Origin of the sequence: Amycolatopsis sp. CA-126428, from assembly GCF_002904335.1 — a bacterium.
In the GTDB taxonomy this organism is placed as follows: Bacteria; Actinomycetota; Actinomycetes; order Mycobacteriales; family Pseudonocardiaceae; genus Amycolatopsis.
Genome location: NZ_PPHF01000010.1, coordinates 1 through 57268 on the forward strand (window position 1 = coordinate 1; position 57268 = coordinate 57268).

At 70.1% G+C, this 57268-nt stretch carries 47 protein-coding genes and 2 pseudogenes (1 of these 49 cut by a window edge); 28 read left to right on the forward strand and 21 right to left on the reverse strand.

Annotated elements, in window-relative coordinates:
- Positions 1-1189, forward strand: a pseudogene (locus tag C2L58_RS01675) (hypothetical protein); the annotation flags it as partial.
- Between the two features lie 492 nt (positions 1190-1681).
- On the opposite strand, the gene C2L58_RS50205 reads toward C2L58_RS01675, so the two are convergent.
- Complete coding sequence (locus C2L58_RS50205; RefSeq protein ID WP_233225507.1) at positions 1682-2617, reverse strand: hypothetical protein; 936 nt, start codon at positions 2615-2617, stop codon at positions 1682-1684.
- Positions 2618-2719: 102 nt separating this feature from the next.
- Positions 2720-4336, reverse strand: a complete 1617-nt coding sequence (locus C2L58_RS01685) for a recombinase family protein (protein ID WP_103335216.1) — start codon at positions 4334-4336, stop codon at positions 2720-2722.
- 60 nt (positions 4337-4396) lie between these two features.
- On the opposite strand from C2L58_RS01685, the pseudogene C2L58_RS01690 reads away from it, so the two are divergent.
- Together C2L58_RS01690 and C2L58_RS01695 are read left to right on the forward strand one after the other, a co-directional pair.
- Positions 4397-5224, forward strand: a pseudogene (locus C2L58_RS01690) (alkaline phosphatase D family protein); the annotation flags it as partial.
- Positions 5225-5554: 330 nt separating this feature from the next.
- Positions 5555-7036: a glycoside hydrolase family 28 protein gene (locus tag C2L58_RS01695; protein ID WP_103335217.1), complete on the forward strand. Its 1482-nt coding sequence runs from the start codon at positions 5555-5557 to the stop codon at positions 7034-7036.
- A 266-nt stretch (positions 7037-7302) separates the two neighbouring features.
- Here the strand turns inward: C2L58_RS01695 and C2L58_RS01700 are convergent, their stop codons facing one another.
- On the reverse strand, positions 7303-8487 hold the full coding sequence (locus tag C2L58_RS01700) for a glycoside hydrolase family 88/105 protein (protein WP_103335219.1): 1185 nt from the start codon (positions 8485-8487) through the stop codon (positions 7303-7305).
- 352 nt (positions 8488-8839) lie between these two features.
- On the opposite strand from C2L58_RS01700, the gene C2L58_RS01705 reads away from it, so the two are divergent.
- On the forward strand, positions 8840-10612 hold the full coding sequence (locus C2L58_RS01705; protein ID WP_103335220.1) for an alpha-L-fucosidase: 1773 nt from the start codon (positions 8840-8842) through the stop codon (positions 10610-10612).
- A gap of 59 nt (positions 10613-10671) precedes the next feature.
- Here C2L58_RS01705 and C2L58_RS01710 read toward each other — a convergent pair whose 3' ends face one another.
- The gene (locus C2L58_RS01710; RefSeq protein WP_103335222.1) at positions 10672-11907 is read right to left on the reverse strand and encodes an MGH1-like glycoside hydrolase domain-containing protein; all 1236 of its coding nucleotides are present in this window, start codon (positions 11905-11907) and stop codon (positions 10672-10674) included.
- A gap of 58 nt (positions 11908-11965) precedes the next feature.
- Here C2L58_RS01710 and C2L58_RS01715 point away from each other — a divergent pair, with 58 nt between their 5' ends.
- Together C2L58_RS01715 and C2L58_RS01720 are read left to right on the forward strand one after the other, a co-directional pair.
- Positions 11966-13102, forward strand: coding sequence for an ROK family transcriptional regulator (locus tag C2L58_RS01715; protein ID WP_103335223.1), 1137 nt, complete (start codon positions 11966-11968; stop codon positions 13100-13102).
- Positions 13103-13449: 347 nt separating this feature from the next.
- Positions 13450-15381: a S53 family peptidase gene (locus C2L58_RS01720; protein ID WP_103335225.1), complete on the forward strand. Its 1932-nt coding sequence runs from the start codon at positions 13450-13452 to the stop codon at positions 15379-15381.
- A gap of 90 nt (positions 15382-15471) precedes the next feature.
- On the opposite strand, the gene C2L58_RS01725 is transcribed toward C2L58_RS01720, so the two are convergent.
- Entirely contained in the window at positions 15472-16992 is a 1521-nt protein-coding gene (locus C2L58_RS01725) for a sensor histidine kinase (RefSeq protein WP_199191064.1), read from the reverse strand.
- A gap of 159 nt (positions 16993-17151) precedes the next feature.
- On the opposite strand from C2L58_RS01725, the gene C2L58_RS01730 reads away from it, so the two are divergent.
- From C2L58_RS01730 to C2L58_RS01740, 3 genes are read left to right on the forward strand one after another with little or no spacing between them, the layout of a single operon-like run.
- Positions 17152-18525: a purine-cytosine permease family protein gene (locus C2L58_RS01730; RefSeq protein ID WP_103335228.1), complete on the forward strand. Its 1374-nt coding sequence runs from the start codon at positions 17152-17154 to the stop codon at positions 18523-18525.
- A 44-nt stretch (positions 18526-18569) separates the two neighbouring features.
- Complete coding sequence (locus C2L58_RS01735; RefSeq protein WP_199191053.1) at positions 18570-19241, forward strand: SDR family NAD(P)-dependent oxidoreductase; 672 nt, start codon at positions 18570-18572, stop codon at positions 19239-19241.
- A complete protein-coding gene (locus C2L58_RS01740; protein ID WP_103335231.1) occupies positions 19238-20245 on the forward strand; it encodes an S-adenosylmethionine:tRNA ribosyltransferase-isomerase in 1008 nt (335 codons plus the stop codon). The genes C2L58_RS01735 and C2L58_RS01740 overlap by 4 nt, the downstream gene beginning before the upstream one ends.
- Positions 20246-20386: 141 nt before the next feature.
- Here the strand turns inward: C2L58_RS01740 and C2L58_RS01745 are convergent, their stop codons facing one another.
- Positions 20387-20767, reverse strand: a complete 381-nt coding sequence (locus tag C2L58_RS01745) for a hypothetical protein (protein ID WP_103335233.1) — start codon at positions 20765-20767, stop codon at positions 20387-20389.
- Positions 20768-20975: 208 nt separating this feature from the next.
- Between C2L58_RS01745 and C2L58_RS01750 the strand changes: the two genes are divergently transcribed.
- The 5 genes from C2L58_RS01750 to C2L58_RS01770 all read left to right on the forward strand — a co-directional run bounded on the left by C2L58_RS01750 (position 20976) and on the right by C2L58_RS01770 (position 24988).
- Positions 20976-22028: an ABC transporter substrate-binding protein gene (locus tag C2L58_RS01750; RefSeq protein ID WP_103335235.1), complete on the forward strand. Its 1053-nt coding sequence runs from the start codon at positions 20976-20978 to the stop codon at positions 22026-22028.
- A 19-nt stretch (positions 22029-22047) separates the two neighbouring features.
- The gene (locus tag C2L58_RS01755; RefSeq protein ID WP_103335237.1) at positions 22048-22839 is read left to right on the forward strand and encodes an ABC transporter ATP-binding protein; all 792 of its coding nucleotides are present in this window, start codon (positions 22048-22050) and stop codon (positions 22837-22839) included.
- Positions 22826-23710, forward strand: a complete 885-nt coding sequence (locus C2L58_RS01760; RefSeq protein ID WP_103335238.1) for an ABC transporter permease — start codon at positions 22826-22828, stop codon at positions 23708-23710. Before C2L58_RS01755 ends, C2L58_RS01760 begins: the two co-directional genes overlap by 14 nt.
- Before the next feature lie 85 nt (positions 23711-23795).
- Positions 23796-24173 (forward strand): DUF1761 domain-containing protein, encoded by a 378-nt coding sequence (locus tag C2L58_RS01765; RefSeq protein WP_103335240.1) that lies wholly within the window; start codon positions 23796-23798, stop codon positions 24171-24173.
- Positions 24170-24988, forward strand: coding sequence for an SMP-30/gluconolactonase/LRE family protein (locus tag C2L58_RS01770; RefSeq protein ID WP_233225509.1), 819 nt, complete (start codon positions 24170-24172; stop codon positions 24986-24988). Before C2L58_RS01765 ends, C2L58_RS01770 begins: the two co-directional genes overlap by 4 nt.
- 35 nt (positions 24989-25023) lie before the next feature.
- On the opposite strand, the gene C2L58_RS01775 is transcribed toward C2L58_RS01770, so the two are convergent.
- Positions 25024-26523, reverse strand: a complete 1500-nt coding sequence (locus C2L58_RS01775) for a DEAD/DEAH box helicase (protein WP_103335243.1) — start codon at positions 26521-26523, stop codon at positions 25024-25026.
- A gap of 235 nt (positions 26524-26758) precedes the next feature.
- On the opposite strand from C2L58_RS01775, the gene C2L58_RS01780 reads away from it, so the two are divergent.
- Genes C2L58_RS01780 through C2L58_RS01795 form a run of 4 tightly spaced genes read left to right on the forward strand, consistent with a single transcriptional unit; the run spans position 26759 to position 30096 of the window.
- A complete protein-coding gene (locus tag C2L58_RS01780; protein WP_103335244.1) occupies positions 26759-28465 on the forward strand; it encodes an acyl-CoA dehydrogenase in 1707 nt (568 codons plus the stop codon).
- Positions 28465-28911, forward strand: coding sequence for a nitroreductase family deazaflavin-dependent oxidoreductase (locus C2L58_RS01785; protein WP_199191054.1), 447 nt, complete (start codon positions 28465-28467; stop codon positions 28909-28911). The genes C2L58_RS01780 and C2L58_RS01785 overlap by 1 nt, the downstream gene beginning before the upstream one ends.
- Entirely contained in the window at positions 28908-29678 is a 771-nt protein-coding gene (locus C2L58_RS01790) for a 2-keto-4-pentenoate hydratase (RefSeq protein ID WP_103335247.1), read from the forward strand. The genes C2L58_RS01785 and C2L58_RS01790 overlap by 4 nt, the downstream gene beginning before the upstream one ends.
- A gap of 4 nt (positions 29679-29682) precedes the next feature.
- Positions 29683-30096 carry a hypothetical protein gene (locus tag C2L58_RS01795; RefSeq protein WP_103335250.1) on the forward strand — a complete coding sequence of 138 codons (414 nt, stop codon included), beginning with the start codon at positions 29683-29685 and terminating at the stop codon, positions 30094-30096.
- Positions 30097-30108: 12 nt separating this feature from the next.
- Here the strand turns inward: C2L58_RS01795 and C2L58_RS01800 are convergent, their stop codons facing one another.
- The 3 genes from C2L58_RS01800 to C2L58_RS01810 all read right to left on the reverse strand — a co-directional run bounded on the left by C2L58_RS01800 (position 30109) and on the right by C2L58_RS01810 (position 32276).
- Positions 30109-30987, reverse strand: a complete 879-nt coding sequence (locus tag C2L58_RS01800) for an SAM-dependent methyltransferase (protein ID WP_103335252.1) — start codon at positions 30985-30987, stop codon at positions 30109-30111.
- Positions 30988-31055: 68 nt separating this feature from the next.
- On the reverse strand, positions 31056-31985 hold the full coding sequence (locus tag C2L58_RS01805) for a helix-turn-helix domain-containing protein (protein ID WP_103335254.1): 930 nt from the start codon (positions 31983-31985) through the stop codon (positions 31056-31058).
- A 51-nt stretch (positions 31986-32036) separates the two neighbouring features.
- A complete protein-coding gene (locus C2L58_RS01810) occupies positions 32037-32276 on the reverse strand; it encodes a DUF397 domain-containing protein (RefSeq protein WP_233225511.1) in 240 nt (79 codons plus the stop codon).
- Positions 32277-33009: 733 nt separating this feature from the next.
- On the opposite strand from C2L58_RS01810, the gene C2L58_RS01815 reads away from it, so the two are divergent.
- A complete protein-coding gene (locus C2L58_RS01815) occupies positions 33010-34005 on the forward strand; it encodes a hypothetical protein (RefSeq protein ID WP_103335256.1) in 996 nt (331 codons plus the stop codon).
- 1534 nt (positions 34006-35539) lie between these two features.
- On the opposite strand, the gene C2L58_RS01820 is transcribed toward C2L58_RS01815, so the two are convergent.
- Positions 35540-37942 carry a Tex family protein gene (locus tag C2L58_RS01820; protein ID WP_103335257.1) on the reverse strand — a complete coding sequence of 801 codons (2403 nt, stop codon included), beginning with the start codon at positions 37940-37942 and terminating at the stop codon, positions 35540-35542.
- Positions 37943-38098: 156 nt separating this feature from the next.
- Between C2L58_RS01820 and C2L58_RS01825 the strand changes: the two genes are divergently transcribed.
- Complete coding sequence (locus C2L58_RS01825; RefSeq protein ID WP_103335512.1) at positions 38099-39583, forward strand: chitinase; 1485 nt, start codon at positions 38099-38101, stop codon at positions 39581-39583.
- A 46-nt stretch (positions 39584-39629) separates the two neighbouring features.
- Here the strand turns inward: C2L58_RS01825 and C2L58_RS01830 are convergent, their stop codons facing one another.
- The 3 genes from C2L58_RS01830 to C2L58_RS01840 all read right to left on the reverse strand — a co-directional run bounded on the left by C2L58_RS01830 (position 39630) and on the right by C2L58_RS01840 (position 43920).
- The gene (locus C2L58_RS01830; protein ID WP_103335259.1) at positions 39630-41288 is read right to left on the reverse strand and encodes a GMC oxidoreductase; all 1659 of its coding nucleotides are present in this window, start codon (positions 41286-41288) and stop codon (positions 39630-39632) included.
- Entirely contained in the window at positions 41288-42751 is a 1464-nt protein-coding gene (locus tag C2L58_RS01835; RefSeq protein ID WP_103335261.1) for a flavin-containing monooxygenase, read from the reverse strand. Before C2L58_RS01835 ends, C2L58_RS01830 begins: the two co-directional genes overlap by 1 nt.
- Positions 42752-42825: 74 nt before the next feature.
- A complete protein-coding gene (locus C2L58_RS01840) occupies positions 42826-43920 on the reverse strand; it encodes a winged helix DNA-binding domain-containing protein (protein ID WP_103335262.1) in 1095 nt (364 codons plus the stop codon).
- A gap of 80 nt (positions 43921-44000) precedes the next feature.
- Between C2L58_RS01840 and C2L58_RS01845 the strand changes: the two genes are divergently transcribed.
- Positions 44001-45056, forward strand: a complete 1056-nt coding sequence (locus C2L58_RS01845) for an AraC family transcriptional regulator (protein ID WP_103335264.1) — start codon at positions 44001-44003, stop codon at positions 45054-45056.
- Here the strand turns inward: C2L58_RS01845 and C2L58_RS01850 are convergent.
- On the reverse strand, positions 44977-45648 hold the full coding sequence (locus C2L58_RS01850; protein WP_103335265.1) for a TetR/AcrR family transcriptional regulator: 672 nt from the start codon (positions 45646-45648) through the stop codon (positions 44977-44979). The two genes, C2L58_RS01845 and C2L58_RS01850, sit on opposite strands and share 80 nt — an antisense overlap.
- A gap of 193 nt (positions 45649-45841) precedes the next feature.
- Here C2L58_RS01850 and C2L58_RS01855 point away from each other — a divergent pair, with 193 nt between their 5' ends.
- Positions 45842-46153 (forward strand): hypothetical protein, encoded by a 312-nt coding sequence (locus tag C2L58_RS01855; RefSeq protein ID WP_103335267.1) that lies wholly within the window; start codon positions 45842-45844, stop codon positions 46151-46153.
- A 42-nt stretch (positions 46154-46195) separates the two neighbouring features.
- On the opposite strand, the gene C2L58_RS01860 is transcribed toward C2L58_RS01855, so the two are convergent.
- The 3 genes from C2L58_RS01860 to paaI are packed head-to-tail and all read right to left on the reverse strand — an operon-like array spanning position 46196 to position 48476.
- Positions 46196-46789, reverse strand: a complete 594-nt coding sequence (locus C2L58_RS01860; protein WP_013223459.1) for a TetR/AcrR family transcriptional regulator — start codon at positions 46787-46789, stop codon at positions 46196-46198.
- Positions 46786-48063 (reverse strand): phenylacetate--CoA ligase PaaK, encoded by a 1278-nt coding sequence (gene paaK, locus C2L58_RS01865; protein WP_103335269.1) that lies wholly within the window; start codon positions 48061-48063, stop codon positions 46786-46788. Before paaK ends, C2L58_RS01860 begins: the two co-directional genes overlap by 4 nt.
- Positions 48060-48476: a hydroxyphenylacetyl-CoA thioesterase PaaI gene (gene paaI / locus C2L58_RS01870; RefSeq protein WP_103335271.1), complete on the reverse strand. Its 417-nt coding sequence runs from the start codon at positions 48474-48476 to the stop codon at positions 48060-48062. Before paaI ends, paaK begins: the two co-directional genes overlap by 4 nt.
- Before the next feature lie 221 nt (positions 48477-48697).
- On the opposite strand from paaI, the gene paaZ reads away from it, so the two are divergent.
- The 6 genes from paaZ to paaE all read left to right on the forward strand — a co-directional run bounded on the left by paaZ (position 48698) and on the right by paaE (position 54406).
- Complete coding sequence (gene paaZ / locus C2L58_RS01875; RefSeq protein WP_103335272.1) at positions 48698-50728, forward strand: phenylacetic acid degradation bifunctional protein PaaZ; 2031 nt, start codon at positions 48698-48700, stop codon at positions 50726-50728.
- The gene (gene paaA / locus C2L58_RS01880) at positions 50725-51663 is read left to right on the forward strand and encodes a 1,2-phenylacetyl-CoA epoxidase subunit PaaA (protein WP_103335274.1); all 939 of its coding nucleotides are present in this window, start codon (positions 50725-50727) and stop codon (positions 51661-51663) included. Before paaZ ends, paaA begins: the two co-directional genes overlap by 4 nt.
- 68 nt (positions 51664-51731) lie before the next feature.
- On the forward strand, positions 51732-52016 hold the full coding sequence (gene paaB, locus C2L58_RS01885) for a 1,2-phenylacetyl-CoA epoxidase subunit PaaB (protein WP_034284443.1): 285 nt from the start codon (positions 51732-51734) through the stop codon (positions 52014-52016).
- Positions 52013-52870 carry a 1,2-phenylacetyl-CoA epoxidase subunit PaaC gene (paaC, locus tag C2L58_RS01890; protein ID WP_103335276.1) on the forward strand — a complete coding sequence of 286 codons (858 nt, stop codon included), beginning with the start codon at positions 52013-52015 and terminating at the stop codon, positions 52868-52870. Before paaB ends, paaC begins: the two co-directional genes overlap by 4 nt.
- Complete coding sequence (gene paaD, locus C2L58_RS01895; protein WP_103335277.1) at positions 52864-53352, forward strand: 1,2-phenylacetyl-CoA epoxidase subunit PaaD; 489 nt, start codon at positions 52864-52866, stop codon at positions 53350-53352. The genes paaC and paaD overlap by 7 nt, the downstream gene beginning before the upstream one ends.
- 1 nt (position 53353) lies before the next feature.
- Positions 53354-54406, forward strand: a complete 1053-nt coding sequence (paaE, locus tag C2L58_RS01900) for a 1,2-phenylacetyl-CoA epoxidase subunit PaaE (RefSeq protein ID WP_103335279.1) — start codon at positions 53354-53356, stop codon at positions 54404-54406.
- A gap of 2 nt (positions 54407-54408) precedes the next feature.
- Here the strand turns inward: paaE and C2L58_RS01905 are convergent, their stop codons facing one another.
- The 3 genes from C2L58_RS01905 to C2L58_RS01915 form a co-directional block, all read right to left on the reverse strand.
- Entirely contained in the window at positions 54409-55533 is a 1125-nt protein-coding gene (locus tag C2L58_RS01905; protein WP_103335281.1) for an adenylate/guanylate cyclase domain-containing protein, read from the reverse strand.
- A 1-nt stretch (position 55534) separates the two neighbouring features.
- Positions 55535-55987 carry a universal stress protein gene (locus C2L58_RS01910; protein WP_103335282.1) on the reverse strand — a complete coding sequence of 151 codons (453 nt, stop codon included), beginning with the start codon at positions 55985-55987 and terminating at the stop codon, positions 55535-55537.
- Positions 55988-56080: 93 nt separating this feature from the next.
- Positions 56081-57268 carry the 3' portion of a chromosome segregation protein gene (locus tag C2L58_RS01915; protein WP_103335284.1) on the reverse strand. 21 nt of this gene lie beyond the right edge of the window, so the window shows 1188 of its 1209 coding nt (coding positions 22-1209); its start codon lies off the right edge, out of view — the gene reads right to left on this strand; it ends in the stop codon at positions 56081-56083.

Genomic DNA, 57268 nt, shown 5'->3' on the forward strand with positions numbered 1-57268 from the left:
ACTCGACCCCACCGCCGAACTGTGGGCGTTCGTCATGGGCGAGTCGCCCGACTTCGAACCGTTCCGCCCGCGCTTGTCCCGCTACGGGATGGGGATGGATGACAGCGTGGCCGAAGCGGCAACGCAGGCGTTGGCGGACTTGCTGACGGAAATGGAGCGACGCGGCAAGATCCTCGGGGAGCAGCCGGGCCACCCGCCAAAGGTCTCGCGCAAGCTCGCCGACAAGGCCGGGCTTGGCCTGCACCCGCTGGTGTGCGGGATCGATGAGTGTCACGAGTTGTTCCAGCACCCGAAGTACGGCAAGAAAGCCGCCGAACTGGCAATCAGGCTGATCAAGCGAGGGCGCAAGTACGGGATTGTGCTGCTGCTGGCCACCCAGTCACCGACCAAGGACAGCATCCCTCGGGAAGTCACCCGCAACGTCTCATGTGGAGTGGCGTTCAGCGTGGCCGATCAGGTGGCCAATGACGGTCTACTCGGGTCCGGGAAGTACGCGGCCGGTATCCGCGCGACCGAGCTGCGGATCAACACCGACCGGGGAACGTGTGTCGCGGTCGGGATCACCGATGAGACGTTCGAGTTGGTGCGCACGTTCTACGTCCCGTTCGAGGATGGGGCCGACGACGTCACGCCGGTCATCGCGCGGGCGGTGGCGCTGATTGAGGAGATGGGCCGGGCGGTCGAGTCCAGCGCGCGCCCGCAACTCGACGCGGCACCGGTCGTCGCGGATCACTTGGCCGACGTCGCGACGGTGTTGGGGGGAGAGAAGCGGGTCCGGACTCAGGTGGTCCTGACTCGGTTGGCCCGGCACGATCCCGGCGAGTACGGGGAGTGGACGTTCCGGGACCTGACAGCCGCCCTCGCTCCCTACGGGGTCGCCCCGGTCAAGTCAGACGGGAACAAGGTCATCCGCGCCGACGACGTGGCCGCCGCACTCGCCCGCCGGGACCGCGACGACGACGGCGGGGACGGAGACGGCAGGGATGCGGGCAGGGACCCGGCAGGGACTCAGGGACTTATCCCTAACGCGTCCCTGACCGAAAGTCCCTCGGCTGACCAGCACAAATCCGGCGCAGGGACGTCAGGGACCAACCGCCGGCGGGACCGGAAACTGGGTCGAAACCCGGGTGGCGGGGGTAGCGGCGAAGGTCCCTCCCTGCCGCCCCGCCGACCGGATGAGGGGAGGTGACACGCCCTTTGCCTGACCCCACCACCCACGCACCGCAGACCGCCACTCAGCAGCATCCGAAAGGCAGCGACCATGACGACCACCGCGACGCGAAGGACGGCCGTCCGACCCACGACGGCGGAGCGACCGGAACGAGGACGGCCGACGGCGACCGTGCCGACCGCGAGGACGGCGGAGACCAGTCCGACAGCGACCGACCCCGGCGTACCCGGCAGGGCGCCACCGTAGGACAGCCCGAACGCGCCGGAGACGCCCCGGAGCCGTCAGCCACGAGCAGACCGGCCGACCGGCCCACGGTGGCGCTGACGGCGACCCCGGACGGCGCGCTATGGGTTGCGGTCGACGGCGCGGATATCCAGGAGTTGGCAGCCAGAATCACCGCAGCGTGTGACGCGCTCTATCGGACGCGGTCAGCCCGGTAACGGCGGCACAGGACAGAGACCCCCTCCGCCAGCTGGCGGAGGGGTCTCTGTCGTCGGAGGGCCGGTGCACTCACCGAGTGGCGCACCGCCGGTAGCCGATGATCAAGTGCCCCTGTCCTTGTTGCTGTCGCAAGGTCAGCGCGCCGATTTGCGGACCGGGGTTGGCGTGCGGTGTGTCGTCGGTCAGCCCGCCGAAATCTAAGTGGCACGCGTCGACCGACAGCGTGCCGTCGGGGTTGGACGTTGTGGCCTGCCCGGGGAGGGACAGGTTGTTCACGTAGTCGCCCCGTGCCGTGACCTCATCGGCCATCGCGCGGATCGCCGCCGGGCAGTCCAGCACGTGCCAGGCGTCGGCGAACTGCCGTTGCGCGTCGGGGGCGAACACCGAACACGCCAGCCTGTCATCCGGCTTGAACCGGGCAATGTGCTCGACCAGAAAGTTGACCATGCTCGCCGGGGTGTGGGGCAAGGTGCGGGCAAGCGCCTCATTGTGGGCTTGATCGAGTTCTTGTTGCGTCTGGCGTTGCTGCCGGGCCGCGTCCACCACCAGCATCACCGACCCCGCCGCGATCATCACCACCCCGAGCGCCAGCGCCCCCGCTGTCCGCCAGCGCCGCACCCGTAGCCGCAACATCACCAGCGCGACCACTGTGGTACCCGTGAGCGCGATGCCCGCCAGCAACACCCACCACCACGGGTCCACATAGGTCAGCAGCCACAACCCGACCACAACCAGCGGCGCTGTCACCCGCCACAACGGCGGTACGTGACGCGCCACCAGTAACACGGCCGCCAGGCCGCCGACACCGCCGAACAACCACGGCCATATCTCCCAACCGGACAGCCACCACGCCACCAGTGCGAGTGCGGCCGCCCCGATCAGCGCGGGAACCCGTGCGGCCCTTTCAATGGCCGCGCGTCGCCGATTTCGGTCCTGATCCCGGACTAATTTCCGCTCCCCGGCGGCAGCCATACGGTCTAAAAACGATCCTCCACCCATGGTCACCAGGATGCGCCTTAAGTGGCGACGACGCCAACCCTTGGTCAAAAAACAGCGGTGGGGTATCGGGCCATCACAGGCCCGATACCCCACCGCATGTGCGTCGTCTTAGCCGTGCTCCGGTTTAGAGTTGTCCGTCGCTGTCCAGTCGAGTAGATCAGTGATTTCCAGTGATTCCCCACCACTGGGGACGTGCTCGGTCAGTTCCGGCATGGCTTCCTTCCATCCGTCCGGTAGTCGCCATCCGGCTTTCCATGTACCGTCCGGTCGCTTCTGTACCGTGAAGGTAAAACCGAGTTCTAGCCATCGCGTGCGGCGCTCCTCCGGGGTCATTCGCGCTAGCTCTTGCCGCCACGTCCGATCGGTCGGGACCCATTGCACGCCCCCGGGGTCGACCGGGAGCGCCCGAAGCGCATCCAGTTCGGCAAGAATCTTGTCTCCGTCATCTTTTGCCCGCTGCCGTTCGTCTGTCGACTTCGCGCGCGCGACATTCGACATGACCTTGCCGTACTCGCGTTCCAGCTTGGCTATCTCGTTCGCATGGTTGGTCGGCGGCAACACCACGCGTTCCCGAACAGGAACCGATGCAAAGATCTTGTAGAAGGCTTGCTCGGCTAGTGGCTCGATTTGTTCCGCGCGCATCGCCGGGCCGTGTTTACGTGTAGGGCACCGCCAGTAGTTGTACTCGTACACGACCGGCTGCCCGTCTTTGCCTGTTCGGTCGTGATGAGCGATCCGATGCCAGAGCGGCTCAAGGCATTCCGCGCACACCAGGACGCCCGAGAAGTCATAGGGCTGATTACTGCCGCGCACCTTTCGAATCGACTTTTCATCCAGGCGGGCGGTGATCTCCGCTTGCTCCGCAGGTTCGAAGATTCCGAACTCGACAAGGGTCGGGTGTGTCAGCAGGCGGCGGAGTACGGAGGGGTTCCATTCGTGGCCTTTGTATTCGATCGTTGCGGGGTCTTCGCCGCGTCGTTCTGCGGCTAATTGCATCTGCCGGTCGCGGGGAGCTAGAATCTTCTTCTCTTTCAGCCATGCACACATGTCGGAAAGGCCCTTCCCGGCGCGTGCCAGCTTCGACAGTGAATGAAGAATTTTCACCGCGTAGGGGTCGAGTCCGAGAATCCATCCGCCGCCGGGCAGCTCGACCGGCATGGTGCCGTAATGGTGTCCCTCGCCGCCCCAGCGGCCCTCTTCTTTAAGCTTTGCCTTCGCTGAAACGAAGCGCTCTTTCATTCGCTCGCGTTCCATGCGTGCGAAGGCGGCAATCAAGGTAATCAGGAATTCCGACATAGAGTTGCTGGAATCGATGCCCTCGGCAATGCAGATTAGGCGCTTTCCTCGTGCCCTCAGCCATTCCAGCAAGGTCAGGGCGTCCATGACGTTGCGGACCAGGCGATCCAGCTTGGAAACAACGAGTGTCTTCCACGGCTTCGGTGGTGCATCGGACAACCATGCCTTAAGGCCGGTCCGCTTGTAGGGCTCCAAATCGCCGGACACGTGCAAGTCCTCGACGGTGTCGACGATCGGAATTCCGTAGGCATTCGTCCAACGATGAGTGGCGTCCGTCTGTACCTCCTTGGACGTGCTTTCGTCGGTGAAGAACGACTGCCGGACGTAGCACAGGGCCGCATCGCCCTCGGGGGTGAACGGGACGACCTCTGGCCGCCTGCTGGCCTGGAGCTTGTACCGGCGCTTCTTCCGGGGTGCAGGTGCGCTCATCTTCGGTATCCTCGCTGGTAGACGCCTTGTTCGAGTGTAGTTAGTTGACACGCTTGGTGCGACCACGAGGTCATGAACAACTGGAACGGCACCACCTCGCCCGCCCCGGCCGCGCGCAAGGCCGCCGGGTTCCAGGCCTTCTACGAGAACACCCCGATCCGGTCGACGGCCAAGCCCAACGGCGCGTCGATCCAGCTCTACCGGCAGCTGATGTGGGGCAACCTGGCCCGCTTCCACATGCTCGACACGCGCCAGTACCGCAGTGCCCAGGTGCCCGACCCCGCCGGCGACGCCGGTCCGGCCTGCGCCGACATGCGCAGCACCTCGCGCAGCATCCTCGGCGCCACCGAGGAGGCGTGGCTGCTCAAGCAGTTCGAGTCGCACCCCGCCACCTGGGACTTCCTCGGCCAGCAGGTCTTCTTCGCCACCCGGGACGCCGACGGCGACAAGGCCACCTGCGAGAGCAACGACTCCTGGCAGGGCTACGAGGCCTCCCGCAACCGGATCCAGCAGGGCTGGGTCGACCGCAAGGTCGCCAACCCGGTCGTGCTCACCGGCGACGTCCACCGGCACTGGGCCGCCGACCTGCGGCTCGACTACTTCGACCACAGTGCCCCGCTCATCGGCTCGGAGCTGGTCACGACGTCGGTGACGAGCAACAGTGACACGGCCGCGGCACCAAGCGCCGCCTGGTACGCGAACAACCCGCACGTGAAGTACTGCAAGGGCGAGCGCGGCTACGTCCGCGTCACGACCACGCCGTCGCAGATGCGGGCGGACTTCATGACCACCTCCGACACGAGCGTCTACGACCCGGCGTCGGTGGTGATCAAGAACGACGTCAGCTACGTGGTGCAAGCGGGGAAAGCCGGCCTGCAAAAGGCCTGAAGCCACGCTGCGTGACCCGCGGCGGCCGAACGGGTGGTCACGCCGTCCTCGTCCGGAGCAGCGCCCGCCCCAGGTAGCTACCGGGCATGCCGGATTCATGGTCCGGACCATGAAAAACGCATGGAGTCCGCGGGCCGGACGAAGGTAGACTGCCAAAATCCTGAAAGGACACCTGGTGTCCTGCCGCACCGAACACCGGGGGACCCGCGTCCGACTGGGGGTGGCGCGGGTCCCCCTTCCTGCGATCTTGACAGTCCGTTCGCGACGCTCGTAATCTGAGTGCTCCGCCGTCATGCCGAATTCTTCGATTTCATGACAAGGCGGTTCCACGTGAAGAAACTCTTGCTGATCACGTTCGCGGTGGCGGGGCTGGTGGTGGCCGGCGCCGGCGTTTCCGCCGCCGCGCCCGGCGGCGTTTACGACGTCAAGGACTACGGCGCCAAGGGAAACGGGTCGGCCAACGATTCCGCCGCCATCGACAAGGCGATCACCGCGGCCGGCGCGGCGGGCGGCGGCACCGTCCGGTTCACCTCCGGCACGTACAAGTCGGCGAACACCGTCCACCTCAAGAGCAACGTGACGATCCAGCTCGACGCGGGCGCGACGATCACCGGGTCCGGCGCGGACACCTACGACAAGCCCGAATCGAACCAGTGGGACGAGTACCAGGACTACGGGCACAGCCACTTCCACAACGCGATGTTCTACGGCGACAAGCTGACGAACATCGGCTTCACCGGCGCGGGCACCATCGACGGCGGCGGCAACCTCATCACCGGCAACCCGAAGTCCGGCGAGGCCGACAAGATCCTGTCCCTCACCCGGTGTGACGGGCTGACACTGTCCGGCGTCAAGCTGCGCCGCGGCGGGCACTTCGCGGCGCTGATCAACGGCTGCACGAACGTCGTGTCCGACCACCTGACCATCGACACGGCGAGCGACCGCGACGGCTGGAACATCATCAGCACGACGAACGTCACGATCACGAACGCGAACATCGCGGCGAACGACGACGCACTGGTGTTCAAGAGCGACTACGCGCTCGGCGCGAAACTGCCGAACGGGAACGTCACGGTGAACAACGCGAAACTTTCGGCGCAGTGCTGCAACGCGCTGATGTTCGGGTCCGAGACGTGCGGTGACTTCACCGGCTACCAGTTCTCGGACATCACGATCACCAGCGCGCACAAGTCCGGCATCGGCATCGTCTCCATGGACGGCGCCAAGATTTCCGACGTGCACTACCGCAACATCACGATGTCGGGCACGTATTCGCCGATCATGATGAAGATCGGCACGCGCAAGCGCTGCGGCAACAACCCCGGCGTCGGGTCGATCAGCGGCATCACGCTCGACAACGTCACCGGCACGCACACCGGCACGAACTTCAGCCCGACGATCTGGGGCGCGGACAGCAGCCACCGCGTCTCCGACGTCACCTTCACCGGCGTGAAGCTGTCGGTGCCCGGCGGCAACGGCACGATGGGCACGGGCGTGCCGAGCAACAACGCGACGGACTACAACCCGAAGAGCATCGGCACCCGCCCGTCGTACGGCTGGTACCTGCACTACGCGGCCGGCATCCGGTTCGTGAACAGCTCGGTGGAGTTCGCCAAGGACGACGGCCGCCCGGCGAGCATCGTCAACAACAGCTCGGACATCACGTTCGACCACTTCACCGCGGAGAAGGGCTCGAAGAGCCCGTTCGACATCGGCTTCCAGTCGGTGACGGGCTACTGCGTCAAGGACTCGGCGACCACGTCGGGCGCCACCCTCCGCATCAACACCACAAGCTCCACCTCAACCTGCTGACCCACCCCACCGAGGCCCCTTCCCACCCACACGGGAAGGGGCCTCTGGCGTGATCGAAGCGCCGACACGCGTGATTAGAGGGTCGACACGCGTGATTGGCGGGTCGACACGGCGGAGCTGGTGACCCGAGCCGTGTCGACCCCTCAATCACGCGTGTCGACCCCTTGGTCACGCGAGTTGACTGCTGAATCACGCGTGTCGTCCGTTTCGGCACATACGAAAGGGCCCCGGCGTGAGCCGGGGCCCCTTCTGCGGCGTCGCGGTGGTCAGTGCGAGTACTGCTCGTTCATGATGAGGAACGCGCCGAGGCCGTGGAAGTCGTTGGTCTTGCGGGCCCGGGCGTAGTAGTAGGACAGGTCGCCGACGTTGGTGCCTTCGCAGATGTCGGTGATGTTCGTCAGGCCGTCCGACCCGAGGGACACCTTCTTCAGCACTCCGGCGTACCCGCGGTCCGCCACCGCCTGGTAGGACGCCGGCAGGTAGCCGCGCTGGACGCCGCGGGCCATCGTGAACGTGTACATCGACGACGCCGACGTCTCCAGCCAGTTCTTCGAGTCGCCGCCGCGGTCGACCACCTGGTACCAGCGGCCGGTGGAGGCGTCCTGGTAGCGCTGGTAACCCGCCGCCAGGAACTTGACGACGTCGATCAGCGCGGCCCGCCGCGGGTGGTTCGCCGGGAGCACCTCGAGGATGTCGATGGTGGCCATGCCGAACCAGCCGATCGCGCGCGCCCAGTGGTACTTCGAGTGGTGCCCGGACCCGGACGCCCACGACTCGGAGCCGTCCTCGTCGTAGGCGTGGTACAGCAGGCCCTTCGCCGGTTCGCGCAGGTGGCTGAAGTACACGACGATGTTCTTCGCCGATTCTTCGAAGCAGTAGTCGCCGTCGCCGAACGCCGCGCCGTACAGCGCGAGGAACGGCTGGGCCATGTAGACGCCGTCGCCCCACAGCTGGCCGACCTTGCTGGTGGCGTGGAACATGCCGCCGTCGGACGTCCGGGGGTAGGACGGGAACCGCTTGCGCAGCTGGTCGGCCGCCGTCTTGTACTTCTTGCGGCCCGTTTCCGCGTACAGCAGCGGCAGCATCTGGCACGAGCGCATCGAGTCCAGGTTGTTGAAGCTGTTGGAGATGCCGCTGTCGGTGATGAACCGGTCGTACCACGCGATGATGTAGTCGAGGTACTTCTTCTCGCCGGTGCGCTTGTAGAAGAGGTACTGGCCGTAGAGGTACAGGCCCAGCGTGTAACCCCAGCCGCCGATCTTGTCCGGCGTGTAGCGCTTCATCGTCGAATCGATCACCGCGCGCGACCAGTCCGTCGGGGCTGCGCCGCCGATCGGGGGAAGCCGGTCCGCGGCCCGCGCGAGGGGGCCCGCCGCGGCGAGCGCGCCCAGGGCGCCGAGCGTGCCGGTCAGGACCGCGCGCCGGGTCGGGCGAAGGGGATGTTCGGACATCGTCGTCCCTTTCGTGCACTGGCCCCGCGACGCGGTTGAAGGGTGGCCGGGATGCCGATCCGCCGTCCGTCGGCATCCCGACCAGCTCTGGGGGGCGCGGCGTGCTGCCCGTGTCGCCGGAGCGATGGTCTTGGAAGCGAAAGCGCTTCCGGGGGAAACATCTACTCGCCTCCGGGAGGGCGAGTCAAGAGAGATCGGATCTCTTGCGTCATATATCAGATATTTAACCCGAACGGCGGAAGTGTGGATGTACCGGCCAGCGAAACTTCGCGGAAAGGTCGGATCTAAGGCTTGACCAGGCGTTCCCGCCAGGAGTACACCACCGGATGGACCAGACCAATGGAGGTCTTTCATGGCACACAGGTTCCTCCGCCGGGTGCTCGTCGCGTGCGCGGCGATGCTGGCGGTGTCCGGGCTCATCGCCGCGCCCGCTTCGGCGGACCTGCAGAAGCCCTCGCAGCAGTGGCTGCGCGACAGTCAGGCCGGGTTGTTCCTGCACTGGGGCATGCGCACGTCACCCGGCTACACCAGTTGCAGCGCCTGGGAAAAGGCGATCACCGACGGCGGGTGGGATCCCGCCTACTGGGTCACCGAAGCCCAGAAGCTGCACGCGTCGTACCTCGTGCTCGCCTCGTTCCACAGCCGGCTCGGCTACTCGCGGGCCTGGCCGTCGAAGATCCCCGGCAGCTGCTCCACCAAGCGGGACTTCCTCGGCGAGCTGGTCGCCGCGGCGAAGGCCCGGGGCCTCAAGGTCATCCTCTACATGACCAACGACGCCCAGTGGCACGACGAAGGCGGCCACGAGTGGCTCGACTCCGCCGGCTACTCGAAGTACAAGGGCAAGGACATCGATCTCGACAGCCAGAGCGGCTTCGGCCAGTTCAGCTACGACAACTTCTTCGAGGTCATGAAGAACTACCCCGATCTCGGCGGGTTCTGGATCGACAACGACAACGCCTACTGGGAGTCGCACGACCTGTACCAGCAGATCTACCAGCAGCGCCCGGACTACCTGATCAGCAACAACAACGAAGACACGCCGATCATGGACACGATCAGCAACGAGCAGAAGACCGGCATGTCGCCGTCGTACGACTACCCGCAGGCGACTTACACGGCGATGCCGCGGCTCACCGAGGCGTGCTTCAAGCTCCCCGACACGGGCTCGTGGTGGTACGGCGGATCCAACTCGGCCGTCAACAAGATGCTCAACGTCGGCCGGTACATCACGAACTCGGGCTCGTCGATCAAGTCCCTGATGGCCGAGACGGCGATGGTGAACGGGAAGTTCCCCTCGAACCAGGAGGCGTTCAACAACTTCGCGAAAACCTACCTGGACGCGATCTGGGAGTCCCTCGGCGGCACCGAAGGCGCCGGGTACATGTACGGCGGCATGCAGCCGGGCTTCTGGAACGACGGCGCCCACGGCGTCATCACCATCAAGGGCGACACGCAGTACGTGCACGTCCTGACCAAGCCGTCGACGTCGACGCTGAAGATCCGCGACAACGGCTACCGCGTCCGCGGTGTCACGAACCTGCGCACCGGCGCGGCGATCTCCTTCAGCCAGGGCGGCGGCAGCCTCACCCTCAGCGGCCTGTCCGGCTGGGACACCTACGACACGGTGTTCAAGGTCGAGACGGCGGGCCGCACCGGAACCTACGACCCGAAGACCGTGACGCTCAAGGCGAGCGCGTCGGCGAGTGGCCACAGTGGACCGGCGGCGAGCGACGGCAGCTACCTGACCTACTTCGACAACAACAAGACGCTGCCGGTCAACCTCGACTACGACCTCGGGACGGCGAAGAAGGTGCAGTACCTCGGGCTCAACCAGCGGGAGGACTCCGTCAGCTACGCCCGCTCGGACAGCGAGCAGTCGGCGCGGATCAAGGCGTACAAGGTGTTCGTGTCGAGTGACGGCAAGGACTGGGGCAGCGCGGTGAAGTCCGGGACGCTGCCGAGCCACCGCGGTGTCCAGTTCGTCGACGTCTCCGCGGTGACGGCCCGGTACGTGCGGCTCCAGGTGACGAGCACGTACGCGGCGTCGAGCGACAGCTCGCGCTACAAGCGGCTGCGGATCGACGAAACCTGGGTGGGCTCGGACTACGCGACCGCGGCGGGCTGAGCGGGCCCTGAGTGCCGGACCGCCCAGCCGCCCCCGAACGCGGCTGGGCGGCCCGTTCCTCAGTTCCGCTCGGCCAGCAAGTCCACGGTCAGCGCCGCGGTCCAGCTGAAGGAGCGGGTGCCGTGTCCGGCTGCGGTCAGCGGGTCGACGTACTCGGCGAAGCCGGTCGCGCACGCGGTCTCGAGGAGGTCCTCGCGCAGGCGGGCGGCGAGCACGTGCTCACCGTGGCAGAGCAGGCCCTGGCGGACCAGCCAGCCGACGTTGAACCACGACGGCCCGCGCCAGTACCGGCCCGGGTCGAAGCCCGGCGCGGTCAGGTCGAAGCTCGGGACGCCGTGCACCCGGCCGAGCCGGAAGCGCGGGCCGGTCGCGGTGGCCAGCACGGCGGGGGCGACCGCCAGGTCCGGCAGCAGCAGCGGCAGCAGGCCCGCGCACGTGTACTCGGGGGCCGGCACGCCAGTGCGGACGTCCCTGGCGAAGAACCAGCCGGACACGCTGTCCCACAGCGTGTCCTGCAACGCCTTCGTGACGCGGGCCGCGGCCTCGCGGTGGGCGGCCGCGGCCGCGGGCAGCCGGAGGATCTCGGCGATCTCGGCCAGCGCCAGCTCGGCGTCGGCCAGCAGCGCGTTGAAGCCCGGGTCCTCCACGACGAAGTTGCCGAAGTCGCGGTAGCCGCTGTCTCGGTAGTCGGTGGCGAGCCGGACGTACCGGCCGTAGTCCTCGTCGCTCGGCCGGTCGGCGGCTTCGCCGTGCTCCAGGTCGCGGCGGACGAACCCCGTCGACGGCGTGACGTGCGAGAGCGGGCCGTCCCACGCCGGGCTGTTGTCCATGCCCGACTCCCACGGGTGCACGATCGCCGCGAGGCCGCGGCCGCCCGCGTCGCGCCCGGTCCGCAGATACTCGTGCCAGGCCCGCAGCTTCGGGTACAGAGTCGCGAGGAACACCGGGTCGGGGTCGGCTTCGTGCACCGCCAGCACCGCCCGGGCGTGGATCGGCGGCTGGACCAGCCCCGACGTCCGCCCGGCCTGCCAGAAGGCCGGGCCCGGGAAGTACGCCTCGGGCGGGGTGTCAGGATTGAACAGGATGTGGGGGACGCGGCCGTCGCGCCACTGCGCGGAGAACAGCGTCAGCAGCTCGCGCCGGGCCCGCGAAGGCGAGAGGTGGCGCAGCCCGAACGCGATGAAGGCGGAGTCCCAGCTCCACTGGTGCGGGTAGAGCCCGCGTGAGGGCACGGTCGACGAGCCGAGCCAGTTGCCCGCGAGGACCTCGGCAGCACGCCCCCATGTTACGTTCATGTGTCCAACATATCTCCTACTTATGTCTTGTCAATGGACAAAAGTCGAAGGGAACGCGATGGCGAGCGCCGGCGAGCTGTTGCAGCTGGTCAGGACCGGGCAGGCGACCACGCGGAAGGCCCTGCAGCTCCGCAGTGGGCTGTCCCGTTCGACGCTGACCGCGCGCTTGGACCGGCTCCAGGCCGCGGGCCTGCTCGCCGAGGGTGGTCAGGAGGACTCCACCGGCGGCCGCCCGGCGCGGCAGCTGCGCTTCGACGACCGGCACGCGGTCGTCCTCGCCGCAAGCATCGACACGACGCACGCCGAGGCCGCCGTCACCGACCTGGCGGGGCGGGTGCTGGCGCGCCGCGCGGGCGCGATCCGGGTCGCCGACGGCCCCGAGCCGGTGCTCGACCGGGTCGCGGAGTGGTTCGAGGCGCTGCGGGCCGAGGGGGGCCGGCCGGTGTGCGGCGTGGGCGTTTCGGTCCCGGGCCCGGTGGAGCCCGGCCGCGCGCGGGTCACCCAGCCGCCGATCATGCCGGGCTGGGACGGCTACCCGATCGACGCCCACCTCGGCGCGCGCTTCGGCGCCCCGGTGCTGGTGGACAACGACGCGAACCTGATGGCGCTGGGTGAGCACCGCGCCCACCACCCGGAGTCGGCGGCGCTGGTCGTGGTGAAGGTGTCGACCGGGATCGGCGCCGGCCTGGTCCTCGGCGGCGAGGTCTACCGCGGGATCGACGGCGGCGCCGGCGACATCGGTCACATCCGCCTGCCGGAGCACCCGGAAGCGCAGTGCCTGTGCGGTTCCCGCGGCTGCCTGGCGGCCGTCGCCGGCGGCGGGGCGCTGGCGGCCCGGTTGACCGAGCTGGGGCTGCCGACGAAGTCCGGCTCGGGTGTCCGGGACCGGATCGTCGCGGGAGAGCCGGCCGCGGTCCGGCTCGCCGAGGTGGCGGGCCGCGAAGTGGGGGAGGTGCTGGCGACCCTCGTCTGCGTGGTCAACCCGGGGGTGGTGGTGATCGCCGGCGACCTCGCGGAACCGCACTTCGTGGCCGGCGTCCGCGAGGTGCTCTACCGGCGGGCGCTGCCGCGGGCGACGCAGAACCTGCGCGTGGAAATCGGCGGCTGCGGCGAAGGAATGGCGGTGGCCGGCGCGGTCGCGATGGTCGTCGACGCCGTGTTCGCCCCCGCGGCGGTGGACCGGCGGCTGGCGTGACGGCCGAAGTACCGCCACCGCCCCCTGTCTTTCGGGCGTTCGGGTGGCGAAGCCCCGGATGCCACGGACTGTCCCGAGTGGACGGAGCAACCGACTTTAGTAGGTGGCGCACGGTCGTCGCCGGTGGTCCGCGGTACCGGCACGAACCGGACCAACCGCGCATAGGGCATGATTCCTCGCGTTTTCCCTGCGACAAATCGGATTTCCGTACCACGGTTAACGCGCGGCGAATTACTGGCCAGATAACGGTTCCGCAAGCACTTCCCCGCGAGCGGAACACCGATCTAGTCTCAGCCGGTGTTCCAAGGCCCGTTTTCTGGGGGCCGCTTTCGAAGAGGGAGATTTCTGTGCGAAGAAGCTCCACCCTGCTCCTTTCGCTCGCGGTGGTGGGTGGCCTGACCGGCACCCTGCCGGCGACGGCGTCCGCGCAGGGGCGTCAGGACATTCCGCAGTCGCACCCGTTGTGGGCGAACGCGCAGGCGAAGGTCGCCGACACGGCGCCCGCCGCGAAGCTGAGCTTCCGGGTCTACCTGAACCAGCGCGACAACGCCGGTGCCGAGGCGCTGGCCCAGGCCGTGTCCGACCCGGACAGCAAGACCTACCGCCAGTACCTCAGCCCCGACCAGGTGCGCGACCGCTTCGCGGCCAGTGACGCGACCGTCAGCGCCGTCAAGGCGTGGCTGACCGGCAACGGCTTCAGCGTCGGCGAGGTCCCGTCGAACCGCGCGTACGTCGAAGCCACCGGCACCGCGGACCAGACGGAAAAGGCGTTCGCCGTCGACCTCGGCAAGTACCGGGTCAAGGGCCAGACGCTGCGCGCCGCCGACAAGAACCTGTCGGTGCCGGCGAACCTGGCCGGCGACGTGCTCGGCGTCGTCGGTGTCGACCAGGCGACCAACCTGTTCAAGCCGGACCACGCGACCGGCTCCGGCACGCCGTCGGACGTCGCGCCCGGGCCCGGCTTCCGCAACGCGCCGCCGTGCAGCGCCTACTACGGCGAGAAGATCGACACCACCGATCCCGCCTACAACGGCAAGCAGCTGCCGTACGCCCCCTGCGGCTACACACCGGCGCAGCTGCGGTCGGCCTACGGCATCGACAAGCTCGGCGCCGACGGCAAGGGCACCACGATCGCCATCGTGGACGCGTTCGCCTCGCCGACCATCTATTCGGACGCGAGCACGTACGCGAAGAAGAACGACCCGCAGCACCCGCTGAAGCAGAGCCAGTTCAAGCAGCACGTCTTCCCGGCGAACCCGGTCCTCGAGCCGCCGGACCAGTGCGACGCGGCGGGCTGGTACGGCGAGGAGACCCTTGACGTCGAGGCCGCCCACGGTCTCGCGCCGGGCGCCGACATCCTCTACGTCGGCGGGGAGTCCTGCGAGGACAACGCCCTCGACGTGGCGCTGAACTACGTGGTCGCCGGCCACAAGGCCGACATCGTGTCGAACTCCTACGGCGACACCGGCGAGGACATCCCGGCCGACGAGGTCAAGGTGTTCAACCAGATCTCGCTGCAGGCGGTCCTCGAGGGCATCGGCGTGTACTTCTCCTCGGGCGACAACGGTGACGAGGTCGCGCGCCTCGGCACGCCGTCGCCGGACTTCTCCGCCTCGGCGCCGTGGATCACCGCGGTCGGCGGCACGTCCATCGCCATCGGCAAGGACGGCAAGAAGATCTTCGAGACCGGCTGGGAGACCAGCAAGTCGGTCCTGACCAACGGCGTCTACGGCCCGGCCAACTACACCAGCGGTTCCGGTGGCGGCACGAGCCGCCTGTTCGAGCAGCCCTTCTACCAGAAGGGCGTCGTCCCGGACGCGCTGGCGAAGAAGAACCAGACCGGCAACAAGAAGGGCCGCGTCGTCCCGGACATCTCCGCGGTCGGCGACCCGAACACCGGCTTCCTGGTCGGCCAGACGCAGACCTTCCCGGAGGGTGCGCACTACGACCAGTACCGGATCGGCGGCACGAGCCTCGCGTCGCCGGTGTTCGCCGGCATCATGGCGGTGGCCGACAGCTTCGACCACTTCCACCACGGCTTCATCAACCCGGTGATCTACAAGCTGACGTCCCGCACGCCGGCGATCACCGACGTGAAGCACGTGGACGCCGCGGTGGCCCGCGTCGACTACGCGAACTCGGTCGACGCTTCGGACGGCCTGCTCCGCTCGGTCCGCACGCTGGACTACCAGGGCCTGACGATCCACACCACCCCCGGCTACGACGACGTGACCGGCCTCGGTGTGCCCAACGGGCTGCTGTTCCTGCTGCTCGTCTAGCGCGGTTCGCGAAGTCTGCCGCGGCTCGTCGTGAGTGGTAAGGAGGGTTCTAACCCTCCTTACCACTCACGACCCCGGCCGCGGCAGACTTCACGGCTTTCCGGCGCCGAGGGGGATGACCGCCGTCACCGCCGTGCCCCCGGCCCCGCTGGCGACGTCGAGCTCCCCGCCGAGTGCCTGCACCCGGTCGCGCAGCCCGGCCAGCCCGGAACCGCCCTCGGCGTCCGCGCCGCCGACACCGGCGTCCCTCACCTCGACCCGCAGCTGCGCGCCCGTCACCTCGATCCGCACGTCGGCGCGGTCGGTCCGGGCGTGCTTCAACGCGTTCGTCAGCGCCTCCGACGTCACGAAGTACGCCGTCGCCTCCACCGCCGCGTCCAGGCGGGGCACCGTGCCGACCGTCAGGGCCACCGCCATCGGGCTGCGGGCGACCAGCGAGCGGACCGCCGCGACCAGGCCCGCCTCGGTGAGGATCGCCGGGCGGATGCCGCGGGCCAGCTCGCGCAGCTCGGTGATCGCCGTCTGCAGCTCGTCCACCGCGCCGGTGAGCAGGGCGCGGATCTCCGGCGGCAGCTCCGCGCCGGAGCGGCGGCCGGCCATCCGCAGCAGCAGCACCACGCTGACCAGCCGCTGCTGGGCGCCGTCGTGGAGGTCGCGCTCGAGCCGGCGGCGCTCCTCGTCCCCGGCCGCGACCAGGCGTGCCCGCGACGCGCGCACCTCGGCCAGCCGCTGCTCCAGCTCGGCGGTGAGCCGCTGGTTGTCCAGCACCAGCCCGGCGGCCGCGTTGAGCGCGTCGATAGACCGGCTGTCCTTCCACACCTCGTCGTCCTGCACCAGCGCGGCCAGCCCGGTGCCGTCGCGCTCCAGCAGCAGCCGGATCATCTCGGCGTTGCCGACCCGGGCCCGCATCACCCCGGCCAGGAACGCCAGCGGCCACAGGCAGAACAGGATCCGGTACGCCTGCAGCAGCGGGCCGGACAGCGGGTGCGCGTCGCCGAGCGCCGTGCCCGCCCCCGACGTCAGCGCACCGGCCAGCGCGATGACCACGACCGGGGACAGCAGCCGCCGCTGCGGCAGCCGCCCGGTCAGCCACCGGTACAGCAGCACGACGACGACGCCCGCGCTGATCGCCGTCGCGGCCAGCTCCAGGGCGCGGTCGGCGAAGGTGCCGCTGCCCGGCCAGAGCGCCAGCAGGTCGCGGGGGTCGTCGTCGACCAGCAGCCCGAGCACGCCCGAACCGAGCACCACCAGGTAGGCCGCGGCCACCAGCAGCCGTTCCCAGCGCGAGCGGAGCCGGCCGTGCGGGAAGGCGAGCACCAGGTGCGCGATGACCGGGCTGGACGCGGCGCGCAGCGGCACGGCGATCGTGTACAGCACCGGGTCGCGCGTGAACTGCAGGTCCTCGAGGAACAGGGCAACTCCGGCGAGCGCGATGAGCACCCCGATCGGGTTGGCCGGGCGCCGCACGTGCGCGACCGCGCCCGCGAGGAGGAAGAGGAACCCGGTCGTGGTGCTGAGCGCGGTGTCGAGCGCGGAGTGCGAGCCTTCGCCGGCTTTGAGCGCCAGCGCGACCACGCCGAGCACGCACCCGGCGGCGAGCAGCCCGGTCATCGCCGACGTCCGCGGGTGCTGCACTTCGCGACCTTCCCAGGTGGGTCTTGGCGGTGGTGGGGAGCAGTCCGGCAACGGCTAACCGTGATTCGTCCGTTCGGGCCGTCGCGTTACACCACGCGGCTGCGCTTTAGGGTGATCGGCGACGAGAGGCGGAACATGAGCGGACACGGTCTGGACGCCGAAGTCTTCGGCGGGCGGATGCCCACCGGCGGGCGCGACCTGGCGATCGAAACCCACGGCATCGCCCCGGTGCCGGCGGACAACCGGTTCGGGCGCCCGTGGCGGCTGTTCAGCGTGTGGTTCGCGCCGAACCTGACGATGACGGCGGTGTTCACCGGCACCCTCGCGGCGTCGCTCGGTCTCGGGTTCTGGACCGGCCTGGCCGCGATGCTCGCCGGCACCGTGCTCGGGTCGCTGCCGGTGGCGTACCTGTCGACGTGGGGGCCGCGCACCGGGACCGGCCAGCTGCCGCTCGCCCGGCTGCCGTTCGGCGGCGGCGTCGTGCTGCCCGGCCTGGTGCAGTGGCTCGGCTCGATCGCCTGGGACGCGCTGGTCGGCCTGTTCGGTGGCGAGGCGCTGGCCGAGCTGACCGGGCTGCCGTTCTGGGTGGCGGTGCTGATCGTGCTGGTGCTGCAGTGCGCGCTCGGCGTGTTCGGGTACGCGCTGATCCACCGCGTGCAGGCGGTGATGAGCGTGCTGCTGGTGCTCGCGTTCGCCGCGCTCGCCGTGAAGGTCCTTTCCGGACACCCGATCGCGGGCGCCGACACCGCGTCCGGCGCCGATCTGGCGGGCGGCGTCGTCCTGTTCACGACGATCACGTTGTCGCTGGCGATCTCCTGGGCGCCGTACGCGTCGGACTTCAGCCGCTACCTGCCCGTCGCTGCTTCGTCACGGGCGGTCTTCTGGGCGACGCTGCTCGGCCTCGTCGCCTCCTACGCGATCGGCGAAGGCCTCGGGCTCGCGCTGGGGTCCTCGCTGGGTGACCAGACGGCGGCGGGCGTCGCCCACCTGCTCGGCGGCGGGTTCCTGGGCGCGCTGGCGCTGGCCGTGATCGCGCTGGCGGCGGTGTCGTCGAACGCGATGAACGACTACAGCGGCTCGCTCGCGCTGCAGACGGTCGGCGTCCGGCTGCGGCGCCCGGTGTCGGCGGTCGTCGTCACCGTGCTCGCGTTCGCGCTGATCCTCTGGATGCACAGCGGCGACCTCTCGGCGAAGTTCGAAAACGTGCTGCTGTTCGTCAGCTATTGGATCCCGCCGTTCCTCGGCGTGGTCGTCCCGGACTGGCTCGCGCGCACCCGCGGCGGCCGGCGCGTGGACGTCCTGGCGTCGGTTTCCGTGCGGCCCTGGGCGGCGGTGGTGACCTTCCTGGTGGGGTTCGGCGCCGCGGTGCCGTTCATGAACACGTCCCTCTACACCGGACCGGTCGCCGCGGCGCTGCACGGCGCGGATCTCGCGTACTACGTCGGGCTCGTCGTTTCGCTGGCAGCGTATTTCCTGCTGCGCGGCCGGTCTCCGGTTGACCTCAAGTAATATAGAGGTTTCAGGATGGGGTGGTAACCCTCGAAGGAGGAACCATGCCCACCGCACTCGTCACCGGCGCTTCCGCCGGGCTGGGCCGCGCGCTCGCGGCCGCCCTGGTCCGTCGCAAGTGGACGGTCATCGGCGACGGCCGCGACGCGGCCGCGCTGGCTTCGGCGGCCGGCGAGGCCGGCTTCACGGCCGTCCCCGGCGACGTCACCGACCCGGCCCACCGCGCCGCGCTCGCCGACGCCTGTCCCGAACTCGACCTGCTCGTCAACAACGCCAGTGCGCTCGGCGTCAGCCCGCTGCCGCCCCTGGCGCGCTACCCGGTGGCGGACCTGGAGGACGTCTACCGCGTCAACGTCTTCGCGCCCCTTGCGCTGACCCAGCTCCTGTTGCCCGCCTTGACCGCGGCGCGCGGCGTCGTGATCGACGTCAGTTCCGACGCCGCCGTCGAGGCTTACGAGGGCTGGGGCGGCTACGGCTCCGCGAAGGCGGCGCTCGATCAGGTGACCGCTGTCCTGGGCGTGGAACACCCGGACCTGTCCGTGTACGCGATCGACCCGGGCGACCTGCGCACGGCGATGCACCAGCGCGCGTTCCCCGGCGAGGACATCTCGGACCGGCCGCTGCCGGAGACGGCCGTCCCGGCGTTCCTGAGGGTGCTCGACGAGCGTCCGCCGAGCGGCCGCTACCGCGCGGCCGACCTGCTGGTGACGGCATGAACATCCGGTTCGACCTGCCCGCGGAGCTGTCGGCGTCGGCCCCGCCGGAGGCCCGCGGCCTGTCCCGCGACGAGGTCCGCCTGCTGGTCGCGTCCCCGGCGGGCGTCCACCACACGGCGTTCACCGGCTTGGGCGAGCACCTCCGCCCGGGCGACCTGCTGGTGGTCAACACTTCGGGCACCCTCCCGGCGGCGGTCGACGCCCGGCGCAACGGCCGCCCGATCACGGTCCACTTCGCCACACCGCTCGACGACGGTTCGTGGGTCGTCGAGCTGCGCGCACCGGCCGGCCCGCTGCTCGACGGCCGTCCGGGCGAGCGCCTTTCCCTGGCCGGCGACGCGTCGCTGACGTTGCTGGCCCCGATGGTCCCGGGCGCAGTGCGGCTGTGGCGGGCGGAGGTGTCGGTGGAGGTGCGTGCGCTGCTCGCGGCGGCGGGCCGGCCGATCCGCTACGGGTACGTCCCGCGGGCCTGGCCGCTGTCGGACTACCAGACGGTGTTCGCCCGCGAACCGGGCAGCGCGGAGATGCCCTCGGCGGCGCGGCCGTTCACGCCGGAGCTGGTGACCCGCTTGGTGACGGACGGGGTGTTGTTCGCCCCGCTGCTGCTGCACACGGGAGTGTCCTCCCCGGAGGCGGCGGAGCCACCCCAGGCGGAGCGGTACCGCGTCCCCGCGACGACGGCGGCGTTGGCCTCGTGGGTCAGGGCCCGCGGAGGCCGGGTGATAGCGGTGGGCACGACGGCGGCCCGGGCACTGGAGTCGGCTTTCCACGGCGGCGTCCTCGTCGCGGCCGAGGGCTGGACGGAGCTGGTCCTGGGCCCGGACCGCCCGGCGCGGGTGGTGGACGGGATCGTCACGGGCCTGCACGCCCCGGAGGCATCGCACTTGTCGCTGCTGGAGGCGGTGGCGGGCGCGGAGGTGGTCCAGCGCGCGTACGAGGCGGCGGTGGCGGAGCGGTACTTGTGGCACGAGTTCGGCGACGTGTCGCTTCTGCTGCGCCGCTGATGGTCGAGCAGCCCCGCCACTCCCAGGGGGGCGTCCCAGGACCAGTCTATCGGCCACCCCCGCCAAAAACCCCGAAAACCTCTCCCACCCCCACAGTTGTCCACAGCCCCACCGACCTGTGGACAACCCCCCATCAAACCCTTACTGACCAGCCGAAACCCGCCGCCGCGACCGGATCAGCCCGGCAACGACGACCACCGCCACCCCCAGCCCCACACCGCTGACGATCGACGCCACCAAGCTCGCCGTCGCGGTCGCCAACCCGAACGCCCCGCCGAGGTACACCGGAATGGAGATCGCCACCGGCAGCCAGTTCCGCAGCGTGAAGGCCCGGTCCGACGCCACCCACAACACCAGTGTCACCGCCGCGGCGGTGACGACCGGGATCGCCCACACCACCGAGCTCGTCAGCGCGTCCATGCCCAGTGACCTGAGCCATTCGAACGACGCCTGGCCCAGCCCGATGAACAGCACGACCAGCGCCACGCGGACGCCGGCGGCTCCCTGGCCCCTGCTCGTCATGTCTTCCTCCCGAATCCGTGGTCCACCCTGTACCACGTCCGGGTGACGCGAGCGGTTGCCCGGTTTGGCGACTTTCTCCCGGGCTCTAAGCGCCGCGGCCGCCGATGTCAAGAAATCTCACCAGGATTCCCGGGATGCGGATGGCTATGCGCCTGAGTGGGTGACCGTGCGAACCTCGCCCCCGACACCGACGAAAGGCGATGCTGACGTGCGCACCCCTCGAAGATTCCTGGCCTCGGCGCTGGCCGCCCTGACCGTCATGGGCGTGCTCGCCGGCTGTTCGCGCGCCGACAGCAGCGCCGCTCCCGCCGCGAACCAAGGTGCCGCCGGCGAGGTCCGGGTCGGGTTCTTCCCGAACGTCACGCACGCGCCCGCGCTCATCGGCGTCAAGAAGGACTTCTTCAAGAACGAGCTCGGCTCGACCAAGCTCACCACTCAGACCTTCAACGCCGGACCCGACGAGGTCAACGCCCTGCTCGGCAACTCCCTCGACGTCGCCTTCATCGGCTCCGGCCCGGCGATCAACGCCTTCACCAAGTCCAAGGGCGCCATCCAGCTGATCTCCGGCGCCGTCTCGGGCGGCGCGCAGCTGGTCGTCAAGCCCGACATCACCAGCGTGGACCAGCTCAAGGGCAAGAACATCGCCACGCCGCAGCTGGCCAACACCCAGGACGTCGCGCTCAAGAAGTTCCTCGCCGGCAAGCAGCTGACCGACCAGGTCAAGATCACCAACCTCGACAACCCGAAGACACTCGACGCCTTCAAGAAGGGCGAGGTCGACGGCGGCTGGCTGCCCGAGCCGTGGGCGTCCCGGCTGGTCCTCGACGCCGGCGCGAAGGTGCTGGTCGACGAGAAAACCCTGTGGCCGGGTGGCCGCTTCCCGACCACCGTCGTCATCGTGCGCAGCGAGTTCCTGCAGCAGCACCCGGACACCATCCGCGCACTGCTCAAGGGTGAGCTCGCCGCCATCGACTGGGCCAAGGGCAACCCGGCGGACGCGAAGACCGTGGTCAACGGCGCGCTCAAGGAGCTGGCCGGCAGTACCCTGAGCGCAGCGGTCCTGGACCGCGCCTTCTCCGGCATCGAGCTGACCACCGACCCCGTCGCCGCCGAATTCCCGCAGCTCGCGCAGGACTCGGTGACGGCCGGCGTGGTGAAGTCCGCGGTAGCGCTGAAGGGCTTCGCCGACTTCGGCCCGCTGAACGAAGTGCTGAAGGCCAAGAACCTGCCCGCCGTCGACGCTCCCGAACTGACCAAGTAACTCGAGAGGCAGCCCAGCGATGACCACGACCCTCCCGGCGGGCCGGAGCAATGTCACCGGCGCGACCGCGGTGCGTCTCGACGGCGTGCGCAAGACGTTCGGCACCGCCGGCCGCGCGGTCGTCGCGCTCGACGGCGTGGACCTGACGGTCGCGCCCGGCGAGTTCGTCTGCCTGCTCGGCGCGTCCGGCTGCGGCAAGAGCACGCTGCTGAACCTGGTCGCCGGGCTGGACGCGCCGTCGGCGGGGGAGATCACGCTGAACACCTCCCGGCCGGCGGTGATGTTCCAGGAAGCCGCGCTGATGCCGTGGCTGACCGCGGCCCGCAACGTCGAGCTGCCGCTGCGGCTGGCCGGGTTCGGCCGCGCCGAGCGCCGCGAAAAGGCCGCCGAGCTGCTGGACCTGGTGCGGCTGAACGGCGCGGGCGGCAAGCGGCCGCACGAGCTGTCCGGCGGGATGCGGCAGCGCGTCGCGCTGGCCCGCGCGCTGGCCGCGACCCTGCGCGTCGGCGGCGACCCGGAGCAGGCGCTGCTGCTGATGGACGAGCCGTTCGCCGCGCTCGACGCCATCACCCGCGACGTCCTGCAGGGCGAGCTGCTGCGCGTCTACCGCAGCACTGGCACGTCCGTGCTGTTCGTGACGCACGACGTGCGCGAGGCCGTCCGGCTCGGCCGGCGCGTGGTGCTGCTGTCGTCGCGGCCCGGGCGGGTCGTGCGCGAGTGGGCGGACGTGCCGCTGGCCGACGCCGAGGAGCTGACCGAGGAAATCACCGGGCACCTGCGCGAGGTGATCAGCACCCATGCCGCAGCTTGACCGGTCCGCCGAAGCCGACCTGGACGCGGTCGGCGCCGGACTGGATTCGCTCGACGCCCCCGTCGGCGACCGCCGGCCGAGCTTCTGGAAGCGGTTCGCCTGGGGGTTCCTGCCGCCGCTGGGCGCGCTCGTCGTGCTGGTCGTCGTCTGGCAGCTCCTGTGGGCGGCCGCCTTCTGGCCGGAGTCGCAGCTGCCGTCACCGGCCGCGGTGTGGGGCGAGTTCCGGAGCATCGTCGTCGACGGCAAGGTGTTCGGCTTCGTCTGGACGTCGGTGCACCGCGCGGCGCTCGGCTTCCTCGCCGGCGTCCTCATCGGAACGCCGCTCGGCCTGGTGGTGGCGAAGGTCCGCGTGGTGCGCGCGGCGATCGGCCCGCTGCTGACCGGGCTGCAGAGCCTCCCGTCAGTGGCGTGGGTGCCGGCGGCGATCCTGTGGTTCGGGATCAACGACGCGGCGATCTACTTCGTGGTGCTGCTCGGCTCGGTGCCGTCGATCGCGAACGGCCTGGTGTCCGGCATCGACCAGATCCCGCCGATCCTCCCGCGGGTGGGCCAGGTGATGGGCGCGAACCGGCTGTCGTCGGCCCGGTACATCCTGCTGCCCGCCGCGCTCCCGGGCTTTCTCGCCGGGCTCAAGCAGGGCTGGGCGTTCTCGTGGCGCTCGCTGATGGCGGCGGAGCTGATCGCGCTGTCCCCCCAGCTCGGCATCGGCCTCGGCGCGTACCTGAACCAGGGATCGTCGTTCAACAGCATGGAGACGGTGATCGCGGCGATCTTCCTGATCCTGCTGGTCGGCGTGGGGATCGAGCTGCTGGTGTTCCGCCCGCTGGAGCGCGCGGTGCTGCGGGCCCGCGGGCTCACCTCGTCGCTCTAGAAAGTTTTCCGCTCGGATGTCGAAGCCGGGCCTTCGGCGCCGACGTCTCCTTCGCAAGCGGTTGTGACGAGCGGAGGAGCGGACAATGGTGATCGCCGTGGTGGTGGCGTCGGTGGCGGCGTTCGTGGTGAGTTCGGCCTGGTACACCGGCTTCGGACGGGTGTGGGCCCGCCTCAGCCCGGCGGGCGCTACGGCGCGGCCGTCACCGTGGCGGATGGGCGCGGAGTTCGCCCGGACCCTGGTGCTGGTGGCGGCGTTCGCGCTGCTGGCCGGTGCGGCCGGCGTCGAGGGCGTGCCCGGCGCACTCGGCTTGGCGCTGGTGGTCTGGGCGGGGTTCCCGGTGGTGATCTTGGCGGGATCGGTGCTCCACGAGCGCGTCCCGGTCGGCCTGGCGGCGTTGCACGCGGGCGACTGGCTGGTGAAGATCGCCGTGGTGGCGGTTCTGCTGGGGGTGTGGCGATGACGGCGGTGTTGCTCGAGGGAGTCGCGTTCGGCGAGTCCCCGCGCTGGCACGAGGGGCGGCTCTGGTTCGCCGACTGGCTGGCCCACGAAATCGTGGCGGTCTCCCCGGTGGGGGAGCGCGAGGTGGTGTTCCGCGCGGATTTCCCGACGATGCCGATGTGTTTCGACTTCCTCGGCGGGCAGCCGGTGATCGTGTCTTCGTCGGACGGACTCCTGCTGCGCCTCTCGGAGTCCGGCCTGACCACGCACGCCGCCTTGGGCGGCACCGGGTTCAACGAGATTGTGGCGACGGGAGCCGGAGGCTGCTACGTCAACGGGGGCGGCTTCGACCTGATGGCCGGTGAGCCCTACCGGCCGGGGGCGATCCTGTTCGTCTCCCCGGAAGGCGCGGTCCGCCCGGTGGCGGAGGACATCGCCTTCGGCAACGGCATGGCACTGACCCCGGACGGCGCAACCCTGATCGTGGCCGAGTCGTACGCGAACCGGCTGACGGCGTTCTCGGTGCACCCGGACGGCGGCCTGACGGACCGCAGGGTGTGGGCGGACCTCGGCGAGGGGGTCCCGGACGGCATCGCCCTGGACGCCTCGGGCGCGGTGTGGGTCTCGGACGTGCCCCACCGGTCATGCACCCGGATCCGGGAGGGCGGCGAAATGATCGAGAAGCTGACGTTCGATCGAGGGTGCTTCGCGTGCGCGCTGAGCGAGGACACGTTGTACGCGGTCGTCCAGGAGTGGCGCGGCCTCGACGGAGTGGGCGACGCGGAGAACCGGACGGGACAGATCCTGACCCATCCGGTCTCCGTCGGCCGCGCTTAGCCGGTCACCCGGTCAGCGCGGCGTCCTGACGTTGCTCAGCGAGGGCGGCGGCCGCCGGCCCGGGTGCCGGACGAAAACGCCGCCGCGCCACCACTGCGGCGACCACCGGTCGCCGGGGCGGCCGATCGGCCGGTGCCCGCGGCCTTGGTCGCGCCACCGGCCCTGCGGTTGCCTCCCGAGCCGCCCCGGCTCGAGGCAGCCGAGCGCGGCTGCTGGTCGTCCCGCCGCGGCTGGCCGTTCGCCCGTGACCGCTGTCCGCCGCGGTTCTCCTTCGGCGTGGCCGGGGCGCCCCGGCGCCCGCGGCCGCTTCCCGGCGCCGCGCCCGTGGCGGACACCTTCTTCGGCCGGTTGTCCACCGCCGGGGCCTGCGAGAACGTGCGCTCGCCCGGGGCCAGCTCCGCCAGCAGCGGGTGACCCGGGCCGAGCTGGGTCGTCGTCGGCTTGATGCCCGCCTTGCGGGTCAGGTCACGCACGTCGCGGACCTGCGCGTCGGTCATCAGCGTCACCACCGTGCCCGACGCCCCGGCGCGCGCCGTGCGGCCGGACCGGTGCAGGTACGCCTTGTGCTCCACCGGCGGGTCCGCGTGGATGACGAGCCGGACGTCGTCGACGTGGATGCCCCGCGCTGCGATGTCGGTCGCGACCAGTGTCTTCGCCGTGCCCGACGAGAAGGCTTCGAGGTTGCGCGTGCGGGCGTTCTGCCCCAGGTTGCCGTGCAGTTCCACGGCCGGGACGCCGGACGCCACCAACTTGCGGGTCAGTGCCTTCGCGCGGCTCTTCGTCCGGGTGAACACCAGCGTGCGGCCCGGCGCCGCGGTCAGGTCGACCAGCACCGGCAGCCGGTGGGTCTCCTCGAGGTGCAGGACGTGGTGCTCCATCGTCGACACCGGCGACTGCGCCGAGTCGACGCTGTGCGTGATCGGGTCGGTCATGAAGCGCTTGACCAGCACGTCGACGCCGTTGTCCAGGGTCGCGGAGAACAGCATCCGCTGCCCGCGCGAGGGCGTCTGGTCCATGATCCGGCGCACCTCGGGCAGGAAGCCCAGGTCGGCCATGTGGTCGGCTTCGTCGAGGACGGTGATCTCGATCGCGTCGAGCTTCACGTGGCCGGAGCGCAGGTGGTCGGCGAGCCGGCCGGGGCAGGCGACGACGATGTCGACGCCGTCACGCAGCCGCGTGATCTGCGGGTTCGCGCTGACGCCGCCGAAGATGGTGGTCGTCTTCAGGCCCAGCGGCTTGGCCAGCGGCAGGATCGAGGCCTCGATCTGCGTCGCGAGCTCGCGCGTCGGCGCCAGGATCAGCGCGCGCGGACGGCCCGGCTTGCGCCGCGTCGGGCCCGCGGCGAGGCGGGCCAGCAGGGGCAGCACGAAGCCGTAGGTCTTGCCGGAGCCGGTCCGGCCGCGGCCGAGCACGTCACGCCCGGCGAGGGTGTGCGGCAGGGTCGCCGCCTGGATGGGGAAGGGCTCGGTGACGCCCTGCGTGGCCAGCGCGGCCACGAGCGGGGTGGGCAGGCCGAGTTCAGCGAAAGTGCTCATAAGTGCGTGCGGGCGCCACTGCGCCCTGGTCTCCGTAATCTGAGAAGGGTTGTCCTGCCCGGCGCAGACCGGTCAACGGCCGCGGCGCGTGGTAGTCGACAACAGCAGCGGGCCGAGGCAGAACTGAGCGGCCCGCATGATCAGTATAGCTGGCGAGGGTGACGTAGCCCCAGTGAGATTGCCCGCACTCGCGCGGCCTTGCTAAGTTACCGGTCGGTAATCGAGGAGGACCCCCATGCTGCTGAACCCGCGCGAGTACGACCCGGCGCACTTCGACGCCGAGACGCGGCGCCTGCTGCGCGCCACCATCGACTGGTTCGAACAGCGCGGCAAGGCGAAGCTGACCGAGGACTACCACGCCCGCACGTTCTACGCGGACTTCCTCGAGTTCGCGGGCAAGGAAGGCCTGTTCTCGACCTTCCTGACGCCGGCCGCGAACGCCGGCGGCCACCCCGACAAGCGCTGGGACACCAGCCGCGTCGCCGCGCTGTCGGAAATCCTCGGCTTCTACGGGCTGAACTACTGGTACCCGTGGCAGGTCACCATCCTCGGCCTCGGCCCGGTGTGGCAGAGCGGTAACGACGTCGCCCGCCGGCGCGCGGCCAAGGCGCTGGACGCCGGTGGCGTCGGCGCCTTCGGACTGTCCGAAAAGGACCACGGCGCCGACATCTACTCCTCGGACATGGTCCTGACGAAGGACGGCGACGGCTACCGCGCGACCGGCTCGAAGTACTACATCGGCAACGGCAACTGCGCGCGCACGGTGTCGGTGTTCGGCCGGATCGACGGCGTCGAGGGCCCGGACCAGTACGTCTTCTTCTACGCCGACTCCGAGCACCCGGACTACCACGTCGTGAAGAACGTCGTGCCTTCGCAGATGTACGTCGCCGAGTTCCGGCTCGAGGACTACCCGGTGCACGCCGAGGACATCCTGCACGTCGGCGCCGAGGCCTTCAGCGCCGCGCTGAACACGGTCAACATCGGCAAGTTCAACCTCTGCTTCGGCGGCATCGGCATGGCGACGCACTCGCTGTACGAGGCCATCACGCACGCGCACAACCGCGTCCTCTACGGCAAGCCCGTGACGGACTTCCCGCACGTCCGGCGCGAGTTCGTCGAGGCCTACACGCGGCTGACCGCGATGAAGCTGTTCTCCGACCGCGCCGTCGACTACTTCCGCAGCGCGAACCCCGACGACCGCCGCTACCTGCTCTTCAACCCGATCACCAAGATGAAGGTGACCACCGAGGCGCAGAAGGTGATCGGCCTGGTCGCCGACGTCGTGGCGGCCAAGGGCTTCGAGGCCGACACCTACCTGGCGATGTCCAAGAACGACATCGACGGCCTGCCCAAGCTCGAGGGCACGGTGGCCGTGAACCTGGCGCTGATCGCGAAGTTCATGCCGAACTACCTGTTCGCGCCGCAGGAGTACGCGCCGGTCCCGACCCGCACCGACGCCGTGGACGACGAGTTCCTCTTCCGCCAGGGCCCGGCGCGCGGCCTGTCGAAGGTCCGGTTCCACGACTGGAAGACCGCTTACGCCGAGGCTGCGCACATCCCGAACGTCGCACTGTTCACCGAGCAGGCCGGTTACCTGGTCAAGCTGCTCACCGAGGCGGCGCCGGACGAGGCGCAGCAGGCCGACCTCGACTTCGGGCTCGCGCTGACCGAGCTGTTCACGCTGATCGTGTACGGCCAGCTCGTCCTGGAGCAGGCCCGCATCACCGGCCTGGACGACGAAGTCACCGACCAGATCTTCGCGGTGCTGGTGCAGGACTTCAGCGTCGCGGCGGTGGACCTCAACGGCAAGGCGAGCTCGACCGAGGCCCAGCAGGCGATCGCCCTCGCCGCGCTGCGCAAGCCGGTGGTCGACGCCGCGCGGTTCGAGAACGTCTGGGCGCGGGTGCGGGAGCTTTCCGGGGTCTACGCTATGCAGCCGTGATGGCGCGAAAGTACCGGCTGGGTGTCATGCGGAAAGCGGCGAACGTCCTGGTGACGGCGAGCTTGGAACGCGGCATCCCGATCGCGGGGAGCACCGGGTGGCTGCTGACGACGCGCGGGCGGCGCTCCGGCGCCGACCGCACCACTCCGGTCAACGTCGTCGAAGTCGGCGGCGACCGCTGGCTGGTGTCGCCGTACGGGCAGGTCGGCTGGGTGTACAACCTCCGCGCCGACGCCACCGCCCGGTTGTGGCGCGGCCGCACCCGTGAGACGTGGGAGGTCGAGGAGGCCGACGCCGCGACCGCCGGCCCGGTGCTGCGCGCGTACGTCCGCAAGCTCCCGGTGACGGCGCCGTTCTTCGACGCCAAACCGGGCGACCCGGCGGAGACCTTCGCCGCGGAAGCCGATCGACACCCGGTGTTCCGGTTGGCAAGATCGCGGGCGTGAAGCGAGAGCGGGCGGCGGAGCTGATCTGGGACGCGTGGCTGACCGGCAAGCGGCTGGATGGCCTCCCGGACGACGCCCGCCCGTGCGACCTCGCCGAGGGCATGGCGGCGCAGGCGGCGCTCGCCGAGCTGGCCGGGCCGGTGTCCGGCTGGAAGATCGCCGCGACCACGGTGTACGCCCGGCAGTACCTCGACGTCCCCGGCCCGCTGCCGGGCGCCATGTTCGAGCGGTTCCACCACGTCGCGGGTGCCCCGGTCCCGGCGGACACCATGACCATGGGCGTCGCGGAACCCGAGTTCGCCTTCCGGCTCAAAGCCGATCCGGGATTGTCGCCGTCGCTGGCGGCGATGCTCGACGCGGTGGACACGATGTTCCTGGCGATCGAGCTGCCGGACAGCCGCTACACCGACCACCGCCACGCGGGCGGCCCGCAGCTGCTGGCCGACGCGGCGTGCTCGGGCCGCTTCGTCGAGGGCGGCCCGGTGCCGGGGTGGCGCGACCTCGACCTGCCCCGCCGCCCGGTGGTCCTCCACGCCGACGGCGAGGAGTTTTCCCGGGGCAGCGGAAGCTTGGTCCTGGGCGACCCGCGCCTGGCGCTGCACTGGCTGGCGATGGAGCTGCCCCGCCACGGCCGCGCGCTGCGCCCGGGAGACATCGTGACGACGGGAACGGCGACCCCGCCGTGCCCGATCCGGGCGGGCGGTCACGTGGTGGCGGACTTCGGCGGACTGGGCAGTGTGGAAGTGAGGTTCACGCCGCTAGAGTGACCGGGTGCTGACGTTCCGTGCCGGTTTCGTCGTGCTGGCGATCGTCGTGGCGGGCCTCGACGCGGGCTTCTGGGAGTTCGCGCACGGCCCCCACCCGATGCCGCCGCGCATCGGCTTCCTGGTCGCGTTCGTGCTGCTGCTGGCCCTGCTGGCGGCGGCCGCGGGGGTGGTGCGCTGGGAGGTCGCGGTGCCCCTGGCCGCGGCGTCGACGTCGGGCCTGTTCGTCGTCGGCGCGGCCGCGATCTTCAGTGTCGGCTTCGGGTTCCTGCTGGCGGCGGTGGTGGAGGCGGCACTGGTCCGCCACCTGGTCCTGGCCGCGTCACCGACCGGCTGGCGCGGCGGACCGGGCGTCATCAGCTCGGCCGCGGCGGTGGTGCCGGCCGTCTTCTTCGCGGCCGGCCTGCTCTTCCTTCGCTGACGCGGCGTCCGGTCACTCCTTCCGGGCCGCGCCGGCCAGGACGATGGACTGCTTGGCGTCGTCCAGGTGCGGTGTTTCGTCGGTGATCGTCGCCTCGTCGGGGTGCCACTGGGGCGTCCACACGAGGCCCGGTTCGACCATCCGGAAGTCGCCGAACAGTTCCCGGATCTCCCGCGCCGTCCGCCAGATGACCGGGCTGCCCGACTCGGCGTACATCGTCTTGATCCGGTTCAGCATGGCGAGGGACTCGGGCGGGATGCCCTCGCCGGTGACGTGGGAAATGCCGAGGTAGGAACCCGGCGCGATCAGGTCGCGGTACGTGCGGACGAGTTGCGGCCCGAGATCCTCGGACGCGGGGCTCCCGGGGGCCGGCAGCTGCTGGATGTGGAGGACGGCGATCATCAGCAGCCCGACGGGCTCGTCCAGGTCGATCACGCCCGTCTCCGCGATCTTCTCCCACAGACCGGCGGGATCGCGCAGGTCGGCGTGGATGGCCGTGTGCCGGTCTTCGTCACCGTACTGCCGCAGCAGGCTCCGGGAGTGCGCGACGGCCACCGGCTCGTGGTCGACGTAGGCGACCCGCACCTGCCCGGGCGCCACCTGTTCGGCCACTTCGTGGGCGTGACCCATGGTCGGCACCCCGGACCCCAGGTCGACGAACTGCCGGATCCCCTGCTTGGTGAGGTACCGGACGAGCCGGTGCAGGAACAACCGGTTCGACCGGGCGATCGGGCGCAGGATCGGGAACTCGTGCAGCAGTTTGTCCGCGAATTGGCGATCGATTTCCCAGTTGGCGTCACCGCCGAGGAAGTAATCGTAGATCCGGGCGACGCTCGGCCGGCTCAGATCCACTCCGGCCGGCGGGAACCGTTCGCTCCCCGTGGTTGTCATCTTTCGCTCCCCGATAGCGTTGGCGACAGGAACATTCTATTCGGCGTCTTCGCGGGCACCGACGGGCATCAGGGTGACCTCCGGTGCCGATCGAGGGCTTTTTCCAGAACAGCGCGTGTCTGCTCGGGATCGTAGGCGGATCGGTGCAGGCGGTCCCAATGGTCGTACAGGCGGCTCAGATCGAGTCCGCCCGGATCGGTCGTGATCAGGGTGCCCAGGACTTCGCTGTACCCGAGGGTCGGTTCCGGCTCGGCGAATTCCATGATCGTGAAGTCGGGGTCGACGTGCAAACGACTCGCGAAGGGAACCACGCGGATGTCGATGTTGGGATTCCGTTTCACCAGGTCGAGGAGGTGTTTCAACTGGTCGATCGCCACGTATTCGTTGACGGTCACGCACTGGACGACGCGTTCGACGGCGCTTTCACTGATGAGGAACTCGTAGCGGCAGCCGGGATTTTCCGTGAAGGCCCGGATCGTCCGCGCGGAGCGGCCGGTGATGGCGTCGGCGATGTCGTCGACATCGTGCTCGAAGAACTGCGCGATCATGTAGCTTTCGGCTTGCAGCAGCCCCTTGAGCCGCTCGCCGGTCCAGCTCCGGATCCTGGTCGCGGATGGTTCGGACACCAGGATCCGGTGGAACCACGGCGCACCCTTTTCGGCCAGGTCGCGGTTCCGCTTTTCCCGCCCGCGCTCGTTGACGCCGTTCAGCCGCAGGAGTTCGGCTCGTTCCTCCTCGGTGGCGTCCAGGCCCGGCAGGATCTTGAGCAGGACGCCGGCGCTGAGCGCGTAGCCCTTTTCCAGGCGGCTGATCATGGTCTGGTGGTAGCTGACCTTTTCGGCCAGCTGCTCCTGCTTCAGCCCGGCTCGTTTGCGCAGCACGCGCACCTTGAGCCCGAGTTGCCGGCGCAACTCGTTGTCGTCCGGTGAGTCCGGTGATGAGGAGGGCGGCCGCGCCACGTCAGGTCGTCCAATCGGGAGGCGTGAAGCCCCGATCATAGTAGCCGTCCGGGCCGGACTCGCACGCTCAGTTGATCGGCCGGGCGCCCGTCAGCTGTCCGGGCTCACCACGGTGTGCAGTCCTCGGGTGAACGCGTCCCATTCGGATTCCGAGAACACGAGGACAGGACCGTCGGCCAGTTTCGAGTCCCTGATCGCCACCAGTCCCGGCCGCTCGAGGTTGATCTCGACGCAGTCGCCCTTGTCGGGGCCGCACAACGGGCTCCGCTGCCAGGTGTCCGCGCTGAACGCGTCCTTGGCGGTCATCGGGTCGTAGCTGTTCATCTCCATGGCCCCCCCTGTGTCCCCTGTGTCAAGCGCCGGTCGCAGTTCGGAATATCCAGCTTATTCAGGCTTAGATCTTGAATATTCCGTTGGCAAGGGTGGTGCGCGGGACGTCGTCACTTGGGGTGAGTTTTTCACTCGATCAGCGCTGGAGGAGGTGCACGTGCTCATGCAGGTGCTCCTGGTTGGTGCGCGATTCGGCCCGCATAGCCGCGCTGCGGAGGAGCTTTGTCTGGTATGCCCGTTCTGGTGCGCCATTGGCGGACGGACGTCCCGACGCCGACGATGCCGGCCTGACTCATGCCGCGGCGGCTGCATATTCTGGTCGGAACTTGGAATATTGGGCCACGATTCCGGCGGGGACTTGCGCGCAATTCCCGCTAGGCCGTTGGGCTGAATGGTCGGGTCTGAAGGCGGTACTGACGGTGAATCGCCGCGGGTGAGTTGCGCGGGCAACTGTCGCGGAAGTGTGACGTCTTACGTCATCCGGGTGATAAGGGGCGCCGGAACCCTCCGCCGGATCGTCGAACGGGGACCGGCGCGCCGCCGCGACAGGACGGCTAGCTTGGGATTTCCGCACGAAGCCTCATTTCTCGTCCTCGGAGTACACGACCATGCGATTCACCGTTCCGCCGCCGGCCGGCGGGCAGCGATCCCGGGCACCGCAGCGGGGGAAGAGCGGTCTGGCCGGGACGACCGGCGCGGACTCGACCGACAGCGCCGCACCTTCACCGCTCCGATGCCGGGTGCCGACGCGCCGGAAAACCGGGAGAACGTGATGAGCCCCGCCGAGCGGCGGCGAGGTCCGCGAACCAGAGGGCACACGGCGCTGGGGCGGCTCCCCTCGACCGACGCCTTCGACACCCCGAAGAAGAAGTCGCCCTTGACCCTCGACGAGCGCAAGCTGGTGCTGTTCCTGCTCGTCGCCCTGGCCGACGACCGGGGGAGCCTCGCCCGGACGCGGCGGCGCCTCGTCGGAGCCTTCGGAGGCCAGGAGGGGCACTGGTGTGCCGGCAAGAGCGAGGACGCGCTCCTGCACCTGCTGGCCAAGTCCGTCGGGCAGGGGGCGACCAGCCCGCCGCCGTGGGAGCGGATCGTCGACATGGTGGGCGTCGCGGTGCCGCGCACCAGCCGGAGCGTGGTGCTGGGCCAGGCGGCGGCGCTCTTCGCGCGGAGCGTCGGCTGGGACGTTCCGGTCCGCGGCTACGACGGGCCGTTTTCGGTGCCGGGTTGGATCGGGGAACCGGTCGTCACGGTCGAGATGATCGTCGAGGGGTTGGCCACGGGCACCGGGGAGCCCGGGCGGGACGGACGGTGGGCCGATCCCCGGCCTGCGGTTCCCCGGCCTGCGGTTCCCGCTCCGCGCGTGCCACCGAGGCCGGAGGGGTCGGCGGAAGGCGAGTCCCCGCGGGGTGTCATCGCCCGGCCGGCCGGCTCGGCCGCCGCGCACCCGCTCGACGACCCGGTCGCGCTCCGGAAGGTCATGCTGGGAATCTCCGGCGCGGCCCGTCGCCTCGACGCGCAGGTCGAGGCCCTGAGGGCGTCGCTCAACTCGCACCAGATCGCGAACTGGAAGCTGCGGTCGGAGAACCAGCGGCAGCGAAGCCTGCTCGAACAGCTGTTGCGCGAGAAGTACCCCGGTGCGTCCACCGAAACCATCCGTCAACTGATCGCCGAGCAGCTGCGCTCGATCATCACCGCCGACCCGCCCGAATCCCGCCCGCTGCACGGATGACCCGGCAACCTGGAGGGCAGATGGCCCGGCGGCCCGGAAGGAACTGAACGGACACCGATCGGACACTGAACGAACACCGAAGGACGGCGCCGGCAGTTGCCGCAGTGTCCATCCAGTTGCCGTTGAGTTCTGTTCAGTTCCCGACCAGGCCCCACCAGGCTCGATTAGTTCCCGACCAGGCCCCACCAGGCTCGATTAGTTCCCGACCAGTTCCGACCAGGCTCGATCGGTTCTCAACCAGTTCCGACCGGGCCCGATCAGTTCCCGACCAGTTCTGACCCGGCGCCGACCAGGACCCGATCAGTGCCCGGCCAGTTGCGGATCAGGTCCCGACCACTTCCCGACCACTTCCGACCGGGGGCCGACCAGTTGTGCATCAGTTGCGGAACAGTTGAAAGGTAGTTGAAGAACAGTGTCCGATTAGTTTCGCGATTCGGTACTCGACGGGAACTGAATGGACACATACGTTCCACTGGTCGAGCCGAATACCGGTCGTCGCGGCCTTCGACCGTTGGTCGCGGAATGCTTTCCCGGCGAATTGATCTCCGGCTACGCTCGAATGCGTCGCTGTGCTCAGCAAAAACCGGAAAGGTCCCTGGAGGTGTTCCATGTTCGATGAACCGGGAAGTGACCGGCCGGCCGTCTCGGTCCGGTGGCGGCTCGCCGACCTCTCGCGCAGCCTCGCGCGGAGCTCGATGGGGGGGCGAAATGCCTGTTCGCAACGGTTTCCGATGACCTCGGCGTGCTCCGATGCGCCGGGGCTCCTGCCGTAAGGAGGAGCCGATGGGCTGCCGATGCAGCCCGGAAAACCCAGGAGGAAAAATGGGCGGGAAACACCGGAAAAGGGAGGCCAGCAGGGCCGGGTGCGTCGTGATATTCGTCTTCACGACGCCCCTGCTGATCCTGCTGACCACCCTCGCTGATCAGGCTCAGCACCTGATCGGCTGAATTCGGTCCCTCTCCTGGAAGAACCGCGGCGCGGGGCCGGAACACCCGGTCAGCACCCGGCCGGTCCCGCGCCGCTCAGTATCGCATCTCCGTCGCTACCTGGGAACCGTCGCGCCCCTATGGGGTGGCCCACAACGAAGAAGGGAACAGTCATGCCTCCCGAACCCCACAAAACGAACTGCCGCTTCGTCGCCGCCCGGATCCGGCTCGGTGTTCCTCGCGCGGATGGGCGGCGGGTGGGCGAACGGGATCGGCAAGTCCACTTCGTGTCCCTGCCCGACGACCGGCCGGCCCCGCTGGTGCTGAGAACCCTGTGCGGTGATCCGCTCGCCCGAGAGGTGACGGAATTGCTCGACCACATCGCGGGAATGCCCTGCGTCCGGTGCCTGGCGCACGTCCCCGAGGCCAGGCGAGCGGCGCACGAGAGCCGTCGTTCGGCTTAGCGCACCCGCACCGACCCGGGCCGGGCCGGGCCGACGGCACTGTCGCGCAACAAAGGCGGGCCACCCGACCGCCGGGTGGCCCGCCTTCACTGGAGGTCTACTGCCGAACCCGGGCCGCCGGGTGGCCCGCCTTCACCCCAGATCTACTTGCCGAACCCGGCCCGCCGGAGCGCGTCGGCCATCGAGCCGCCGGCGTTCCCGCCGCTGCCGCTGCCCCCGCCACTGCCGCGGCCACCGCCGCCACCACCACGGCGATCGCCGCCGCCGCTGCCGCCTCGGCGCTGGCCGCCGCCACCCTGACCGCCGCCGCCACCGCCCTGGCCGCGGTCCCGGCGCTCGCCGCCGCGGTTGGCCGAGGCTGCTCCCGGCTCGTCGTCCAGGCGCAGCGTCAACGAGATCCGCTTGCGCGGCACGTCCACGTCCAGCACCTTCACCTTCACGATGTCCCCGGGCTTCACGACCTCACGCGGGTCCTTCACGAAGTTCTTCGACAGCGCCGAAACGTGGGCCAACCCGTCCTGGTGCACGCCCACGTCGATGAACGCGCCGAACGCCGCCACGTTCGTCACCACGCCCTCCAGTCGCATGCCCGGCTTGAGGTCGCCGATCTTGTCCACGCCCTCGGCGAACGTCGCCGTCTTGAAGGCCGGGCGGGGGTCGCGGCCCGGCTTGTCCAGCTCCGACAGGATGTCCGTCACTGTCGGGAGGCCGAACGTCTCGTCCACGAACTCCGCCGGGCGAAGGGAAGACAGCGTCCGCGTGTTGCCGATCAGTGCGCGGATGTCCGTGCCCGTCTTCGACAGGATCCGCCGGACCACCGGGTACGCCTCTGGGTGGACCGCCGACGAGTCGAGCGGGTCGTCGCCGTCCGGGATGCGGAGGAAGCCCGCGCACTGCTCGAACGCCTTCGGGCCCAGCCGCGCGACCTCCTTCAGCGCCGTCCGGGAACGGAACGGGCCGTTCGTGTCGCGGTGGGCGACGATGTTCTCCGCCAGGCCCGTCGTGATGCCCGAAACCCGGGTCAGCAGCGGCGCCGACGCCGTGTTGACGTCCACTCCCACCGCGTTCACGCAGTCCTCGACCACCGCGTCCAGCGAGCGCGACAGCGAAACCTCGGACAGGTCGTGCTGGTACTGCCCGACGCCGATCGACTTCGGGTCGATCTTCACCAGCTCGGCCAGCGGGTCCTGCAGCCGGCGGGCGATCGAGACCGCGCCGCGCAGCGAGACGTCCATGTTCGGCAGTTCCGCCGAAGCGAACGCCGACGCCGAGTACACCGACGCGCCCGCCTCGGACACGATCGCCTTGGTCAGCTTCAGTTCCGGGTGCTTCTTGATCAGCTCGATCGCGAGCTTGTCCGTTTCGCGCGACGCCGTGCCGTTGCCGATGGAGATCAGGTCGACCTTGTGCCGCGCGCACAGCGCCGCGAGCTCGGCGATCGACTGGTCCCACTTGTTCGCCGGCTGGTGCGGGTAGATGACGTGGGTGTCGACGACCTTGCCGGTCGCGTCCACGACCGCCACCTTGACCCCGGTCCGGAAGCCCGGGTCGAGGCCCATGGTGGCGCGGGTGCCGGCCGGCGCGGCCAGCAGCAGGTCGCGCAGGTTGGCCGCGAACACGCGGACGGCGTCGTCCTCGGCCGCCTGGCGCAGCCGCATCCGCAGGTCGATGCCCAGGTGGAGGAGGATCTTGGTGCGCCACGCCCAGCGGACCGTGTCGCCGAGCCACTTGTCGCCGGGGCGGCCCTGCTGGGCGATGCCGAACTTCGCGGCGATGCGCTGCTCGTAGTCGGTCGGCCCGACCTGCGGCTCGTCGGTGGGCTCGTCCGGCGACATGGTGAGGTCCAGGACCTCCTCCTTCTCGCCGCGCAGCATCGCGAGGATCCGGTGCGAGGGGAGCTTCGTGTACGGCTCGGAGAAGTCGAAGTAGTCGGAGAACTTCGCGCCTTCCTCCTCCTTGCCGGACCGGACCTTGGCCACCAGGTGCCCCTGGCCCCACATCTTCTCCCGCAGCTCACCGATGAGGTCGGCGTCCTCGGCGAAGCGCTCGACGAGGATCGCGCGGGCGCCGTCGAGGGCGGCCTGCGCGTCCGCGACGCCCTTGTCCGCGTCGACGAACACCGCGGCCGCGGCCTGCGGATCCGTCGAAGGGTCGTTCAGCAGGCCGTCGGCCAGCGGCTCGAGACCCGCTTCGCGCGCGATCATGGCCTTCGTGCGGCGCTTCGGCTTGTACGGGAGGTAGATGTCCTCGAGCCGCGACTTCGTGTCCGCGGCGAGGATCGACGCCTCGAGGGCCTCGTCGAGCTTGCCCTGGCTGCGGATGGATTCGAGCACGGCGAGCCGGCGCTCGTCGAGTTCCCGCAGGTAGCGCAGCCGCTCTTCGAGCGTGCGCAGCTGCGCGTCGTCGAGCATGCCGGTGACTTCCTTGCGGTAACGGGCGATGAACGGCACGGTCGAACCGCCGTCGAGCAGCTCGACGGCGGCCTTGACCTGTCCTTCGCGCACGCCCAGTTCTTCGGCGATCTTCTGCTCGACCGACACGCTCACTGCAACACGCTCCTGCTTCGCCTGGTTCCGATCGTCTCATTCTGCCGTTTCCGCCGCCCCGACTTTCGGATGGGGCTGACATCGAGCACCTTGACAACGAGATTGGTCTAGTCCACTTTGTGGTGACCTGCCTCACTCGTGTTCGTGGAGGTCCCCGTGGTCCCCAAGGTCCGCTTCGCTCTGCTTTCCTTACTTTCGGTGGTCACGCTGTGTCTGGGCGTGACGTTCGTGCTCGCCGGCAGCGCTTCGGCGGCCAACATCCTGGCCAACCCCGGCTTCGAAGCCGGCACCACGGGCTGGACTTGCACCGGCACGTCGGCCGCGGTCAGCTCGCCGGTGCACAGCGGCAGCCGCGCTTTGAACGCGACGCCGTCGTCGTCGGACAACGCCCAGTGCTCGCAGACGCTCACCGTCTCGGCGAACACGGCGTACAAGCTGTCCGGCTGGGTCCAGGGCAGCTACGTCTACCTGGGCGTCTCCGGCTCGGCGACGACCAGCACGTGGACGCCCGGCACCAGCGGCTACCAGCAGTTGTCGCTGAGTTTCACGACCGGCTCGAGCACGTCGCTGACGGTCTACCTGCACGGCTGGTACGGCCAGCCGGCGTACTACGCCGACGACGTCAGCCTCGACGGGCCCGGCGCCCCGCCGACGACCACGCCGACGACGCCGACCACCCCCACGACCCCGACCACGCCGCCCACCACGACCACCCCGCCGACGACGACCACGCCGCCGCCGACCCAGGGTGACCTGCCCAAACACGTCCTGACCGGCTACTGGCAGAACTTCTACAACGGTGCCAAGGCACTGAAGCTCGCCGACGTCCCGACGAAGTACAACATCATCGCGGTGTCGTTCGCGGACGCCACCGGCACGCCGGGCGCGGTGAGCTTCACCCTCGACTCCGGCTTGTCTTCGCAGCTCGGCGGCTACACGGACGCCCAGTTCAAGGCCGACATCAAGACGGTGCAGGCGCGCGGCCAGAGGGTGATCATCTCGGTCGGCGGCCAGAACGGCACGATCAGCGTCAGCGACTCTTCGTCGGCGAACAACTTCGCGAACAGCATCAAGTCACTGATCGCCAACTACGGCTTCGACGGCGTCGACATCGACCTCGAGAACGGCATCAACGCCACCTACATGGGCCAGGCGCTGCGCAGCATCTACAACGGCGGCGGCAAGGTCATCACGATGGCGCCGCAGACGATCGACATGCAGTCCACGGCCGGCGGCTACTTCCAGCTGGCGCTGAACATCAAGGACATCCTGACGATCGTCAACATGCAGTACTACAACTCCGGTTCGATGAACGGCTGCAACGGCAACGTCTACTCCCAGGGCACGGTCGACTTCCTGACCGCGCTGGCCTGCATCCAGCTGCAGGGCGGCCTGCGCGCGGACCAGGTCGGCCTCGGCCTCCCGGCCTCCCCGCAGGCCGCGGGCGGCGGCTACCAGGCCCCGGCCAACACGGTCTCGGCACTGAACTGCCTGGCCCGCGGAACGTCGTGCGGCTCGTTCAAGCCGTCGGCGACGTACCCGTCGATCAGGGGCGCGATGACGTGGTCGATCAACTGGGACGCGTCGCAGGGGTACGCGTTCGCCAACACGGTGTCGGCCGGGCTCGCGGGCCTGCCGTGACCGTGCGCTGAGCAGGCCCTCCCGGCGGCGCGGTCCGGGAGGGCCCTCAGCGCGGCGCCAGCGGCAGCCGCAGGGCTCCCGGTGCCTCCGGCGGGACGACCGGACGTCGAGGAGCCACCGCCGCCACCCGCTGATACGGCGCACCCAGCGGCGGCCGCGGGTCCTCTTCGCCGCGGTTCGGCCAGAACGCCATCGCCCGCTCCGCCTGGGCCGTGATCGTCAATGACGGGTTCACGCCCAGGTTGGCCGAGATCGCCGAGCCGTCCACCACGTGCAGGCCGGGGTACCCGTACAGCCGCTGGTACGGGTCGACGACCCCGCTGGAAGGCGAATCACCGATCGTGCAGCCGCCGATGAAGTGGCCCGTGATCGGGATGTTCGCCAGGTCCGTCCACGCTCCCTGGGGCAGCCCGCCGATCTTCGAAGCCACCCGGCGCGTCACCTCGTGGCCCGCCGGGATCCACGACGGCGACGGTGCTCCCGAGCCCTGGCGAGTCGTCATGCGCCGGCCGAACAGCCCGCGTTTCGTGTACGTCGTCACCGAGTTGTCCAGCGTCTGCATCACCAGCAGCCCGATCATCCGCTCCGACCAGTGCCGCGGGTTGTGAATCCGGAACAGGTCACGGCGGGACCGCCACAGTTCCCGCAGCCCGAGCACCCAGCGTCGGCGCCCCGGGGACGCGTCCACCAGCACCGTCGCCAGCAGGCCCATCAGGTTGCTGCCACGCCCGTACCGCACCGGCTCCACGTGCGTCACCGCGTCCGGGTGGATCGACGACGTGATCGCGACGCCTCGCGAGTAGTCCGTGTCCTCGCGCAGCGACCGCGCCGCCAGGACGGCTTCGGAGTTCGTGCGGGCCAGGAGACCGAGCCGAGGGGACACGAGAGGCAGCGTTCCGGTGTCCCGCATCCGGTGCAGCAGGCGCTGGGTCCCCAGGGCGGCCGCGGAGAACACCACCTGCGACGCCGTGAACGTCCGGCGGGAAAGGCCGCCGGTGCGCCGGGTGGCCACCGCGTACCCGCCGGAAATCGGCCGCACCGAAACCACGGTGGTCAGGGCGTGCACCACGGCACCCGCCTGCTCGGCCAGGTACAGGTAGTTCTTCACGGTCGTGTTCTTCGCCCCGACCCGGCACCCGGTCATGCATTCGCCGCACAGCGTGCAGGACGAACGCCGGGGTCCGGCGCCGCCGAAGAACGGGTCCACCCCGGACTGTCCGAAGTAGACGCCGACGGGCGTGCGGCGGTACGTGTGGCCGATGCCCATGTCCTCGGCCACCGAACGCAGCACCCGGTCCGCGGCCGTCGTCGCCGGGTTCTCGACCACGCCGAGCATCCGCTTCGCCTGGTCGTAGTACGGCGCCAGCTCGGCTTTCCAGTCCGTGATGTGCGCCCACTGCGGGTCGGCGTAGAAGCCGTCCGGTGGCTCGTACAACGTGTTCGCGTACACCAGCGAACCCCCGCCGACGCCGGAGCCGCTCATCACGAACGTGTTCTTCAGCAACGTCAGGCGCTGAATGCCGAAGCAGCCCAGCGCCGGTGCCCACAGGTACTTCCGCACCCGCCACGACGTCTTCGCGAACTCGTCGTCGGCGAACCGGCGGCCGGTCTCCAGCACGCCGACGCGGTAGCCCTTCTCGGTCAGCCGCAAGGCCGTGACGCTACCGCCGAACCCCGAACCGATCACCAGGACGTCGTAGTCCATCAGCCCGCCACCCGGTAGTCCGCGACGTCGAAGCGCCGGGTTCGGCGGTCGTACTCGGTGACCAGGCCGGGCCAGTTGGTCGTCACCCGGCCGTCGGCCTGCCGGTACCAGCTCGTGCAGGCCGTCCACACGCTGCGGCCCAGCCGCTGCTGCACCTCCCGGTCGTACCGCTCTTCGACCTCCGGCCGCACGTCCAAATAGGACACCCCGGGCCGGGTGAGCCGCTCCACCGCCTGGCGGATGTAGCGCGCCTGGCGCTCGATCATGTAGATGATGGACCCGGCGCCGAGGTTGGTGTTGGGGCCGTAGACGCAGAACAGGTTGGGGAAGCCGGGCACGGTGATGCCGAGGTACGCCCGCGCGCCGCCGGACCACTCGTCCGCCAGCGACCGCCCGCCGAGCCCGCGGACCTCCATCCGGCCGAGGAACTCCGTCGCGGCGAAGCCGGTGCCGTAGATCAGGACGTCCGCCTCGATCTCCGTCCCGTCCTCGACCCGCACGCCCTTCTCGGTGATCGCGGAGATCCGCCGGGTCTCGACGTCGACGTCCGGCTGGGCGAGGGCGGGCAGGTAGTCGTTGGTGAAGAGGATCCGCTTGCAGCCCAGCGGGTACGCCGGCTTGAGCTTCGCCCGCAGCTCCGGGTCCGTGATGTGGCGGCGCCGCAGCTGCGCGGTCCGCAGCTCGAACATTTTCGCCAGCACCGGGTGGCGCGTCATCGCGTAGGTGGCGTACTCGGCGAGCAGGAAGATCCGCAGCCGGCCGAGCAGCTGGGTCGGCGGCAGGTGCTCGAACAGCCAGTGCTGCCACCGCCGGTAGCGCGGATCGGACTTCGCCATGACGTACGGCGGCGTGCGCTGGAAGACCGTGACGTGCTGGGCGCGTTTCCGCAGCTCGGGCACGAACTGCACGGCGCTGGCCCCGGTCCCGATGACGGCGACGCGCCTGCCGGTCAGGTCGACGTCGTGGTCCCACCGCGCGGAGTGGAAGGCGTCGCCGGCGAAGCGTTCCCGGTTGGGGATGTTCGGCAGCACCGGGCGCGACAGCTGCCCGACGGCCGGGACGAAGACGTTCGCCTCGAAGGTCTCGCCGCTCTTGGTCTCGACGCGCCAAAGTCCGCGGTCTTCGTCGAACGCGGCCCCGGTGACCTCGGTCCGGTACCGGATGTGCGGTTCCAGGCCGTACTTCGCGATGACGCGCCGCAGGTAGGCGAGGATGTCGGGCTGGTGCGAGAACCGCTTCGGCCACCGCGGGTTGGGCTCGAAGGAGAAGGAGTACAGCGGCGAGGGGATGTCGCACGCGGCGCCGGGGTAGGTGTTGTCCCGCCAGACGCCGCCGGGTTCGGCGGCGCTCTCCAGGATCGTGAACTCGGTGAACCCCGCGCGCTTGAGCTCGATCGCCGTCCCGATGCCGCCGAACCCGGTGCCCACGATCAGCACCGACGGCCCCTTCGCCGAACCAGTCATGCCCGAAAAGCTACGGACTTCGGGCCTGTGACAACAGGCCACGAACGGTCACTCAATCGAGATTTCCGGCCAGCTCACTCCGGCGGGACGACACGCACCTCGTGCGTCTCCGCGGCCGCCTCGGCCCACTTCACCAGTTCGGCCGCCGACTTCTCCAACGCCGCCAGGTCCCGCTTCGCCGGCTTCTCGAACGGCGACAGCTCGATCACCGCCGCCTTGCGGGACGCCTTGATCTCCCAGAAGCCGCACACCTGGCCGTCCACCAGCAGCGTGCCCTTGACCAGGCCGTTCTGTGAAATCACGCGCTTGCGGCAGGCGTCCGAGATCACCCGGGTCCGGTCCGCGTACGACAGGATCATCTGGTCGAACGGTCCCAACAGCCGCGGCGGGGCCGGGACGTCCTCGCCGGGCAGTGTCAGCTCCGGCAGGTCCAGCAGCTCGCGGCCGTCCTCGTCGCGGTACCGGCGCAAGTCCATCGAAGCGGCCACCTCACCCAGGCGCGTGATACCCGCCCACGTCTGCACGTCCGCCACCGTGGCCGGGCCGAACGCGCGCAAGTACCGCGAAATCAGCGAAGCGGGCGAAGGCGGCGACAGGGGAGCGCCGACCCACTCGTCGAGGCACGCGTACGTCGTCTGCCCGGCCTTGCCCCAGATCGCCCGGGGCGGTGTCTGCACCAGCGGCAGCCGGCCCCGGGCCAGGTGGGTCAGGGAGGCCGCCGGGACGTCCCAGGTGCGCGCCAGCTCGGCGCCCAGCGCCGTGCCCGGCATCGGCCCTGCGAGGAGCAGCTTCCGCGCGGCCTCGCTGACGAGATCGTGGTCGAGCCCGGCCAGTGCTTGGGCGTGCAGGGCGTTCTGCTTCAGGTCGCGGTCGTAGATCCCCTGCACCAGCGGCCGCCACGCCAGCGCGTCCGCCGCCGTCACCAGGTGGACCGTGCCGCGCATCAGCGCGATCCGCACCACGCGGCGGCTCTCGAGCAGCTCCGCCAGTTCCGCCGGCCGGAACCCCTCCAGCCGCGACCACAACCCGAAGTACGGCGGGAACGGCGCCTGCGCCTGGAGCCCGGCCAGGTGCTCCACCGCGTCGTACGCGGACATCTTCGCCCGGGCCAGCAGGAGCTGGCGTTCCAGCGTGGCGCGGTTCACGGCTCGGCGGCTCAAGGTCTCCACGTCGTCACCTTAACGACCATCCAGGACAGTTCCGGTCCTCGATTGGACACCTTCTCCGGTCGTGATCCAGAATTCCGGCCATGGCCGAGCTCGCCGCGCCCGCCGTCGTGGACTGGGACTTCCCCCGCGGCACCGCGAGCATCGAGCTGATGACCCGGTTCGCCGCGGAGCGGGGGGTGCCGGCCGAACGGCTGCTCGCCGCGACCACGCTGACGCCGGAACTGCTCGCCGACCCGGCCGTCCAGGTCGACGCCCGCCAGGAACTGGCCGTCGTCCGGGCGCTGGCCGCTCTCGACGGCTCCGACGCGGCGGCGCTGGAGCTGGGCCGCCGCTACCGCGTCACCACCTTCGGCATCTTCGGCTTCGCCTGCATCAGCAGCCCGACGTTGCGCGACGCGATGCTCTTCGCCCTCCGCTACTTCGACCTGAGCTTCGCCTTCTGCATCCCGCACGTCGTGCTCGGCGCCGACCGGCTGACGCTGGAACTCGACGACAGCCGCGTGCCCGCCGACGTCGCCCGCTTCCTCGTCCTGCGGGACCTGGCCGCGATCTTCGCCGTCATGCGCGACCTGCTGCCCGAGATCGCGCTGGACGAGCTGACCTTCCGGCACGGACCGTCCACGCCGGAGGGGTACCTGGCCGCGTTCGGCGTGCTGCCGCGCTTCGGCGCCGACGGCTGCCGCGCGACCCTCGATCCGGCGCTGCTGAGCCGGCCGCTGCCGCAGGCCAACGACCAGACCGTCGCCCTGTGCGCCGCGCAGTGCGAAGCGCTCGTCGCGCGGCGGCGGCAGCGTTCGGGCATTTCCCAGCAGGTGCGGGAACGCCTGGTCCGGCTCGGCGGCGTCGACGCCGGAATGGACGAAATCGCCCGCCAGCTGACGCTCAGCACGCGCACCCTGCGCCGGCGCCTGACCGAAGCCGGCACGAGCTACCGGACGCTGGTCGACGAGGTCCGCCAGACGCTCGCCGAAGAGCTCCTCGACACCGGCGTGCTGTCGGTCGAGGACGTCGCCTACCGGCTCGGGTACGCCGAAGCGTCGAGCTTCATCCACGCGTTCAAACGCTGGACCGGGATGACACCGGCGGCGTTCGCCCGTCGCTTCCGCGCCGCTCGGCGAGGACCGCCGGGTAGGTGAGCTTCAGCAGGTTGAGGAGCGAATCGGTGAGGAAGGTGCGCAGCGCCGCGCGGTCCAGCGTGCCGCGGATCAGCCACTCCCGCGACGCCGCGCGCAGCATCCCGCCGAACGACCGGATCATCGCCCGCAGCTCTTCGCGGCCTTCGGTCACGCCGGTCATCAGCGCGGCCTCCAGCACCCGGTCGGCGGCGATTTCGTCGGCCTCCAGCATGATCCGCTCGATCTCGGGGTCGCGCCCGGCCGCCTCCGGCCCGATCACGGTCAGCCAGGCGTCGCGGTTGCGGTCCACGACCTCGATCCACCGCTCGACGCCGATCGCCAGCCGCCGCTCCATCGTGGTGTCCGGCAGCGCCTCGGTGACCGGCGCGGGCACGATCATCAGCTGCCGCACCACTTCCAGGTACAGCTCGCGCTTCCCGCCGAAGTAGTGGTTGATCAGCGGGCGCGCCACCCCGGCGGCCTCGGCGATGTCCGAAGTGGACACCGAGGCGTAGCTGCCCGCGCCGAACAGGTGCCGGGCGGCGGCGAGGATCTCCGCACGCCGTTCGGCCGGTTCGAGCCGGCGGCGCCGGGGCCGGGTCCCACTGGTCATCCGTTCAGCCTCGCGGGGGATCGGCACGCTGTCAACAAGTAGTTGACCCATTGTCAAAAGAGTGACTCCGGCTGCGGGCATGGGGCGTTTCGCGCCAACCTTTGTCGTTACGCAACCGGAACAACCCGCCGGTAACTCCGCGGCGCCCGGATGCGACGAGACGGCTGGGGCCCGCGACCGGGGGTAGGAGCAGATGAACGACGAAGGCGCGCCGATCCGGCCGGCCGGGCGCTGGGTGAGCGTCCGCCTGCAGCATCGCCACGTCAGCTTCGAGGACGGCTTCGAAGCCGACGAGCCGCTGCCGGACGGCGACTGCGCGGACGAAGCGTCCTTGTCGTACTCGGGCATCGTGATCTGCAGCTACGACCAGGGTGAGAAGGTGTCCGAGCGCTGGATCCCGCTGGGCATCGACCCGTCCGAAGCGGACGACGAGCAGCTCATCGGCCAGCTGCGGGAGGCGCTGCTGTGGCAGGCCGGGCGGCCGCCGCAGACCGCGGAGGACTGACCGCTCGTGAGTGGTAAGGAGGGTTAGAACCCTCGTTACCACTCACGACCCGGTGCGTAGCCCTTCGAAGGCCACCTTGCACACCGCGTCCGCGACCTCGGCCGCCGCCGACCCGCGCCGCGGCTTGTACCACTCGATCAGCGAGTTCACCATGCCGAACACCAGCCGCGCGGTCACCGCCGGGTCGACGTCCGGGCGGACGTCGCCCTCCGCTTCGGCCTGCTTCACCAGGTCCGTCACCAACCGGTCGAATTCGCGCCGCCGCGCCAGCGCCGCCCGCTCCACCTTCGTGTTGCCGCGCACGCGCAGCAGCAACGTCACGAACGGCAGCCGGTCGGCCAGCACCAGCACGCTGCCGCGCACCAGGTGCTCCAGCCGGTCGATCGCGCGCCCGTCGAGCTGAGCCGTCTCCGACGCCACCTCGAACAGCCCGTCCAGCGCGCGGTCCACCGCCAGCCGCAGCAGCTCTTCCTTGCTGGGCACGTGGTGGTAGATCGCCGACTTCGTGATGCCGAGCTTGCGGGAGAGGTCCTCCATGCTCGTGCCGTCGTAGCCGCGCTCGTTGAACAGCTTCACCGCCACCTGCAGCAGCGATTCGAGGTCGTAGCCGGGCCGCCCGCGCCGCGGGGCCGTCACGGCTTGTCCCGCTGGTCCACGATCCGCCGCATCTTGCCCATGGACCGCTCCAGCGTGTCCGGGTCGACGACGTCCACCGACACCGTGACGCCGACGCCGTCCTTCACGCCGGTGACCAGCTCCGAAGCCGCCCGCGCCCGGTCGTCGCCGGACGCGTCGTGCCGGGCCTCGACCCGGACGGTCAGGTGGTCGAGCCGGCCGCGCGTGGACCGGACGAGCTGGAAGTGCGGGCTCAGCCCGGCCGTCCGCAGCACGATCTCCTCGATCTGCGTCGGGAAGACGTTGACCCCGCGCAGGATGATCAGGTCGTCGGTGCGCCCGGTGACCTTGGCCATCCGCCGGAAGGCCGGCCGCGCGGTGCCCGGGTTCAGCTCGGTCAGGTCGCGGGTGCGGTAGCGGATGATCGGCAGCGCCTGCTTGGTCAGCGACGTGAACACCAGCTCGCCGGTCTCGCCGCCGCCCAGGACGTCCTCGGAGTACGGGTCGATCACCTCGGGGTAGAAGTGGTCCTCCCAGATGTGCAGGCCGTCCTTCGTCTCGACGCACTCCTGCGCGACACCCGGGCCCATCACCTCCGACAGCCCGTAGATGTCGACGGCGTCGAGCGCGAACCGCTCCTCGATCTCGGCGCGCATCTGCTCGGTCCACGGCTCGGCGCCGAAGATGCCCACCTTGAGCGAAGAAGAACGCGGGTCGACGCCCTGGCGTTCGAACTCGTCGAGCAGCGTCAGCATGTACGACGGCGTGACCATGATGACCTCGGGCTTGAAGTCGGTGATCAGCTGCACCTGCCGCGCGGTCATCCCGCCCGACGCCGGGATCACCGTGCAGCCCAGCTTCTCCGCGCCGTAGTGCGCGCCGAGGCCGCCGGTGAACAGGCCGTAGCCGTAGGCGACGTGCACCTTGTGCCCGGGCCGCCCGCCGGCGGCGTGGATCGAGCGGGCCATCACCGTCGCCCAGGTGTCGATGTCCTGCTCGGTGTACCCGACGACGGTGGCCTTGCCGGTGGTGCCGCTGGAGGCGTGGATGCGCCGCACCTGCTCCTGCGGCACCGCGAACATCCCGAACGGGTAGTTGTCGCGCAGGTCCTGCTTGGTGGTGAACGGGAACTTCGCCAGATCGGCCAGTTCCTTGCAGTCGTCCGGGTGGACGCCGGCTTCGTCGAACTTCCGCGTGTAGGCGGGCACGTTCGCGTAGGCGTGCCGGAGTGTCCACTGCAGACGTTCCAGCTGGAGGGCGGCCAGCTCGTCCGCGCCGATGTCCGTCTCGATCATGGTCGGTCCCGTTTCGCGGAGAGGACGCGGCTGCGGCCGCGGAATTCGGCGACGACCTCGGGCCCGCCGGGGGTCTCCCGGTGCACGGTGACGTCGTAGATGCCGTTGCGGCCGTAGCGGGTGCGCTCGGTGGCCGTGGCGACGAGGTGGTCACCCAGCCGACCGGCCGCGACGAAGGAGATCTCCGCGCCCGACGCCACCGCCGCGGGGCCGTGGCTGTTGCAGGCGCAGGCGAACGCCGTGTCGGCGAGCAGGAAGACGTATCCGCCGTGGGCGATGTCGTGGCCGTTGACCATCGCGCTCGTGATCGTCATGGTCGCGACGGCCCGGCCTTCGCTCGCTTCGACGAGTTCGATGCCCAGCGCGCGGGAGGCCTCGTCGGCGGCGAACATGGTGTGCGCGGCGTTGGTCATCTGCTCTCCGTCCGAATAGACCTGCGGCGCGAAGCGCCTCCGCTGAGGGTGGCGGCGGGGGCATGGATGGACTGACCGAATGGACGGTCACCTCGCGGTGCCGCTCAGTAAAGGCAGTGGTCGGCGCCGGTGTCAAGCGTCCGGCCCTTCCGATCTTCGGGTGCGGCGGCTACCATGCGATTAACTGAACGTCCGGTAGGTAATTCGGCGAGAGGGACCTGATGGCACTGCTGCGCAGCTACGTCTCCGGGAGCTGGCACACGGCGGCGGACGAGGGCGTCCCGCTGCACGACGCGGCCACCGGCGAGGAGGTCGCCCGGATCTCGTCGGCGGGCGTCGACTTCGCGGCCGCGCTGGCGTACGGCCGCACGGTCGGCGGCCCGGCCCTGCGCGAGCTGACGTTCCACCAGCGTGCGGCCCTGCTCAAGGCCCTGGCCTCGCACCTGCGCGAGCACCGCGAAGAGCTGTACGCGATCTCGGCGAAGACCGGCGCCACGCTGGGTGACTCGAAGTTCGACATCGACGGCGGCATCGGCGTCCTCTTCAGCTACGGCTCGAAGGGCAAGCGCGAGCTGCCGAACGACACCGTCTACGTCGAGGGCGCGGTGGAGCCGCTGAGCCGCGGGGGCACGTTCGTCGCCCAGCACATCGCGACCCCGCTGCGGGGCGTCGCCGTCCAGATCAACGCGTTCAACTTCCCGGTCTGGGGGCCGCTGGAGAAGTTCGCGCCGGCGTTCCTGGCCGGGGTCCCGAGCCTGGTCAAGCCGGCCAGTTCGACGGCGTACCTGACCGCGCGCCTGGTCGAGCTGATCATCGAATCCGGGCTCCTGCCGGAGGGGGCGCTGCAGTTCGTCGCCGGCAGCGTCGGCGACCTCCTGGACCACGTCACCGCGCAGGACCTGGTGTCCTTCACCGGCTCGGCGTCGACCGCCCAGAAGCTGCGCGCGCACCCGGCGATCATCCGCAACGCCGTCCGGTTCAACGCCGAGGCCGACTCGCTGAACTGCTCGATCCTCGGCCCGGACGCCGTGAAGGGCACCACCGAGTTCGACCTGTTCGTCAAGCAGCTGACCACGGAGATGACGGTCAAGGCGGGCCAGAAGTGCACCGCGATCCGCCGCGCGTTCGTCCCGGCGGACCTGCTCGACGACGTCGCCGCCGCCGCGTCCGAGCGGCTCGCGAAGGTGACCGTCGGCAATCCCACGGCCGAAGGCGTCCGGATGGGGGCGCTGGCCAGCCTGGAACAGCGCGAGGAGGTCCGGCGGTCGCTGAAGGCGCTGCTGGACGCCGGGACCGTCGTGTTCGGTGACCTCGAGAAGGTCGAGGTCGTCGACGCCGACGCCGAGCGCGGCGCCTTCATCTCGCCGGTGCTGCTCAAGGCCGACCCGGAGCGGACCGAGCCGCACGAGGTCGAGGCGTTCGGCCCGGTCTCGACGCTGATGCCGTACACGTCCACCGAGCAGGTCGTCGACTTCGCCGCGCGCGGTGGCGGCAGCCTCGCCGGCTCGATCGTCAGCGCGGACAAGGAGTTCGTCCGCGAGGTCGTCCTGGGCGCGGCGCCGTTCCACGGGCGGCTGCTGGTGCTCGACGCCGACGACGCGAAGGAGTCCACCGGGCACGGCTCGCCGATGCCGCAGCTGGTCCACGGCGGCCCGGGCCGCGCGGGCGGCGGCGAGGAGATGGGCGGCATCCGCGGGGTCCTGCACCACATGCAGCGCACCGCCGTGCAGGGATCGCCGGCCGTCCTTTCGGCCGTCACCGGCCGCTGGGTGACCGGCGCGCCGCGCACCGAAGGTGACGTCCACCCGTTCCGGAAGTCCCTGGCCGAGCTGAAGATCGGCGACTCCGTCGTCGCCGGGCCGCGCACGGTGACCCAGGACGACGTCGATCACTTCGCCGAGTTCACCGGCGACACGTTCTACGCGCACACCGACCCGGAAGCCGCGGCGGCCAACCCGCTGTTCGGCGGGATCGTCGCGCACGGGTATCTGGTCGTCTCCTTCGCGGCCGGGTTGTTCGTCTCGCCCGAGCCGGGCCCGGTGCTGGCCAACTACGGCCTGGAGAACCTCCGCTTCCTCACGCCGGTCAAGGTCGGCGACTCGCTGACCGTGACGCTCACCGCGAAGCAGATCACCCCGCGGATCGACCAGGAGTACGGCGAGGTCCGCTGGGACGCCGACGTCACCAACGCCGACGGCGAGTCCGTGGCGAAGTACGACGTCCTGACGCTGGTTTCGAAGGAGCAGCCGTGACCGCCACTGTTTCGCTGGAAGAACACTTCGAGCACACCATCGAGCGCGACCAGCGGATCGAGCCGCGCGACTGGGTGCCCGAGGGCTACCGCAAGACGATGATCCGGCAGATCGCGCAGCACGCGCACTCGGAGATCATCGGCATGCAGCCCGAAGGCAACTGGATCACCCGGGCGCCGTCGCTGCGGCGCAAGGCGATCCTGCTGGCCAAGGTGCAGGACGAGGCCGGCCACGGGCTCTACCTGTACTCGGCGGCGGCGACGCTGGGCGCGGACCGGGCCGACCTGACCGACAAGCTGATCACCGGACGGCAGAAGTACTCGTCGATCTTCAACTACCCGACGCTGACCTTCGCCGACGTCGGCGTGATCGGCTGGCTGGTCGACGGCGCGGCGATCTGCAACCAGGTGCCGCTGTGCCGGTCGTCGTACGGGCCGTACGCGCGGGCGATGATCCGGATCTGCAAGGAGGAGTCCTTCCACCAGCGGCAGGGCTACGAGCTGCTGATGACGATGATGCGCGGGACCGATCAGCAGCGGGAGATGGTCCAGGAGGCCGTCAACCGCTGGTGGTGGCCGTCGCTGATGATGTTCGGCCCGCCGGACGCCGATTCGCCGAACACCGCGCAGTCGATGGCGTGGAAGGTCAAGCGCCACACCAACGACGAGCTGCGGCAGCGGTTCGTGGACATGTCGGTGCCGCAGGCCGAAGCCCTCGGCGTCACCTTCCCGGACCCGGACCTGACGTGGAACTCCGAACGCGGGCACTACGACTTCGGCGCGGTGGACTGGGACGAGTTCAAGAACGTGCTGAAGGGCAACGGGCCCTGCAACGCTTCGCGGATCGCGCACCGGCGTCGCGCCCACGAAGACGGCGCGTGGGTGCGGGAAGCCGCGGTCGCCCACGCCTCGAAGAAGAACGAGGAGCGCAAGTGACCGACCTGACGGCCGAAGGCGGCCACGGCGCCGTCCCCCTGGAAGGCGTCCCCGCGGCTCCGGGCCCGATCAAGCACGACTGGCCGCTGTACGAGGTGTTCGTCCGCGGCAAGCGCGGCCTGAACCACGTGCACGTCGGGTCGCTGCACGCGGCCGACGACCGGATGGCCCTGCACCACGCCCGCGACCTCTACACGCGCCGCAACGAAGGCGTGTCGATCTGGGTCGTGCGCGCGGCGGACATCACGGCGTCGTCGCCGGACGAGAAGGACCCGTTCTTCGCGCCCAGCGGCGACAAGGTCTACCGGCACCCGACGTTCTACGACATCCCCGAGGATGTGCCGCACATATGAGTTTCGACAACGTGTACGAGGCCATCACCGAGGAGAACGACGCCCGCTGGGCGTTCGGCACCGGCTTCGAAGACCCATTGTCCGGAGTGGACACTTCGGTGCCGTCCGGGGTGGACGCCGCGCAATTGGCCGCGTATTGCCTGATGCTGGGCGACGACGCGCTGATCTTCTCCCACCGGCTCCAGGAGTGGTGCACCAACGCGCCCGAGCTGGAGGACGAGGTCGCGATCGCCAACATCGCCCTGGACCTGCTGGGCCAGGCGCGGCTGCTGCTCGCCCGCGCGGGCAAGGCGGACGGCTCTTCGCGCACCGAGGATTCTTTCGCGTTCTCGCGCGTCGAAAACGAGTTCCGCAACGTCCGGCTCGCGGAGCTGGGCGGCGGGCACTTCGGCCACCTGATCGCGCGCCTGTTCGTGTTCTCGACGTGGCGGCTGGCGCTGTTCCAGCGGCTCGAGTCCTCGGTGGACCCGGTGCTGGCGGCGATCGCGGACAAGGGCGTCAAGGAGCTGGCCTACCACCGCGACTACGCGGCGCAGTGGCTGGTCCGCCTCGGCGACGGGACGCCGTTGTCGCACTCGCGGATGCAGGAGGGGCTGGACGAGGTCTGGCCGTACGTCGGGGAGCTGTTCCGCACGCACCCGCTCGAGCTGGTGGACGCGGCTTCGCTGCGGGCCGAGTTCGATGCGGTGCTGGACCAGGTCCTCGCGGCTTCGACGCTGTCCCGGCCGTCGTCCGGCGAGCTCGCCGGCGTTTCCGGCCGGACCGGCCGCGACGGCGTCCACACCGAGCAGATGGGGTTCCTGCTGGCGGAGCTGCAAAGCGTGGCCCGGGCGATGCCGGACGCTCGATGGTGACCGCCGCGGCCGTGGCCGCCACGGTCACCGACCCCGAGCTCCCGATGCTGACCCTGGCGGACCTGGGCGTGCTGCGCTCGGTGTCCGAAGCCGAAGGGCGCGTGGTCGTCGCGATCACGCCGACGTACACGGGCTGCCCGGCGATGGACACCATGCGCGACGACCTGGAGCACGCGCTGGTTTCGGCGGGCTTCGCGGACGTCGAGATCCGGACGCAGCTGTCGCCGGCCTGGACGTCGGATTGGATTTCGCCGTCGGGACGGGAGAAGCTGGCCGCGGCCGGGATCGCCCCGCCGGGCGCGGCCCCGCGGCGATCGGGCCCGATCCCGCTGACGCTGTCGGCGCCGGTGTCGCGCGTCCTTTGCCCGCACTGTGGTTCCGCGGACACCGAAGAGCAGTCCCGGTTCGGCGCGACGGCGTGCAAGGCACTGCGGCGCTGCCGCGCGTGCCTGGAGCCGTTCGAGCACGTCAAGGAGATCTGAAGTGGCGCGGTTCAACGAGCTGACGGTGGCCGGGGTCGAGCGGCTGTGCGACGACGCGGTCGCGGTGACGTTCGACGTGCCTTCGTCGCTGGCGTCCGAGTACGCGTTCAAGCCCGGCCAGTCGCTGACGTTGCGGCGCTCGATCGACGGGCGCGACGAGCGCCGGTCGTATTCGATCTGCGCCCCGGCGGGCGCGGCCCCGCGAGTGGGCGTCCGCCTGGTCCCGGACGGCTATTTCTCGTCGTGGCTGGTGAACGAAGTCCGCCCGGGCGACACGATCGAGGTGGCCCCGCCTTCCGGTTCGTTCACGCCGGACCTGTCCGCGGGCGGCCACCACGTCCTGATCGCGGCGGGCTCGGGCATCACGCCGGTGCTGTCGATCGTCTCGTCGCTGCTGGCCACCCCGGACGCCACGGTGACGGTCCTGTACGGAAACCGCCGCACGGACACGGTGATGTTCGCGGACGAGCTGGCGGACCTGAAGGACCGTGCGCCGTCGCGGCTTGAGCTGATCCACGTGCTGTCGCGCGAGCCGCGCGAGGCGGAGCTGTTCACCGGCCGCCTGGACGTCCCGAAGCTGCGCACGCTGTTCTCCACGTTGGTGCCGGTGGTTTCGGTGGACCACTGGTGGCTGTGCGGCCCGTTCGAAATGGTGTCGGGGGCGCAGGAGCTGCTGGCGTCGCAGGGCGTGCCGCGCGAGCGCATCCACCAGGAGCTGTTCTACGTGGACACCCCGCCGGCCCCGGTGGAACACCTGGACCCGGCGGTGGCGGGGGAGTCGTCCGAGGTATCGGTGGTCCTGGACGGCCGGGCGACACCGATGACGTTGCCGCGCTCGTCGTCGGTGCTCGACGGGGCCCAGAAGTTCCGCCCGGACCTGCCGTTCGCCTGCAAGGGCGGGGTGTGCGGGACGTGCCGCGCGCGCGTGACGGAGGGAAAGGTGGACCTGCGGCGGAACTTCGCACTGGAGGAGGCCGAGGTGGCGGCGGGATTCGTGCTGACGTGCCAGTCGTACCCGGTCTCGGAGACGTTGACGGTGGACTTCGACGCCTGAACTCAGAGCTTGCGACGTCGCCGGCGGCGGGGCCTCGGCTCCGGGATCTCCGTCACCTGGTCCTCCGGCGGCGTGCCGCGTTCCTCCGGCGTCACCAGGCCCAGCATCTCCGCCGCCAGTTGCTGTGAACTCGCGAACATCCCGGTCGGGGTCTCCTTCGCCCGGCGCAGCGCTGACGGGCGGAGGCGGTTGTAGCCGCGGACCGTCACCGGCCTGCGGGCGCGCAGCTCGTACGCCTTTTCGTCCGCCAGCTCAGCCGCCAGTTCGCGGTCGACCAGGATTGTGCCCGGGCGGGCCACCGAGGTCAGGCGGGCCGCCAGGTTGACCACCGAGCCGTACACGTCGCCGAACCGCGACAAGATCCGGCCCGAGGCCATGCCGGCGCGGACCGCCGGCAACGTCTCGTCCGCCGAGGTGCGCTCGGTCAGCGTCAAGGCGATCTCCGCCGCGTCGACCGGGGCGTCCGCCACGAACAGGACCTCGTCGCCGATCATCTTCACCACGCGGCCGTGGTGCTCGGCGATCACCTCGGTCGCCAGGGTCTCGAACGCGTCGAGGACGCGGCTGAGCTCGTCCTCGCCGATCTGGCGGGTCAGCCGCGTGTAGCCCACCATGTCGACGAACCCGACCACCTCGGTGCGGGTCTCCACGTTGTCGCCCGCGGCCGCGAACGCGCGTCCCGCGTACGCCGCCAGGTGGCGGCGCCAGACGAAGTTCTGCACCCGCTCCAGCTCCGGCAGCAACCGGTCGACCAGGCGGGTCACCTGGCGTTCGCTGCGGCCCAGCTCCGGCTGCTGCCGGATCAGCTCCCAGAGCATGTCGACCTGCCACTCGGCCAGCCGCGACAGGTGCTGGCCGAGCGCGCGCGTCACCGAGACCTCGATGCTCGGGTCGATCAGCCCCGACTGGACCAGCTGATCGGCGGTGCGCATCGCCTCGACGTCGGCGTCGGTGAAGACGACCTCGTCGTCGCGCACGGTCGCGAACCCCAGCGCGCGCCAGAGCCGGCGTGACCGCTCGTCGGGCACGCCGGCCTTCTCCGCCACTTCGAGCCGGGTGTACTTGCGCCGGCCGCCGAGCAGGACGCGTTCGAGCCGCTGCTGGAGTTCCTCGCTCGGATCGGTCACGTCAGGTCGTGTGGACGATGAGCACGTCCACGCCGGACTTGCGGGCCACCTCGGACGGCACCGAGCCCAGGATCCGGCCGGCGATCGTGTTCAGCCCGCGGTTGCCGACCACCAGCAGGTCGGCCTCGCGCTCGTGCACGACCTTGCGCAGCGAGTCGACCGGGTCGCCCTTCACGGCGATCGTGTCGATCTTCTCCGCACCCGCGCGCGTCGCCCGGTCCCGCGCCGACTGCAGGGTGTCCTCGGCCGGCGCCGAGCCGACGACCTGGTACGCCTCCTCGCCGAGGACGTCCTGGGCCTTGTCGACGTCGGACTTGCTCGCCGGGTAGTACGCACACGCGATGACGAGCGTGGCGCCCGCGTCGCCGGCCACCGCCGCCGCGCGGTCCACCGCCGCGAACGAGGACTCCGAGCCGTCCGTGCCCACCACCACGGTCCGATATGCCGCACCCATGCGCAAAACCTCCAGGTGATCCCGCGTGAGCAGGGACGATAGCCGGTCGGTACCGGCCGTGCAGGGTCGTCCGCGCCCGTGTCGGGTGGAAGGTTACTCGCCAGTCGCTTTCTGCGCTCCGCTTGCCCGCGGAGCCGGCTTCGCCACCGGTTTGGGGGTGGGTTTCGGGGCCGGCTTGGCTGTGGGCTTGGCCCCGGGCTTCGGCTTCGGCACGTCGGAGACGCGGATCCGGATCGTCTCCTCGGCGTCGGTGACCCGGACCGTCTGCTCGGTCTCGTCCACGGGGTCCGGTTTTTCGTCCGGCACCAGGTCGGCCTTGACGTCGGCGGGCACCTTCACGTCGTCGCCGAGGACGGTGTGCGCCTCGGCCAGCACGGCCCGCGCCGCGCGCACCTGCTCGGCCAGCCCGCCGCGCACCTTCCGCAGCGCGTCGACCCGCTCGTTCGCCTGGGTGATCCGCCGGTTCGATTCCTCCGTGGCCGACGTCACGCGGCGCCGCGCCTCGTCGGCGGCCTCCGCGAGCCGGGCGTTGGCCTCGGTGATCGAGTCCTGGCGGCGCTTGTTCGCCTCCGCGACCGACTCCCGCTGGCGGCGGTCGAGGTCCGCCTTCGCGGCCTTCTCCTCTTCGAGGACCTTCGCGCGGATGTCGGCGGCGTCCTGCGTGGCCTCCTGGACGCGCCGCGCGGCCTCGGCCTTGCTCGCCGCCTCCTGCTCGGCCAGCACCCGCATCGCCTCGGTGCGGCGCGCGGCCATCGCGATCTCGAAGTCCTCTTCGACCTTGGTACGGCGGTCCGAGGACTCGGTGTCGAGCCGCTTGCGCTCCGCCTCGGCCTCGTCGGTGATCTTCTTGGCCTCGGCGCGGGCGTCCTCGAGCACCTTGCGGTGCTCCGCCTCCATCTCCTTGCGCCGCAGGTCGAGCTCGGTGAGCAGCTGCTCGTAGCGGGCCCGCATGGCGCTCGCGTCCGTCTCGGCCTTCGCCCGGATGTGCCCGGCCTCGGCTTCGGCGCGGGCGCGGGTGTCGGCGGATTCGTCCTGCGCCAGGCGCAACATGCGCTGCAGCCGTTCGGACAGGCCTTCGACGCTCGTCGGCGGCTGGGCGAGCCGGTCGACCTGCCCGCGCAGGTCCGCGATCTCACCGCGCGCGATCTCCAGCTGGCGGGCGAGGTCGCCCGCCTGCGCGATGGCGGCGTCCCGATCCGCGGTGAGCATCTTCAGATCGGCGTCCAGCCGTTCGAGGTGCTCGTCGACCTGTGCTCGGCTGTACCCGCGCTTCGCCACGTC

Excerpts from the sequence above, each read along its gene's own strand:
- C2L58_RS01815 (WP_103335256.1), top strand. The coding sequence starts at position 33,010 with ATGCCGGGTGCCGACGCGCCGGAAAACCGGGAGAACGTGATGAGCCCC.
- paaC (WP_103335276.1), top strand. The coding sequence starts at position 52,013 with ATGAGTTTCGACAACGTGTACGAGGCCATCACCGAGGAGAACGACGCC.
- paaD (WP_103335277.1), top strand. The coding sequence starts at position 52,864 with ATGGTGACCGCCGCGGCCGTGGCCGCCACGGTCACCGACCCCGAGCTC.
- C2L58_RS01785 (WP_199191054.1), top strand. The coding sequence starts at position 28,465 with ATGGCGCGAAAGTACCGGCTGGGTGTCATGCGGAAAGCGGCGAACGTC.
- C2L58_RS01780 (WP_103335244.1), top strand. The coding sequence starts at position 26,759 with ATGCTGCTGAACCCGCGCGAGTACGACCCGGCGCACTTCGACGCCGAG.
- C2L58_RS01845 (WP_103335264.1), top strand. The coding sequence starts at position 44,001 with ATGGCCGAGCTCGCCGCGCCCGCCGTCGTGGACTGGGACTTCCCCCGC.
- C2L58_RS01850 (WP_103335265.1), bottom strand. The coding sequence starts at position 45,648 with ATGACCAGTGGGACCCGGCCCCGGCGCCGCCGGCTCGAACCGGCCGAA.
- C2L58_RS01700 (WP_103335219.1), bottom strand. The coding sequence starts at position 8,487 with ATGTCCGAACATCCCCTTCGCCCGACCCGGCGCGCGGTCCTGACCGGC.
- C2L58_RS01805 (WP_103335254.1), bottom strand. The coding sequence starts at position 31,985 with ATGATCGGGGCTTCACGCCTCCCGATTGGACGACCTGACGTGGCGCGG.
- C2L58_RS01775 (WP_103335243.1), bottom strand. The coding sequence starts at position 26,523 with ATGAGCACTTTCGCTGAACTCGGCCTGCCCACCCCGCTCGTGGCCGCG.
- C2L58_RS01735 (WP_199191053.1), top strand. The coding sequence starts at position 18,570 with ATGCCCACCGCACTCGTCACCGGCGCTTCCGCCGGGCTGGGCCGCGCG.
- C2L58_RS01755 (WP_103335237.1), top strand. The coding sequence starts at position 22,048 with ATGACCACGACCCTCCCGGCGGGCCGGAGCAATGTCACCGGCGCGACC.
- paaK (WP_103335269.1), bottom strand. The coding sequence starts at position 48,063 with ATGATCGAGACGGACATCGGCGCGGACGAGCTGGCCGCCCTCCAGCTG.
- C2L58_RS01715 (WP_103335223.1), top strand. The coding sequence starts at position 11,966 with ATGGCGAGCGCCGGCGAGCTGTTGCAGCTGGTCAGGACCGGGCAGGCG.
- C2L58_RS01740 (WP_103335231.1), top strand. The coding sequence starts at position 19,238 with ATGAACATCCGGTTCGACCTGCCCGCGGAGCTGTCGGCGTCGGCCCCG.
- C2L58_RS01710 (WP_103335222.1), bottom strand. The coding sequence starts at position 11,907 with ATGAACGTAACATGGGGGCGTGCTGCCGAGGTCCTCGCGGGCAACTGG.
- C2L58_RS01760 (WP_103335238.1), top strand. The coding sequence starts at position 22,826 with ATGCCGCAGCTTGACCGGTCCGCCGAAGCCGACCTGGACGCGGTCGGC.
- C2L58_RS01730 (WP_103335228.1), top strand. The coding sequence starts at position 17,152 with ATGAGCGGACACGGTCTGGACGCCGAAGTCTTCGGCGGGCGGATGCCC.
- C2L58_RS01725 (WP_199191064.1), bottom strand. The coding sequence starts at position 16,992 with ATGACCGGGCTGCTCGCCGCCGGGTGCGTGCTCGGCGTGGTCGCGCTG.
- C2L58_RS01910 (WP_103335282.1), bottom strand. The coding sequence starts at position 55,987 with ATGGGTGCGGCATATCGGACCGTGGTGGTGGGCACGGACGGCTCGGAG.
- C2L58_RS01705 (WP_103335220.1), top strand. The coding sequence starts at position 8,840 with ATGGCACACAGGTTCCTCCGCCGGGTGCTCGTCGCGTGCGCGGCGATG.
- paaZ (WP_103335272.1), top strand. The coding sequence starts at position 48,698 with ATGGCACTGCTGCGCAGCTACGTCTCCGGGAGCTGGCACACGGCGGCG.
- paaI (WP_103335271.1), bottom strand. The coding sequence starts at position 48,476 with ATGACCAACGCCGCGCACACCATGTTCGCCGCCGACGAGGCCTCCCGC.
- C2L58_RS01770 (WP_233225509.1), top strand. The coding sequence starts at position 24,170 with ATGACGGCGGTGTTGCTCGAGGGAGTCGCGTTCGGCGAGTCCCCGCGC.
- C2L58_RS01800 (WP_103335252.1), bottom strand. The coding sequence starts at position 30,987 with ATGACAACCACGGGGAGCGAACGGTTCCCGCCGGCCGGAGTGGATCTG.
- C2L58_RS01855 (WP_103335267.1), top strand. The coding sequence starts at position 45,842 with ATGAACGACGAAGGCGCGCCGATCCGGCCGGCCGGGCGCTGGGTGAGC.
- C2L58_RS01810 (WP_233225511.1), bottom strand. The coding sequence starts at position 32,276 with ATGGAGATGAACAGCTACGACCCGATGACCGCCAAGGACGCGTTCAGC.
- C2L58_RS01685 (WP_103335216.1), bottom strand. The coding sequence starts at position 4,336 with ATGAGCGCACCTGCACCCCGGAAGAAGCGCCGGTACAAGCTCCAGGCC.
- C2L58_RS01830 (WP_103335259.1), bottom strand. The coding sequence starts at position 41,288 with ATGGACTACGACGTCCTGGTGATCGGTTCGGGGTTCGGCGGTAGCGTC.
- C2L58_RS01745 (WP_103335233.1), bottom strand. The coding sequence starts at position 20,767 with ATGACGAGCAGGGGCCAGGGAGCCGCCGGCGTCCGCGTGGCGCTGGTC.
- C2L58_RS01765 (WP_103335240.1), top strand. The coding sequence starts at position 23,796 with ATGGTGATCGCCGTGGTGGTGGCGTCGGTGGCGGCGTTCGTGGTGAGT.
- C2L58_RS01835 (WP_103335261.1), bottom strand. The coding sequence starts at position 42,751 with ATGACTGGTTCGGCGAAGGGGCCGTCGGTGCTGATCGTGGGCACCGGG.